Here is a 41,174-nt window from a genome sequence, read left to right on the forward strand (position 1 = left end):
TGGATCAGCGGACGGATCGCACTCGCGCGAAATGCGATCCGAATAACGACCGGTGAGAAATCCCGGCTATCCCGGGAATTTCCGCGGCGGCGCCGGGGCCGGCGATCCGTGCGGCGCCTGCGGGGCCTGCGGGAAGAGCCCGGCGCCGCGATCGTCGAGCCCCAGGATGTTGAGGAGGTTCGATCCCGAAGGGACGACGAACTTGGTCTGCTGCGCCAGGACCGCGCGCAGGACGTCGAGGCGCTGGCGAGCTTCGGCGCGGTCCTTGAAGAAGGTCTCGGCCGCCACGGACGTCACCTCGATCGCCTTGGCCTCGGCGTTGGCCTGCAGGATGCGCGCCTGGGCCTCGCCGTCGGCCTTCAGGATCGACGACTGCTTGCTCCCCTCCGCCTGGAGGATCTGCGACTGCTTCACCCCCTCCGCCTCCAGGATCTGGGCGCGCTTGTCCCGCTCGGCCTTCATCTGGCGCGACATCGCCTCGGTGATGTCGGCCGGCGGGTCGATCTTCTGGACCTCGACGCGCGTCAGCTTCACGCCCCAGGTGTTGGTGGCCTCGTCCAGCACGTTGCGCAGGTTCGTGTTGATCGTGTCGCGCGCCGTCAGGGTCTCGTCCAGGCTCTTGTCGCCGATGAGGTTCCGCAGGTTCGTCTGCGCCAGCGTGGTGGCGGCGTAGGCGAAGTTCTGGACCTCGAAGGTCGCCTTCACCGGGTCGCTGATGCGGTAATAGATGACGGCGTCCACGGTCACTCCGACGTTGTCCTTGGTGATCACCTTCTGCGGCTCGACGTTGATGACCCGCTCGCGCATGTCCACCTTGATCAGGCTCTCGATCATCGGCACGAGGAAGGTCAGCCCTGAGTCGACCGTGGTCCTGTACTTGCCGAGGCGCATGACCAGGCCCTTCTCGTATTGCGACACGATGCGCGCCGAGCGCGCCACCATGATGAGGGCGATGAACAGGACGATCGACAGTGCGAAGAACCCCAGCGTTCCGAAGGGCAGCTCGTTCATCTCCTCACCTCACCCTGAGTGTGACGCCGTCCACGCCTTCGACGGTGACCTCGGCCCCCGGCTCGAAGGGGCCGGCGGCGCCCGGCGCCGGCGCGGCGCGCCAGACCTCGTCCCGGACCCGGACCTGGCCGGCGATGTGCTCGGCGACGCGCTGGACCACGAGGGCACGCTGGCCGACCACCGCGTCGGCATTGCTCGCCACCGTCGCATGGCGCAGGCGGTCGCGGACCCAGCGCCGCCCGAGCGCGATGTACAGGAGACTCAAAGCGGCCGACACGATCAGCCCGACGGCGGGGTTTCCGGCGAACAGGCCGATCACGCCGCCGGCGGCGATGGCGGACCCGATCAGCACCAGGTCGAAGCCGGCGAACCCGCCCATCGCCACCTCGACCAGGACGCACAGCGCCCCGACGATGATCAGGAGCCAGTTGAGCAGCATGACAGGGCCTCCCTGCGCGGGAGCATAGGGGAGGTGCGTGGCGCTGTCAACGCACGGCCGGCACGATGCGTCCCCAGGCCGGGGCGCCGTGCCCTGCCCCCGCCTGCGCACTCCCGAGCTCGAGCCTTGGAGACGGAGTCTGGCGGTTCATTCGCCCAGGAGAGCCAGTCCTTGGGGGGTTTTCAAGAAAGCCGCGACGGCGGCAAAGGCCAGGGCGCGATGGCTCACGCGGTCCTTGCGGGTGTCGTCGATCTCGCCGAACGTGGCGCCGTAGGGGGGATAGAAAAAGATGGGGTCGTAGCCGAAGCCGCGCGTGCCGCGCATTTCGATCGCGATGCGGCCGGCGCAGCTGGCCCGGAACAGGCGGGTCGCACCCTCGGGCGGGCCGGCCGGCTGCCAGGGCCTGGCGGGCCGGGCGGCGAGGGCGGCGACGGCGACGTATCGGGCCCCGCGGCGCTCCTCGGGCACGCCGGCCATCTCCTGGAGGAGCATGCGGCACCGGCCCGGGTCATCGAGCCCCGGACCGCCGTAGCGGGCGCTGAGCACCCCGGGCCGGCCGCCGAGCGCCTCGACTTCCAGCCCGGAATCGTCCGCCAGCGCGGCGATGCCGGACTGCCTCGCGTAGTGCTCCGCCTTGCCTCGGGCGTTCTCCTCGTAGGTCGCCCCCGTTTCCTCGAACGGGGCGCTGATGCCGAGATCGGAGAGGGTCAGGGGCTCGACACCGGCCGCGGCGAGCAGGCGGCCCAGCTCGCGTGCCTTGCCGGGATTGAAGGTGGCGACGAGGAGGCGCGGGCCGTCGCCGCTCATGGGCGGCGGGCGGCGGGGGAGGCCGAATTCACGGCCGGGGAAGGAGCGCCGGCAGGATGTCGCGCAACGCCTTCCGCTGGTGGTCGAAGAGCAGGTTGGTGCCGTGCGTGGCCAGCTCGAGCATCACCATCATCTCCTGGGGGGAGAAGGGGGTCTTCTCGCCGGTCCCCTGCAGCTCGACGTACCGGCCGCCGTCGGTCCGCACCACGTTCATGTCGACGTCGGCCTGGGAGTCCTCGGCGTACGACAGGTCCAGGCAGGCCATGCCGCCGATCAGCCCCACGGAGGTCGCGGCGACCATGCCGCGCAAGGGGGATCCGGTGAGCTGATTCTTCGACTTCATTTTCGCGAGCGCCAGGACCATGGCAACGAACGCGCCGGTGATCGACGCGGTGCGCGTCCCGCCGTCGGCCTGGATCACGTCGCAGTCGATCCAGATCGTCCGCGACCCGAGGGCGGCGAGGTTGGAGACGGCGCGCAGCGAGCGCCCGATGAGCCTCTGGATTTCCTGGGTCCGGCCGGAGGCCTTGCCGCGCGTCGCCTCGCGCTGCGTTCTCTGGTCGGTGGCGCGGGGGAGCATGCCGTACTCGGACGTGATCCAGCCCTGGCTGGTATCGCGCAGGAACGGCGGCACCCGGTCCTCGACGCTGGCGGTGCTGATGACGTGCGTGTTGCCGACCTTGATGAGGGCCGATCCCTCGGCGTAGATGTTGACGCCGGTCGTGATCTCGACCGCGCGCAGGTCGCGCTCGGTCCTGCCGTCGAGGCGGGGCATCGGGTCTCCTTGGTCGGGGGCCCGCCCTTCCGGGCGGCGCCGTCATGCCGTGATGTCGATCTGCTCCAGGCGCGCCAGCGGCCCGCCGAGAAACCGCGATCCTACCTCGCGGAACCTCTCCGAGGAATCGGTCACGAAGAAATGGTCGTCGTCTCCGCCGGTCGCGCCGCCCGACAGGAGGCCGCGCTCCTCGAGCCGGGCCCGCACCACCAGCGCCGTGGCGCGGGCCGAGTCGACCAGCGCCACGTCCTGCCCCATCGTCGCGCCGATCACGCGCTGGAGCAGCGGGTAGTGCGTGCACCCCAGGACCAGGGTGTCGATCCCCTCGCGCTTCAGATCGCCCAGGTACGCCTCCGCCGTGGCGCGCGCGACCTCGTTGTCCACCCAGCCCTCCTCGGCCAGGGGGACGAACAGGGGGCAGGCCCGCCCGATGACGCGCGCCTCCGGGAGGTGATGGGCGATGGCGCTCGCGTAGGCGCCGCTCCGGATGGTCGCGGCGGTGCCGATCACCCCGATCACCTGGCGGCGCGTGACGCGGCACGCCGCCTCGGCCCCCGGTCCGATGACCCCGACCACGGGAAGGGGGATGGCCTGGCGCAGGGCCGGCAGCGCCACCGCCGACATCGTGTTGCAGGCGATGACCAGCGCCTTGATGCCGCGCTTCTGGAGAAATTGCGCCCCCTCGAGCGCGTAGCGGACGACCGTGTCCTCGGACTTGGTGCCGTAGGGGACGCGCGCCGTGTCGCCCAGGTACACGAGGCGCTCGCCGGGGGGGAGCTCGTGCCGGAGCGCCTTGAAGACGGTCAGGCCCCCGATGCCCGAGTCGAAAACGCCGATCCCCGCGTCGACCACGAAGAGCCCCCGCGCTACGGCGCGCTCTTGCGGTCCATGTCGACGATCGACAGGTCCTTGCGGTAGTCGCGCCGGAGATCGAGGTGGTTCTTCAGGGTCTCACGCTCCTCGCCGCCGATCAGGATGCGGACCCTCTTGATCTCCGGCAGGTTGTAGGTGAGCGAGTCGACCAGGGAGTAGATCGTGGCGATCTCCTCCCCCGTCCCGCCGGGATGGAGGTCCGCCACCTCGCTGCTCAGGTCGACGTAGGCGGTGCCGCCGCGATCGAGGTACAGCCCGCGCAGGCGCGTCTGCGGGGGGAGGGTCGGCAGCAGGCCGGCCTCCTGAGGCCCGTTGATCAGCTCGACGACGATCTGTTTTGCCAGGTCCGCGATCGACGAGGTCAGGAAGATCTTCCGGCGTTCGGCGCCGAGGAACTCGCTGTCCGCCTCCTGGAAGAACAGCGAGACCTCCCGCCGATTCGGCTCGGAGATGAACGACGGGGCCTCGGCCGGCGCCGGGGGAGCGGCCTCTCCCTGCGCCGGGGCGGCGGTCTCCCCCTGCGCCGGGACAACGGCCTCTCCCTGCCCCGGCTCGCCCGCGGTGGCCGTGCCCCCCTCCGTCGGGGGGCCTCCCGCCGCGGCGGCCGACGCGGGCGCGGCCTGCTCGCCTGGGGGAAGGGCGCCGGCGCGATCCCAGGGCCGCAGCATCAGCGCCAGGACGAGCGCGAGGGCGCACACGGAGGACACCGTGGCGAGGAGGATCGTCGTGCGCTTCACCGCGCGCGCGCCCGGACGTATTTCTCGTGGAAGCGCTGGATGCTCCCGAGAATGGCGTCCGACAGCCGGTCCTTGAACGCCGCGTCCCGCAGGCGCTTCTCCTCCTCGGGGTTGGTGATGAAGGCGACTTCGATCAGGACGGCCGGCATCGTCGCTCCCATCAGGACCCGGAAGGGGGCCTGCTTGATGCCGCGGTTGGCGATGTCGAGCGCGTCGTTCAGGTTGTCCTGCACGATCTCGGCCAGGACGCTCGATTCCTTCAGGAAGGCCGACTGCGCCAGGTCCCAGAGGATCATCTCGAGATTGCCGTCCTTCTGCACGCCCGCCTCGAGGCCGAGCGTGTTGTTCTCCAGCGCCGCGACGGCGCGCGAGTCGTCGTCGGTGGCCTGGTAGGACAGGAAATAGGTCTCGGCGCCGCGCGCGTTGCCCCGCCGCGAGGCGTTGGCGTGGATGCAGACGAACAGGTCGGCCCGATTGTGGTTGGCGATCGCCGTGCGGTCGTCGAGCGCCATGGTCGTGTCGGAGTCACGGGTCAGGATCACCTCGGCGTCCATCCTGGACAGGATGCGCTCCTTCAGGCGGCGGGCGATGTCGAGCGTGACGTCCTTCTCGGCAAGGCCGGTCGGTCCGACGGCGCCCCGGTCCTCCCCTCCGTGCCCGGGGTCGATGACCACGACGAAGGCGGCCCGCGGACGCGCCTCGGCGGGCGGCGCCTCCGGGGCCTCGGTCGGCGGGACGTCCCGTGCCGCGGGGGGCGCGATCGGTGCCGTGGCCGGCGCTCCGGGTCGGCCCCCTCCCGCCGGCGGATGTGGCGCTCCCGGCACGCTTCCGGGGGACGGGACCGTGACCGCGATCGACGGTCCCAGTTTCTTGCGCAGATCGACGACGATGCGGAACGGCTCCCCCATCTCGAACGTCGAGAAGTTCCCGAAGTCGTCTCCCGTGTAGAAGACCAGCTCGGACGACCGGAACCCCTCGATGAACTTCGCCTTCTCGAGGACGGCACCACCGTAGTCCTTCTTCTTGAACGGGGGCTCGACCGGCCCCTCGTTCAGCGTGATGAACACGCGGCGGGCGTCACGCCGGACTTCGTAGACAGGCTTCCGGCTGAACTCGAGGACCACGCGGACCCCGGCCTCGTTCTCGATCGTCTTGACGGTGAAGCGCAGCGGCTGGCCCTGCGCGAGACAGGGCGGCGCCCCCATCCCGGAGGCCAGGATCAGCGCGAGTACAATAGGAAGAACGGCCGCGGCGGCGCGGCCGGAACGGAAATACCTCACGCAGGCAGCGTAACATACGCATGAGGTCAACTCAAGGACGCGCGGACCGGGCCCGCGCGCGCCGCCGCGCGGCGGATGGGGGCGATCGGCATGCGCTACCTGGCGCTGGGTGACTCCTACACCATCGGCGAAGGAGTCGGGGCCGACGAGCGCTGGCCGGAGCGGCTCGCGGCCCTCCTGCGTGCGCAGGGCGTGGCCGTCGACGCCCCGGAAATCGTGGCCCGGACCGGCTGGACCACCGGCGAGCTCATGGCCGGGATCGACCGGGCGGCCCCTTCCGGTCGCTTCGATCTCGTGTCGCTTCTGATCGGCGTCAACAACCAGTATCGCGAGCTGGACATCGCAGCATACCGCGGCGATTTTCGCGCCCTCCTGGAGCGCGCGGCGGCGTTCGCCGGCGGGGAGGCGCGGCGCGTCCTCGTCCTGTCGATCCCCGACTGGAGCGTCGCCCCGTTCGCCCAGGGACGGGACCGGGTGCGTATCGCCACGGAGATCGATCGCTTCAACGCGATCAACCGCCAGGAGACGGAGGCGCGGGGGGCCCGCTATGTCGACGTCACCAAGGCGTCGCGGGCCGTCCCGGGCCCGTGGACCGAGCCGCCGTTCGCGCCCGACGGTCTTCATCCTTCGGGGGGGATGCACGCGGAGTGGGCCCGGCTGGCGCTGCCGCACGCGCTGGCCGCGCTGGGCGGTGAGGGGAGGTAGCCACGAGGAGCCGGCCCCATAATCCGGATCGGCTCCTACAGCAGGTCGCCGCCGCCGAAGTGCCTGGAGTGCCAGAGCTGGAGCATCATCAGGTTCCAGAGGAGCCGGCCGTTGTCCCGCCGGCGCTCCGTGTGCTCCCGCCAGAGAGCGGTCACCGCCTCGGGGCGCAGCAGGCCGCCGGCCCGGACGCGCCCGGGGTCCAGGGCGCTGCGCATCAGGGGGGCGAGCCCCCGGTGCATGAAGCGGGCCAGCGGAATATTGAAGCCGCGCTTTCGCCGGCCGCTGATCTCGCTCGTGAGCCGGTCGGCCATCGCCTTCTTGAGGATGTACTTGGAGGTCAGCCGCCGCAGTTTCATCCGCGCCGGCAGGGAGGCGACGTACTCGACCAGGGCGTGGTGCAGGAACGGAGCGCGCACCTCGAGCGATGTCGCCATCGAGGCGCGGTCCACCTTGGTGAGCAGGTCGTCCTGCAGGAACATCAGGAAGTCGGTCGCCAGGAGCGCGTCGAGCGGATGGCCGATCGACAGGCCCCGGAGGACCGCACGCGCCTCCTGGAGCGGATCGTTCGGCGCGCCGGCCTGGGCCGCGAGGGCGTCGAGAGCCGCCGCGGAGAGCAGCTCCTTCTGCCTGTCGGGAGAGAACGCCCCGAACCAAACCTGGTGCCGGACCGCCTGCGGCAGCTCGGCGGCCCCCACGAATTTCTTGAGCAGGTATTCGGTGCCGACATTGTTGAACGCGGGGGGGATCGCGTCCGCGGCGCGCTTCAGGAGGCGCCGGAACACCCCCGGCAGGCGGACATACCAGCGCGCCAGCCGATCGCCGATGTAGGTCGGGTAGCCGGCGAAGAGCTCGTCCCCCCCTTCGCCGCCGAGCGCCACCTTGACATGCTGGCGCGCGAAGCGCGACAGCAGGTGCGTCGGGACGATCGAGGCGTCCGCCAGCGGCTCGTCGAGGACGCGCGCCATGGCCAGGAGCGCTTCGAGCATCTGCGTCTCGCCCACGATCAGCTCGTGGTGCTCGGTCCCGAAATGGGCCGCGGCCCTCCGCGCATAGGCCGCCTCGTTGAAGTCCGGATCGTCGAAGCCGAGCGTGAAGGTCGGCACCGGCCGGCCCGTCAGATCCACCGCCAGGGCGGCGATCGACGACGAATCGACCCCCCCGCTGAAGAAGATGCCGACCGGCACGTCGGCGCGCAGCCGCAGCCGGACCGCCTCCTCGAGCAGGCGGCGCACCTCGCGCGCAGCCTCGTCTTCGGTCGGCACCGGCGCGCCCGCGCCCGGGAAGAAGCGCCGCAGGTCCCAGTACGGCTCGACGCGCAGCCGGCCCCGCTCGGCGATCAGCATGTGCCCGGCCGGCAGCTTGCGCACGCCGGTGAACGGGGTGTGCGGCGCCGGGAAGTAGCCGTACAGGAGATAGCGCGTCAGGGCCGGGAGATCCGGCTCCGGGCTCACCCGCGGGTGGGCGAGGAGGGCCTTGATCTCGGACGCGAACATCACTTCGCCGTCCTGCTCCAGGTAGTACAGGGGCTTCTCGCCGGCCCGGTCGCGCCCGAGCACCAGGCGGTTCTCCCGGGTGTCGAAGACCGCGAACGCGAACATGCCGTTCAGGTGATCGACGAAGGAAAGGCCGTGCTCTTCGTACAGGTGCGGGATGACCTCGGAGTCGCAGCGCGTCTCGAAGCGGTGGCCGCGCGCCATCAGGTCGCGGCGCAGCTCCGGGTCGTTGTAGATCTCGCCGTTGCAGATGACCTGGAAACGTCCCGACTCGTCGGCGTAGGCCCGCGCCCCGGCGCCCAGATCGAGGATGCTCAGCCGCCGGAAGCCGAAGGTGAGATGGGCGAGACGGTCCGCGCCGATCTCGACCACGCACGATCCGTCCGGGCCGCGGTGGGCCATGGTGTCGGCCATGGAGGCCACCAGGCCCGGGTCGTGCCGGCCGGGACCGCGAAGATCCGCAATGCCTACGATGCCGCACATGGGGTCACCAATCCTCCGCGGTGGGACGGAAAGAATAGCATGCCGCGGGGTCGCCGCCCCGGAGAGACTGGGGTCAGCGGGCCCCGGACGAGGCGGCCCGCACGAACAGGCCGCCCCCCTGGTCCTCGTAGATCGGATCGGGCCGAAGCGCGGGGCCGGCATCCCGGCGCAGGAGCTCGAACATGCGCGGCGGGGACAGGATGTAGACCTCGGGCGCCGGCGCCTCCAGGAGGGTGCGCATCCGGTCGAGGGGGATCATCCTGAACGACGGGTCACGGCGGTACTCGTCCAGGTGACGCATGACCCACCAGCTGGAGAACGGGGTGCCGCTCGTGACCAGAAGGACCGGCCTCTTCAGGTAAAAGTTCAGCCCGGGACGGTATTGCTCGTAGCAGATGACCAGATCGTCCGGCTTCAGGCGCTTCTCCAGGAAGCGGCTGACGGGACGCGAGGAACGCACCGTGTCCAGATACCCGCTCGCGGCCTGCGCCAGGGGCACGACCGCCGCGATCGCCAGGACGGAGGCCGCGAAGAGCGCCGCCGGGCGCCGTTTCCTCAGGGCCATCAGAAGCGCGGCGGCCAGGGCAAGGCCGGCCGCGGTGAGCCAGAAGAGCAGGCGGTGCGACAGCAGCTCGTCGTACTTCCCGCGGGAGATCCCGTGCGCGATGCCGGCCGGCCCCGCGAGTACCGCAGCCACCGCTCCGGCGGCGCACACGACGGCCGTCCAGAAGGCCCCCAAAGCCAGGCTGCGGCAGGCGTCCCCGGAGCCATCGGCCGGCGCGCCGCCCTGGGGTGGAGTGCGCGCCGGTGCGGTGGCCCGCGCCCACAGCCGTCCGATCAGGAGCGCGAGCGGCACCGCGCACGGCAGCATGTAGGACGGCCTCTTGGAGGCGATCAGGGAGAAGAACAGCACCAGGGTTCCGAGCCACGCTCCGGAGAAGCCGGTCACGAGACGCCCCCTGTCGGTCTCCGAGGCGAAGCCTGCCCAAGCCTCGCGCCAGGAACGGCCCCGGCGCACGGCGGCAACCCCCGCGTACAGAACCCATGGGAACAGGCCAGGCAGAATCACCTTGGCGTAGAAATAGAAGGGGCGCGAGGTCTCGAACCGGTTCGACGTCATCCTCTCGAGGTTCTCCCCGATGACGGCGTAGTGCAGGTACCCCGGGTTGCGCGACTCGACCAGGATCAGCCAGGGCACGATGACGGCCGCATAGAGCAGCATGCCCTGGGCCCACCCGAGTCTCTTGAGCATCCCGGGCCGCCTGCGGAGGACAGCCCAGACCACGGCGATCAGAACGGGGGCCACGAGAGCGACCGGTCCCTTGGTGATCGTCCCGATTCCGGCCGACAGGAAGAACAGGGCGCCGGGCAGGCGCCCGGCGCGTCCCTCCATCGCCTCGAAGGCCATGAGACAGCTCACCGTCATGCAGAAGGTCAGCATCATGTCGAAGATGACGATTCGCCCGAAGACGATGTACAGAGGGGAGAGCGCCAGCGCGAAGGCGGCGAACCAACCGGCCCTCTCGCCCAGGTGGCGCCGGGCGAACCGGAAGACCAGGGCGATCCCAGCCAGGGCGAAGAGGGCCGACGGAGCGCGCGCCGCCATCTCGCTGACCCCCAGGAGTCGATAGGACAACGCCACGGCCCAGAAGAAGGCAGGAGGCTTGTCGAGATATCGGGCGCCGTCCAGGTGGGGCGTGACCCAGTCACCGGTTTCGAGGATCTCGCGCGCCGCCTCGGCGTTCCGGCCTTCATCGGGATCCCCCAGGCCGGCCAACCCGAGACGAAACAAAAAGATGGGCGCGCACAGGAGGAGAATGACGAGGGTCGCCGGCATCGCGGCGTGCCATCGGGTTGCGGGGGGATTCGACACCGAAAATTCGCTGGGGCCCATGTTGGCGGTCGAAGGATAGGCAGTTGACCTAATAAGGTCAACCCATAATCACGATCTGATCCACTGGAAAAATTTCGGCATTGCCGGCTGGGACACTTCGGCGTATATGGGGCGCTACATCTTTCCTCTTTCGGCGGACAGGTGAATGCTGCGTTTGTGTCTTGTAGGAACAGTCGCAATCCTGACTGCCGTCGTGCTCCCGAGCGGCCCGGTTTCGGTCGGTGGAAACCCGGAATCGATTCCCGCGAATGCCTGGTCCGACGAGGCATGGGCATCCATCTCCCAGGCTGAATACGACTTCAAGGCCCGACCCGACGGAGCCTGGACCGCCCCGAACCGCGCCCAGGGGCTCCGCCTGACGACGCGCGGTTCGGTCGCCCGGGTCACGCCCCGGACGGAGGGGGACGCGCCATGGGTCCTGAGTCTTGGGCTCAGAGGCGTGGGTCGCGAGGGGAGGATGACCGGGGTCCCGCCCGGTGCCGTACGGGCCGCCGGGAACCGGATCGAGCATCGCCGTGACAGTCTGGGACTGACCGAATGGTACGTCAATCTGAGGACCGGCATCGAGCAGGGCTTCACCCTCGATCGCCGTCCGGCGGCGGCGGACACGGCCTCGCCTCTCGTCCTCGACCTCTTCTACGAAGGCGGCCTCGAGGCACGACAGGAGGAAGCCGGAGGCGCGGTCCTGTTCTCCCTGCCCTCACCTGGGGCTGTCCATCGCACGGATATCCTGCGCTACGCGGACCTGGCGGTCGCCGACGCGGACGGCAAGCCGGTCGTGGCCGCGCTCGATCTGGCTCCCGGCTCCCTGCGGATCACGATTCAGGACGAAGGGCATCCGTATCCGCTGATCGTCGATCCGACCATCGTCGTGCCCGCCTGGACCGGGCGCGGGGATCAATTTGAAGAGCTGTTTGGAGCCTCGGTGGCGGGGGCCGGAGACGTCAATGGCGACGGCTACGACGATCTGATCGTCGGCGCGCCCCGCTTCGACGGCGGTTTCTTCGACGAGGGGCGCGCCTTCCTCTTCCTCGGGTCGCCGACCGGACCCTCGGCCGTCCCCGCCTGGACCATGAGCGGCGATCAGACAGGCTGCAGGTACGGAGGCGCCGTCGCCTCGGCGGGGGACGTCAACAACGACGGCTACGCCGACGTCATCGTCGGCGCCCCCAACTACGACTTCGTCCAGGTCGACGAGGGGCGCGCCTTCGTCTACCTCGGCTCGGCCGGCGGGCTGGGCACCGTGCCGGTCTGGATGGCCGAGCCGGATCAGAACCTGGCCGCGTTCGGGGCCGCCGTCGCCTCCGCGGGGGACTTGAACGGCGACGGCTACGACGACGTGATCGTCGGGGCGCCGCTCTTCGACTCTCCCTTCAACACGGACGAGGGGGCCGCCTTCGTCTACCTCGGATCGGCCTCCGGGCCTTCTCCTTCCCCGGCCTGGGTCGAGGGGAGCGGCCTGTTCAATTCGGCCTTCGGGACCTCGGTCGCCTCCGCCGGCGATGTGAACCGCGACGGCTTCGACGACGTGATCGTCGGTGCCCCGCTCTTCGACAACGCCGGCTTCTCCGATCAGGGGCGGGCCTACGTCTATCAGGGATCGGCCACGGGGCTGTCGCCGAACCCGGCATGGACCGCCGATGGCAGCAAGACCCTCGCGCGCTTCGGCTCTTCCGTGGCCTCCGCGGGCGACGTCAACTATGACGGCTACGACGATGTGATCATCGGGGCCCCGATCTATGACTCGGGCCGGGCCTTCATCTATCACGGGTCGGCGACGGGCCTGAGCCTGACGCCCAACTGGAACAACAAGATCAACCTGTCGCCGGCCGAGTACGGCGCTTCGGTGGCGGGCGTGGGGGACCTCGACGGCGACGGCTTCGACGACGTCGTGGTCGGCGCCCCCAAGGTCGACGACCACACGACCACCTCGGTCGGTCTCATCAGGGCCTTCTACGGCGGCGCCATGGGGGCGGGCAACACCGCCGCCTTCAGCGCGCAGGAGACCCAGGCGGGGGCGCTGCTCGGCGGCGCCGTGGCGAGGGCGGGGGACGTGAACGGCGACGGCCTCGGCGACATCATTGCCGGCGCCACCGGCCTCGACAACCCCGACCTGCAAGTATCCCTGGCGGGGGCCGCCCACCTGTACCTGGGCTTCCGGACGACCCCCTGCGTGCCGGCTCCCGAGCTCTGCAACCGCAGGGACGACGACTGCGACGGCGTCGTCGACGACAACCTGGGCACGACGACCTGCGGCACCGGCACCTGCTCGCGCACCGTCGACAATTGCGTCGACGGTTTCCCGCAGACCTGCACCCCCGGCGCCCCGGGCACCGAGACCTGCAACGGCCTCGACGACGACTGCGACGGGACGACCGACGAAGGCTTCGACGTCGATGGCGACGGCTTCACCACGTGCGCGGGCGACTGCAACGACGGGGTGGCGTCGATCCATCCGGGCGCTCCCGAGGTCTGCAACGGCCTGGATGACAACTGCAACCAGGTCATTGATGAAGGAGGTCCCGACAGCGACGGGGACGGGATCCCGGACTGCCTCGATCCCGACGATGACAACGACCGGGTGCCCGACGGCACCGACTGCGCCCCGCTCGTCAACAGCGTCAGCGCCGTGCCGGGGGAGGTCGGGCAGACCGTGCGGGCCGTGCCCGGTCCACCTCAAGGCAGCTACACCTGGACGCCGATCGTCCAGGCCAACGTCCACAACGTCTACCGCAGCGTCTGGGACCGCCGCAGTGGAAACTGGAACGACACGCTGGGCTGCCTGTATTCCGAGGCCATCGGAAACCGCTTCAGCGAAACCGCCAACCCTCCAGCCGGGTCGGCCTTCTACTACGTCATCACGGGCGTCAATCGCTGCGGCGAAGGCCCCGCCGGCTTCTCCAGCACCGGCCAGCCGCGCCTGATCCCCATACAGTGCGTGCACCTCGGGCTCGACACCGATGGCGACACGATCCAGGATTGGGATGACGACTGTCCGCTCGTGTCCAACGCGAGCCAGGCCGACGCCGATCTCGACGGCCGCGGCGACGCCTGCGACAACTGCGCCGCCACCGCGAACGCCGGCCAGGTGGACGCCGACACCAACGGGATCGGAGACGTCTGCCAGGACCTGGACCATGACGGCTACCTCGCCACCGTGGACTGCAACGACAACGATCCGATGGTTCACCCGGATGCCACCGAGACCTGCAACGCGCGCGACGACAACTGCGACGGCGCGACCGACGAGAACCTCGGGACGACGACCTGCGGCGTCGGGGTCTGCACGCGGACGGTGAACAACTGCGTGGGCGGCGTGAGCCAGACCTGCACGCCCGGCACGCCGACCGCCGAGGTCTGCAACAACCTCGACGACGACTGCGACGGTTCGGTCGACGAGGGCACCACGACCTGCGGCGTCGGGGCCTGCACGCGCACGGTCAACAGGTGCGCCGGCGGAGTCCCGCAGACCTGCACGCCCGGGACGCCGACGGCGGAGACGTGCAACGGCATCGACGACGACTGCGACGGGGCGACCGACGAGAACCTCGGCACGACGACGTGCGGCGTCGGGGCGTGCACGCGGACGGTGAACAACTGCGTGGGCGGCGTCATCCAGACCTGCACGCCCGGCGCGCCGACAGCGGAGACCTGCAACGGCATCGACGACGACTGCGACGGGGCGACGGATGAGAACCTCGGCACGACGACGTGCGGCGTCGGGGCGTGCACGCGGACGGTGAACAACTGCGTGGGCGGCGTGAGCCAGACCTGCGCGCCCGGCGCGCCGACGGCGGAGACCTGCAACGGCATCGACGACGACTGCGACGGGGCGACCGACGAGAACCTCGGCACGACGACGTGCGGCGTCGGGGCGTGCACGCGGACGGTGAACAACTGCGTGGGCGGCGTGAGCCAGACCTGCACGCCCGGGACACCCGCAGCAGACGATGAAACGTGCAATGGCATCGACGAGGACTGCGACGGTTCGGTGGATGAAGACTACGCTTCCGTGGAAACGACCTGCGGCGTGGGGGCCTGCGCCGCGACCGGGTTGACTTCCTGCGTGAACGGGTCGGTGGAGGACAGTTGCGTGCCAGGGACGCCTACGGAAGAGATCTGCTCCGATGCGATCGACAACGATTGTGATGGCGAAATTGATGAAGGCTGCCCGATTTCGGTGGGCGGTGATGTCACGCGAGCGGGTTTCAGCCCTCAACGCTCCGAGCCGACCCCCTCCTTTCGCAGCAAGGATCCTGCTCGACCGGCCGATGGACGATCCACGACCCGAAATCCTTCCTGGATGATGTTGTCCGCCGAAGGATAGGTAGTCGGCCTAATCACGGAATCCTGCGGTCTGAGTCGCGAAGAATCCGATTTTATCGGGGGGTTGTGCGCGGCGGGTTTTTGACGTATATAGCGGCCTGAAACCCTGGATGATCCCCTGCCGAGGAGGACAGACTGATGCTGCGTACATGCCTTGTGTGCACGGCCATGGGAGTCGGCGCACTGATGCTGGCGAGCCCGGCGATACCCAACGCAGGGCAAGGAGTGGCCTGCTCCTCCATGGACTGGACGCGCGAAGCAGCGCATGCGATCGCCACAGCCGAATACGAGTTCTCTGCCGTGGATGGTGGCGGCTGGTCGGCTCCCAACCGGAGCCAGGGGCTCCGGCTGAAGGCAGACAGCTCGGGGATGCAGGTTTCTCCACGCCTGGCGGGGAGCACGCCGTGGTCACTCGGCTTCGAGCTGCAGGCCGTCGGACGCGAGGGTGCGATGACCCCGATCCTCCCCGGCACGGTGACGGCCGCAGGCAACCGGACTGAAATTCGGCGCGAAGCACTCGGCCTGAGCGAGTGGTACGTCAATTTACGCAGCGGAATCGAGCAGGGATTCACGATCGACCGGCGCCCATTGACGGGCGGGGGTGACTCTGCGTTGCTTCTGGACGTGGCCTTCGACGGCGGGCTCGAAGCGCGTCGGGACGAAACCGACGGCGCCGTCCTGTTCTCGGACGGTCCGTCCGGCGCCGTCCTGCGCTATGAGAACCTGGCGGTGGCCGACGCGGATGGGCACCCCGTAGTGGCCGAGCTGGCGCTCCTTCCGGGAATTCTGAGGATCGCCGTCCGGGACGCAGGGCATCCGTATCCGCTGGTGATCGATCCCACCATCATCGTCCCGGGCTGGACCGGGCTGGGTGACCAGTTCGAGGAGTTCTTCGGTGCCTCGGTCGCGGGCGCTGGCGATGTCAACGGAGATGGGTTCGACGACGTGATCGTCGGAGCCTACCGGTTCGACGGCGGCTTTTTCGACGAGGGAAGGGTCTTCGTCTTCACCGGCTCACCGACGGGGCCCTCACCCATTCCGGCATGGACCGCCGAAGGGCACCAGACAGGGGCGTGGTTCGGCTTTTCGGTCGCGACGGCGGGGGACGTGAACGGGGACGGCTACGCCGACGTCATCATCGGCGCCCGGTTGTTCGACAATCTCCAGGTGGACGAGGGGCGCGCGTATGTCTATCTCGGCTCCTCCGTGGGACTGGGGTCGGTGCCGGCATGGACCGGGGAGCCCGATCAGAACAGGGCGGCCTTCGGCTCCTCGGTTGCTTCGGCAGGGGACGTGAATGGCGACGGCTACGACGACGTCGTCGTCGGGGCGCCCGACTTTGACACGGCCTTCAACACCGACGAGGGTCGCGCCTTCCTGTACCTCGGTTCGGCCGCCGGTCCGTCCCTCTCTCCAAACTGGAGCGCGGGGAGCGGGCGATTCTCTTCCGCCTACGGGTTCTCCGTGGCTTCGGCCGGCGACGTCAACGGGGACGGGTATGGCGATGTCATCGTCGGAGCACCCCTCTTCGACAACGCTGGTTTCCCGGATGAAGGGCGCGTCTTCGTCTATGCCGGCTCGGCGGCCGGGCCCTCCCTCGAGCCGGTGTGGATCGCCGACGGCAACAAGGTGCTGGCCCAGTTTGGATATTCCGTGGCCGGGGCGGGGGATCTCAGCGGCGACGGCATCGGCGACGTGATCATCGGAGCGCCCTTCGATGGTTCCGGTCGGGTTCTCATTTTCTATGGGTCCACGACCGGGCTGAACCTGGTGTCCGGCTTCAACGCCAAGATCAACAAGAGCCCGGCCGAGTTCGGCGCCTCCGTGGCCGGCGTCGGCGACATCAACGGAGACGGCATCGGGGACGTCGCCATTGGCGCACCGCGTGTGGGCGACCAGACCACCCCAGCCGCCGGGATTGTCAGGGTTTACTATGGAAGCCGCATGGGCGTGGGGAATCCACCCGCCTTCGGCGTGACGGAAACCCAGCCGAACGCGCTTCTCGGGGGATCGGTTTCAAGCGCCGGGGATGTCAACGGCGACGGTCTGGCCGACATCATTGCGGGTGCCAGCGGCCTGGACAATGTCCCGTTGCAGGCGGCGAGCTCGGGCGGGGCGCGCGTCTACATGGGATTTCGGACTCGGCAGACGGCGCTCTCCAACGGCGCCCTCCATGGCATTCGATTCACCGATTGACTTCATGGTGGTGCGGAGGTTGTTGCGACCGGGGCCGGACGGGATGTGCGGACGATGGCCGCAGGCGGTCGTCAGGGTCTTGGGCCGCGCCACGTAACCCTTTCAGATAGAAGAGTTGCGAATCTTCCCTGACGGGCACGCCGTTTGATGCTCCGGGGGGAGTGCACTGGCCTGGGACACCCGTCGAGCGTCTGCAACACTTCCGGCCGTCCTTCTGCCCTTGGCCCGAATGCTGCGACCATCGCCGGACCACACCGGACTACCATTTCCTGCGTCACGGCACGTTCACGACGGAACGACGGACGGTGCCGCGATTTCGCTGCCGGGCCTGCCGTCGCACATTTTCGAAGCAGAGTTTCGGACTGTCGTATTACCTCAAGCGTCCCGAGCTGGTCATTCCCGTGGCCGCGGGGCTGCAGGCGGGCTCGGCGCACCGGCAGCTGGCGAGGAACCTGGGCTGCGCGCCGTCCACCGTCACCCGCCTGAGCGCCCGGCTTGGCAGGCATGCGATCCTGCTCATGGCGAGGGCTCTTGCGCACTTGCGGGGCGGGCTGACCGAGCCGGTCGTCCTCGACCACTTCGAGACTTTTGAGTTCACTCAGGACCTGCCGTTTGGCATCGCGACGCCGGTGGGGCGCGACTCGTGGTTCGTCTATGGACTGGACCCGGCGCCGCATGCGCGCGCCGGCCGGCGCTCGGCCGAGCAAGAGGCGCGCCGGGCGCGGCGGCCCTCACGGCTCCGGCGCGGCGGCTACGAGGAGTCGAGCACGCGCACCGTGCGCCTGCTCCTGGCGCTCTGCCCACGGAACCGGAGACTCCAGCTCGCGGGCGACGGCCACCCCGCCTACGACCGCGCGGTGCAGCGCATGGGCCATGAGGGACGCGTGCGGCTGCAGCGCTTCCCCAACCCGCGCCGCGGCCCCAAGGGGTCGCCGCGCTCCCCTCAGGCGCGAGCCCGCGATCGGGCGATGTTCCCGGTTGATGCCCTGCACGGGCTCATCCGCCACACCGCCGCCCATCATCGCCGCGAGACCATCGCCTTCGGCAGGCGCCTCAACGCCGTGATGGAACGCCTCTTCCTGACCGTGGTCTGGAGAAACTTCGTCAAGGGACGATCCGAGAGACGCCCCGACCCTGTCACGCCGGCCATGCGCCTCGGGCTCGCGGACGAACCGTGGATTTGGAGTCGCGCCCTGGCGCGCCGACTCTTCCCGGCCCGCGAAATGCTCCCGCAGGTCTGGCGCGACCTCTACAGAAGAGACTGGACCACCTCGGTCCTTCCCTCCAACGTCCGCCACCGCCTCTCCCACGCCTACTGACGCTCAGAGTTCGCGTGGGCCGGCACCCTCCCGCACAAGATCCCGGACCGACGCTCGCGTGCCGTTCCCGCTACCTCTTGAATCAACAAGCTGCGCACCACCATGAGTGGTATGATCCGCGACTTCGATCCCCTGCTGAACGACTGGACCTGACCTCAATGCGAGGCATCCAACCATGATCCGCTTGCGTCGCGCAACAACATGGACGTCTCTCCTGATCCTGCTGGCGCTCTGCCCCATGCTGGCCGGGCCCTCCCGCGGCGAAACGTCGGCGGAGGCGGAGCCGTCGTCCGGCGCGAAGCCGGACGCCAAGAAGCCGCCGAAGCTGGACGTCAACGCGGTCCCCGAGAACGCCCGCAAGGTGGAGTTCACGACCGACGAGGGGACCTGGATGAACGTGGACGTCGCGCCCGACGGCCGGACGATCCTGTTCGATCTCCTGGGCGACCTCTATCGCGTGGGGATTGGCGGGGGGAGGGCGGAGCGGATCACCTCCGGCCCGGCGTTCGACTACGCGGCGCGCTACGCCCCGGACGGCAGGATGATCGTGTTCTGCAGCGACCGGGGCGGCACCATGAACCTGTGGCTGGCGAACGCCGACGGGTCGTCTCCGAGGGCGCTGACGGAGGAGAAGGACTCGGTGTTCTCGTCCCCTTCATGGACCCCGGACGGGAGCTACGTCCTGGCGCGCCGCGAGGAGACCACGAAGGCGGGCATTCCGCCGGTCGAAATCTGGATGTACCACAAGGACGGCGGCAGCGGAGTCAAGGTGATCGCGAAGGACAAGATCGACACCTCGGCGGGGCCGGTGGCCAGTCCCGACGGTCGCTTCATCTACCTGACGGGACGGAAGGCGGACTACTCGTACACGCCGAACATGACGAACGGTCTGTGGAACGTGTTTCGTCTGGACCGCACTACCGGCGAGCTGATCAGCCTGACGACGGCCCCCGACGGCGGGCTGAGGCCGACCCTGTCGCCCGACGGAAGGCACCTGGCGTACGCGAGGAGGCTGGACGCGCGGACCCAGCTCTACCTGCGGGACCTGGCGACCGGCGCGGAGAGGGTCCTGGCGCGGCAGCTGCCGCGCGACGACCAGGAGGCCTTCGCCCAGATGGACGTCCTGCCGGCGTCGGCCTTCACGCCAGACGGAAAATCGTTCGTCTACTGGAACGGCGGCAAGATCCACCGGCTCGACGTCGCCACCGGGAGCGACAGCGTCGTCCCGTTCACGGCCGACGTGTCCCTCGATCTGCGCCCGCTCTGGCGGGTCGACACGCCCGTGGGAGGATCCGACCTGGCCGTCAAGCTGTTGCGCTGGCCGACGCTGTCGCCGGACGGCCGGCTGCTGGCGTTCGACGCCCTCGGCAAGATCTGGATGTGCGACATCGGGAACGACGGCAAGGCCTCGAAGCCCCGCCGCCTGACGAAGGACTCCGTGCGGGAGTATGCCCCGGAATTCTCGCCCGACGGCAGGTTCATCGCCTACGTCACCTGGTCGGACGCCGGCCTGGGCCATGTCTGGAAGATTCGATCCGCCGGTGGCGCCCCGCAGCGCCTCACCCGGAGCGCCGGGCACTACGTCAATCCCAGCTGGTCTCCGAAGGGGGACCGGATCGCCGTGGTCGCGGGCAGCGGCGCCGAGCTCCGGGCGCAGCAGCCCGAGTTCGATCCGTACTACGAGATCCGCTGGCTCCCCTCCGAGGCTCCGGCAGGCGGCGCCGAGCCTGCCGTGGTGACCACCGTCTCTCCGATGGACACGGTCCGCTTCCATCCGGTCCCGGCGTTCGGCCCGGACGGCACGCGGATCTTCTACGCGGAGCAGGTGCCGCCTTCGGAGCCGGGCGGCGACGCCAAGGTGGACCTGGTCTCGGTCCGGCTCGACGGCACCGACAAGAAGCAGCACCTGCGGTTCGTCCAGGCCGAGGACGCCGTGCCGTCCCCGGACGGCGCCTGGGTCGCCTACGTCAGCCGGGACGACGTGTACGTGGCGGCCATGCCCCGCGCCGGGAAGGACCCGGTGGAGATCGGCGGCGAGAAGTCCGCGGTCCCCGTCTACCGCCTGAGCACGGAAGGGGGTGGCTACGTCGGCTGGGCCGACTCGGGAGCCACGGTGGTCTGGGGCATGGGAAACACGATCTACCGCCAGCGCCTCGATCGATTGCGCGAAGCGACCCTGAAGAAGGCGCTGGCCGACAAGGCCAAGGAGAAGGCCGCGGAGGACGCCGGGAAGAAGCCGGACGCGGAGAAGGGGGACGGGGACAAGGCGATGGGGGAGAAGGAGGCCGGGTCCGACCTCCCGAAGCCGGAGGCGATTCCGGTCTCGCTGGTCGTGCCGAAGCCGCGGCCCAGGGGGTCGGTCGTCCTGAAGAACGCGCGCGCCGTCACCATGAAGGGGGACGAGGTGATCCAGCGGGCGGACATCGTGGTCCAGGGGAACCGCATCGCGGCGATCGGTCCTGCCGGCTCGATTGCGGTGCCGGCCGGCGCCGCCGTCATCGACCTGGGAGGCAAGACCGTCATACCGGGCCTGGTCGACGTCCACGCCCACCTGCACTACTCCTCGTTCGAGATCTTTCCCGACAAGAAGTGGGAATACGTCACGAACCTGGCCTACGGAGTCACGACGACCCACGACCCTTCGGCGCACAGCCTGGACGTGTTTGCGCAGGCGGAGCTGGTCGAGGCCGGCGAGATGATCGGCCCCCGCATCTACAGCACCGGCGACGTGCTGTACGGCGGGGTGACCGCCTCGGTCTACGCCAAGGTCGACAGCCTGGAGGACGCGTTGCACACCGTCCGCCGGATGAAGACGTACGGGGCGCACTGGCTGAAGGTCTACCAGCAGCCGCGCCGCGAGCAGCGCATCTGGTTCATCGAGGCGGCGCGCCAGGAGGGGATCGGCGCGACCATGGAGGGGGCCGGCGAGCTGCACACGGACCTGACCAACATCCTCGACGGCTACACCGGCCTGGAACATTCACTGCCGGTCCATCTCTACAAGGACGTGGTCACGCTGGTGGCGCGATCCGGAACGAACTATACGCCCACGCTGCTCGTATCCTATGGGGGACCGACCGCGGAGGCCTACTGGTACCAGCACGCCAACCCGCACGACGACGAGAGGCTGCGCCGCTTCACCCCGCATGAGATGCTCGACGGGCTCGGAAGGCGCCGCATCTGGTACCCGGAAGAGGACTTCCATTTTCCGACGGTGGCCAGCGGGGCGGCGCGCATCGCGCGCGCCGGCGGCCGGGTCGCACTCGGCGCGCATGGCCAGCTCCAGGGTCTCGGCGCCCACTGGGAGATGTGGGGCTTCACGATCGGCAACGCCATGACGCCGATGGAGGCACTGCGCACCGCCACGTGGAGCGGCGCCGAGGCGCTCGGGTTCGGCAAGGACCTCGGCTCCCTCGAGGCCGGCAAGCTCGCCGACCTCGTGGTGATCGACGGCGACCCGCTGGCCGACATCCGCCAGTCCCAGAAGGTCCCGTTCACCATGAAGGACGGCGTCCTCTACGACGCCTCCACCATGGATGAGGTCTGGCCGGAGAAGAAGCCGCTCGGCCCTTTCTTCTGGCAGAGGCCCTAGGAGCACATTGATCCTTCGTCGCTTGGGGCTTCTGGCCGCTTGTGTCGTCCTTCTCCTGCACGCGGCTCACTTCCTCAATCTGGCGGACGACGCGTACATTTCCTTCCGGTACGCCGAGAACCTGGCCTCAGGGCGCGGGATGGTATTCAATCCCGGCGAGCGGGTCGAGGGGTACACCGATTTTCTCTGGGTCGTCATCCTGGCTGTCTGCAGGCTGGGAGATGCGCCCGTTCCCATGGCATCCCAGGCCCTCGGGATCGGATTCACCGTCCTCTCGCTTTTCCTGGCGGCAGCGCTGGCGCGACGGTTTTCGGCATGGCAGCCGGGGAATGCCCCAGCCGCGGCTGGTGCCGGCGCGAGCACACCCTGGGTGACCGGACAAACGCGCGGAGGAGGATTCATCGCGGCGCTGCTGCTCGCCGCGAATCCTGCCGTGGCCCGCTGGGCGGTCGGCGGCCTCGAGGCGCCGTTGTTCTCCTTCCTGGCGCTCCTGTCGGTCTGGTGCTACCTGCGCGACGAGTCGACGGACTCGGTACCCTGGCGCTGGCCTGCCACCTGCTTTCTCGCCTCACTGGCGCGGCCGGATGGCGTCCTGCTCCTTCTGGTCGCGCTTCTATTCGGCCTGCGCCGATCGATGTCCCAGGCACTCGGGGTGCGGCGGTCACTCCAAGCGCTCGCAATATTCCTGGCGCTCGGCGGTCCATACTTCCTGTGGCGCCTCTGGTATTTCGGGTCGCTGCTTCCAAACACGTTCTATGCCAAGGTGGTCTACGACGCCAGCGTCCTCCAGCACGGGATCTACTATCTGATCTACTTCCTCTTCGCCTCGGGCGGAGTGGTGATCATCATCGGCGCGCTCCTTGCGCTGGGGCGCGCTCATCCCGGCGTGAAGCTCGCCGCCTTGCAGGCCGCCACCTACACGGGTTTCGTCTTCCTCGTCGGTGGCGACGGGGAGCCCTACAGCCGCTTCCTGGCGCCGGTCGCTGTGCTTCTCGCTCCGGCTGCGGAAGCCGGCTACCGGCGTCTCGACGCGCTCCTGACGTTTCGCGGCCCTATCCGGACCGTTGCGAGTTCCGCCGCCGTGGCGCTCCTGTGTCTCACGGGCGCATCCGGCTCGTTTTTCGGAAAGCACCACGAAGAGTACCTGATAGGTGTCGAAGGGCAGGCGCGGCGCATCGCGATCGGCGAGTGGCTGAATCGGAATGCCCCGCCTGACTCTGTCATCGCCCTCAATCCGGTGGGCGTGATTCCGTATCTCTCGGGGCTCAGGACGATCGATATGCTCGGACTGACCGACGCCCACATCGGAAGAAACGGACGATCGATCGTCAATCGCATGCTGTTCGCGCATAACCGCTACGACCCGGAGTACGTCCTGTCCAGGCGCCCCGATTACCTCATCCCGGGACAGGCCTCGACGTTCGAGGTCATGAAGGACCGGCTGGACCTGCGGAAGCCCGGTCCCTCGACCTTCGATATCGTCGCCCCAGCCTTCGACCGCTATTTCACGTCATTCCCCGGTGACGCCGTGCTGTGGAACCTCCCGGAGTTCCGACGATACTATCTTCCGACGATTGTCGAGACGGAAGGGCGCTTCTTCTACATGTTCGTGCGGGATCGCCGCGTGGAGGAGATCGAAGCCCGTCTCCGGAAAACGGGTGGCAGCGACGCCGAGCGCGCCGAACTGGCGGCCCTGTTGGCGGCCAAGGAGGAGAAGCGCGTCTCCGCCCCGCCGCCACACGGCGACGCACGGGAGGCCGTCATGCAGTTGCTGCAGCAGGCCGAATTGGAACGGTCACGCGGAGATCTGTCTGCGGCCGCCGAGCAGCTGCTGGCCGCGCATGCGCTCGAGCCGGGCGATCCGATCGTCCTCTACAACCTCGGCGCACTGTACGAACAGATGTCGCAGCCGGACGAGGCTCTCGATGCCTACCTGAAGGCACTTGAAGCGCGACCGAATTTCGCCGACGCGTGCAACAATGCGGGGACGATTTACGCCCGCAAGGGCGACTTTGCCGCGGCGCGCCGCTACTGGGAGAGGGCCATCTCGATCGATCCGTCCCACCCGGCGCGCGACAATCTCAGGCGGCTGAACGAGCAGGATGCGCGCGGCACTCCGCGCCACTGACCGGCGATTCGAGAACATGGCTAAAAGGGGCAAAGAGAGGAAACCCCGGGAGTCCAGGTCGGAAACCAGGAGTCCCCGCCTGAGACAGCTGTTGTTCAAGGACCTGCGCCCGGCCGATCTGCCGCGCAATTTCCGCCAGGACCTCAAGCAGCTCTATCGTTTCTATCTCGACGAGGAGCGGCGCGCCCAGCTCGCGGCCATGGGGCGGATCCGCCGCTCCTTCAAGATCGTCGCGTGGCTGCTCAAGAGCCTCCTCGCGAAACTGTCCCCGGGGCGGCGGCTGGCGCTGTTCGCGTCCCTCGTCATGTGCTTCATCGGCAAGTGGCGCTTCGGCCTCCGGGGCGAAATCTTCAGCACCGACCTCCGCCTGTGGGGCTTCCTGATCCTTCTCCTGGTGTTCATGCTGGAGATGATGGACAAGGTCCTGGCGAAGGATGAGATCGAGGTGGCGCGGCAGGTCCAGCTGGCGCTCCTGCCGTCACGGCACCCGCAGCCGGAAGGGCTGTCGCTCTGGTCGTTCATGCGTCCGGCCAATGACGTGGGCGCCGATCTGGTGGACTACATCGATCTGCCGGGTGGCCGGCTCGGGGTCGTCCTGGGGGACGTCGCCGGGAAGGGCCTCGGCGCCGCCCTCCTGACGGCCAAGCTGCAGGCGACGCTGCGGGCGCTCGTCCCCACCTGTCCTTCGCTCAGCGATCTGGGCGCGCAGCTCAACGCCATCATTTTTCGCGACGGCATCGACAATCGCTTCGTCACGCTGTTCTACTTCGAGATCGATCCCGCGAGCGGCCGGATGCGCTATCTCAACGCCGGACACAATCCACCGTTCGTCCTGCGGGCGTCGGGCATCGAGTCGCTTCCGGCATCGGCCATACCGCTGGGAATGATGGAGGGGACCGCGTACGCCGAGAGCGAGCTCATGCTCCGGGACGGCGACGCGCTGGTCATCTACTCCGACGGGTTGACCGAGGCAAGGAATGTCGGGGACGAGGAATTCGGCGCCGATCGCCTGCGCGCCCTCATGCCGCGCCTGCGCGGGCACTCCGCCGAGAGGGGCGTGCGTGTCATCATCGACGAGGTGAACTCCTTCCTCGCGGGCGAGCGCCCGCACGACGACATGTCGCTCGTCGTCCTGTCGCGCCCTGGCGAGGTCGCGACCACGGAGTCCGCCGCCGGGCGGCCCGGCCCCGTTCCTCCGCCGAGAATCATTCCGCCGCCACCGCCGGGCTGATCGGTCCGGCCGCGAGGCGAATGGGAGCGCGAGACCCCGCGGTCCGCCTTAGCGCGGATTGCCGCCGAGGAGCCAGCGCGCGCTCGCCTCCAGGCGGCGCGCGGGCATCAGGTAATACTGCGCGTCACCCAGCTCGCTCTCCGCGACGGGCGGTCTCTGATCGTTGAGGTTCGTGCCGTCGAGGCGGAGCTCGACGTTCCCGAAGAGATAACCGATTCCGGCCGACCAGGTGACGTAGTCAGGGGCGAGGGCGGTGTTTCGCTTGTTGAGGAAGCGGCTGCCGACCCAGTTGGAGCGCACGCTGCCGCGCCAGCCCTCCGCGCGGCCGACAATGAATTCCGTCGCGGCCATGTACCGGGCCGACATCTCGAGCCGCTTGCCGGCGAGCTGCGTCGGCACCCCGCCGAACTCGGTGACGAAGTCGCGGAACCGCGCGTCGTGCAGGCTGGAAACGAGACGCCATTCGAGGACGGGATGGGGGCGCACCACGGTCGTCAGCTCGATCCCGCGGAATCGCTCCGTCCCCCCGTTCACCAGCGCCGGCACCCCGCCCACGACCTGGGAGAGCACGAGGTTTTCGAAGTTCATCTGAAACGCGCTCAGCTCGATCGCGAGCCGGCCGCCCAGGAGGCCGCTGCGCATCCCCCCCTCGAAGCTGACGGCCGTCTCCGGGGCCAGGATCTCCGGGTCGGCGTCCAGGCCGAAGTCGATGACGGCCGGTTTGTAGGTGTTGCGGTAGTTCGTGTAGAGGTGAAGGGCATTCGGGCCGCTGCGCCATGCGGTCCAGGTCAGGCCGGCGAACCCTCCCCCGCGCAGCACGTTCCGCCGATCCTCGCTTTTCACGCGGGTGGACGACAGGAGATCGAGGCTGTCGGTGGTCCGGGACTCGGCCGTGCGGTTCAGGCGGGCCCCCACCTCGAAGCGCCAGCGCTCGGCGGGGGTCCAGACGACCTCGCCGTACAGGCCGGAGAACTCCCGGCGGTCACGAATCTTGACGGCGGCCTCGTTGCTCAGGCTGCTCCCCGACGGCGGGGCGTTGCCGTCCAGATCGACGAAGTAGTCGAAGTCTCCTCCGTCGGCCCGCCCGCTCCCGTGCAGGTGATCGAAGCCCGCGATGACCTCGAGCTTCGGGTCGGGATGGAGCGCCAGGTGGCTGTCGAGGTAGACGTCGAGCGTCGGAATCGACTCGCGGAAGCCGTGCGCGTTCGGAGACGCAAGGCTGACGTCCGTCAGGAAGCCGCGCAGCACGTCCTGTCGCGATCGACTGATCGTCAGGGAGTTCGACCAGGATCCGGAATCGAGCTTCCTCTCGTAGCCGCCGTTGAGCGTGTGCCGGTTCTCGTCGATGTGCGCCCCCGTCATGTTGTGGTTCGCGTCCACCGGCACGAGGGTCGTCAGGCTCGTCCCGACGCGCGGATGGGGGCTCGCCGGATCCTGTCTCAGGAACAGGCTGTCGACGCCGAAGCGCAGGACACCGTGCTCCATCTGTCGGCTGTTCTGCCAGCGGACGTGGCCCCGCTCGAAGTCCGTCCGGTCGTCGCTAAATCCCTGGTGCGAGGCGTCCGCTGCGATGGACGACTTGACATCGCCCCAGGACGGCAGGGGAGACGACCAGGCGATCGAGCCGCTGTCGTACGAGCCGCCCGCCGTTCTCAGCATGGTCCCGCCGGATCCCGGCTCGCCGTGAACGACGTTGATCACGCCGACGAACGAGGTCGCGCCGTAGGACACGGGAGCGGCGCCGCGCAGGATTTCGATCCGCTCCACGTCGGTGAGGTCCAGCGTGACCAGGGACGGGTTGAAGGCGCCGCCCCACGGGGCCCCGTCGACCGCCAGCAGGAACGCATCGAATTCCCTGAGACCCCAGAATTCCGGGACCGAGCCGGCGGGTCCCCCGTCGCCGCCCGGCGCGATATCGATGCCCGCGGCGACGAGGAGGGCGCTTCGCAGGTCGAAGGCGCCGCGACGCAGGAGTTCGTCGCGCGTGATGACGGTGACCGAAGCCGGCGTGGTCTCCACGGGCTCCGGCGCGTGGGTGGTGATGACCTGCACGTGCTCGACCAGGGGGGTAGCCGGCGCCACCACGGGCTGATCGGCGGCCAGTGCGCCGGCCTCACACATGACCCCTGCGATCATGACGAGTACTGGAACCGCTCGAAGCCTGCAACGGGTTTGGTTGATCATGAAATCACCCCCGCTCCCGGGCGCGGCGCGCCACCAGAATGGTTGACAGTCCGTGGGTTTCGGGTCGGCGGAAATCGTATCATGCCTCGGTGCCGGGGTGCGCCCGGTGATTTCTCGGGATTCGTTGATTCACGATATGATACAGGCTTCCAGGAGGACACATGGCCACGTTCGAGAGAAGCGCGCACGTCGACTGGGAAGGGACGGTCAAGGAAGGCCGCGGAGAGGTCAAGGCCGGCACCGGCGCCTTCAGCCTGCCGGTGACCTTTCCGGCGCGGGTCGAGGCGCCGGGGGGGAAGACGAGCCCTGAAGAGCTGATCGCCGCGGCGCACGCCGCCTGCTACGCCATGGCGCTGTCCGGGACGCTGGGGCGCAAGAGCGGGCGGGCCAAGACGCTGCACGTCACGGCCACGATCTCGGCCGAGTTCGGAGAGGGCGGGCTGAAGATCCAGTCCTCGAGGCTCCAGGCGGTCGCCGAGGGCCTGGAGGGCCTCACCGCGGCGCAGTTTGCGGACGTCGCGAAGGAGGCCGAGGGACGGTGCCCCGTGTCCAACGCCCTGCGCGGCAGCCTGAAGATCGAGCTGGAAGCGCGCACCAAGTAGTCCGTCAGCCGTCGGAAAGGCGATGCCATGCGCCCCCGGGCATTGGCCGCAGTCGTCGTCCCGCTGCTCCTCGGGACCCTGGCGTTCTCCGCGGCCGGGGACGAGGTGGGAACCGTCCTGCGCGTCGTGGACGGCGACACGCTTCAGGTGAGGATCGGCGGGAAGGCGGAAAAAGTCCGGCTCATCGGCGTGGACACTCCCGAGAGCGTCGATCCGCGCCGGCCGGTGCAGCATTTCGGCAAGGAGGCTGCCGAGTTCACGCGTCGCCTGGCGTCGGGCAGCCGGGTCACCCTGCGAGCGGAGGACGGGGCGCCCGGGCGCGACAAGTACGACCGTCTCCTGCGATACGTGTTCCTTCCCGATGGCAGGCTGCTGAATGCGGAAATCATCCGGCTGGGGTACGGGCATGCCTACACCCGGTATCCCTTCTCCCGCATGAAGGAGTTCAGGGCGTACGAGAGGCAGGCGCGGGAAAACGGACTGGGGCTCTGGGCAGGCGGCGCCCGGGGGGAGCGGCCCGCCGTCTCGCAGCCGCCGTCTTCAGTGCGAAGGGAGATCTATGTCGGCTCGCTGCGCGGGAGGGTCTATCACCGCCCGGGATGCGTGCGGGCCGGAAGGATCGATCCCGACAACCGGATCGCGTTTGCGGACTCCCGGGAAGCGAGCGCAGCCGGGTATGAACCGTGCAAGCTGTGCCTGCGACGGTCACCCCGGAACTGAGCCCCCGTGATCCGGAGCCTGCCCTGGAATTCTAGGCGCCCGGCTCGATGGTCAGGTCGCCGCTGCCGGTGTCGACTTCGATCTTGATGCGGGCGTCGCCTCGACGATAGCCGATCACTTCCTTGTGCCGCACGATCGCCTGGGCGTCCTTGAAGCCCATGTTGATGTCGCCGCTGCCCTGGTCGGCCAGCGCCTCGAACGAGGCACCCGCGGCGAGTCGCAGCGTGACGTCGCCCGATCCGGTGTCGGCCTTGACGCGAGTGAGCCGTGCGCCCCGGCTCTCCAGGCGGACGTCCCCCGATCCCGTGTCGGCCTCGAACGCCTCGATGTCGCCGTCGAGGACGTGCACGTCCCCCGAGCCGGTGTCGACGTCGACGAGCCTCGCGTCCACCGATCGGATGGTGACGTCGCCGGAGCCGACGTCGCAGCCGACCTTCTCGCCCTTGAAGCCGGTCACGTCGCAATTGCCGCTGCCGGTGTCGCAGACGAACGCACCCTCCAGGTCGCTCGCCTTCACGTCACCCGACCCGGTGTCCGCCTTGATCTCCCCTCTCACCCTGGCCAGGGACACGTCGCCGCTCGCGGTGTCGAACACGATCCTCCCCTCGACGTCGTGGCCTTCGAGAGGGCCGACGTGATTGCGAAACGTCGCGTCGGCAAGACGATGGCGGGGCACCTGCACCTCGACGTCGGCATAGAGCAGCACGCCCTGGCTGTCGCTGATCTTCACCCGGTGGCCGTCGTACTCGGTCCTCGTGCTGGATCCTCCGAAGAAGCCTTCCAGGATTCCCCTGCCGCCGGTCCCGCGGCCGGGGTATCGAATGGTGCTCTCGCGGTCGAGCGGATAGCGGACGCGCAGGGTCGGCACTCCCTTCTCGCTGATCACCCGCTCGAACTTCATGGCGGTCGCGAGGTTGTCGTTCTCGGCATGGATGGTCGCGATCGCGACGAGGACCGGGCCGGTTCCGGGCGCGACGCGCATGGTGCCGGCGAGGTTCTCCACGGCGAACAGATTGGCGTCGCCGGCCGGCAGCTCGAGGCGGATGGTCCTCGTGGTCTCGGCCGAAACCTGCGGCGTCGGGAGGGCCAGAGCAAGGACGGACAGGGCCAGCAGTGCGGAAGACAGTCTCATCGTGACCTCCTTCGTTGCATCCAACGCAATACCCGTGCACCAGGTTCCATGAACGTCAGGCTCCTACAACGCCTCCCCCGTCGGCGGGAGGACGAGCGGCGCCGCCTCGACGGGTGCGGTCCCGACCCGGGACCCGACCCGGCCGAGCATGGCCATGGATACGCAGCCGAACGCGAACGCGGCGCCCCAGAGAACGCGCGCCCCGAAGCGCTCGAGGATCGCCACTCCGAGCCCCGGACCGATGGTGAAGGCCGCGCTGAACGACATGGTGTACAGGCCCATGTAGGAGCCGCGCCGTTCCGGCGGGGCGATGTCGGCCACGTAGGCGCTGCTTCCCGGAAGCAGCATCATCTCTCCAAACGTCCAGATCACGACCGTGAGAGCGACCCCCAGCGGGCCCGAGCACAACGCCATGGCGCCGAAGCCGGCGCCGACCAGGAAGGCCCCGAGGGCCAGGGTCCGACGGTGGGTCCAGTGCGCCGTCCGGAGATTGAGCGGGACCTCGAGCAGGATGATCAGGGCCGTGTTGAGCGTGAACAGCAGGCCGTAGGACGACTCCTTCATGGACAGGTGGCCGACGAGAAAGAGCGGCATCGAGGCCTCGTGCTGGAAGAAGACGACCAGGATCGGCAGAAGCGCGACCAGGAAGTAGAGCAGGTGCCGGTCCGTCCAGGCTCTCGGACCGCCGAGGTCGGACCCTGAGGACGGTCCGCGCGAACGGTCGCGGCCCCCTCCCGACCCGGCCGGAGCCGGGTTCCCGGCAGCGAGGTAGCGTGCGGACAGGACCAGCACGACTCCCGCCGCGAGAGACGACGCCCCGTCCACGTAGAACAGGACCGGGAAAGACACGGAGGCCAGGAAACCGCCGGCGGCGGGGCCGACGCTCATCCCCAGATTGACGGCCAGACGGGCCAGGGCGAAGGCCGCCTTGCGCCGCTCCGGTTCGACGAACGACGAGAACAGCGTGAGATTGGCGGGCCGGAACGACTCATTGGTCAACGCCCAGAGGACGGTGATGGCGAGAATCGCCCCGAGAGTGCGCGCGAAGGGGAGTGCCATGACCGTCGCGCCCGACAGGAGGAGGGCAGCCTGCGCCACGCGCACGGCTCCCACGCGGTCGCAGAGACGGCCGGACAGGGGGCCCGCCAGAAGCGCCGCGAGGCCGTAGACCGTGAGCACGAGGCCGGCCTCGGCGCCCGAGAACCCCCGGCTGCGTGTCAGATAGAGCGCCATGAACGGGAGCGCCATCGTCCCCAGCCGGTTGACCAGCGTCGTCGCCGAGAGGATCCAGACCGTCCGCGGCAGGCCGCGGAGACCCCGCCACGGGTTCATGCGCGGTGCTTACGCCGGTCGACCGAGAAGGAATCGCAGCGCCGGTTCAAGGTCCGGATGCCGGAAGCGGTACCCGGAGGCAAGAAGGCGGGCCGGCTCGACCCTCTGGCTCGCAAGGAGGAGGGCGTCGGCCACCTCGCCGAAGGCAAGCCGGGCGGCGAAGGCGGGCATCGGGAGGAGGGTCGGCCGTCCGAGGACCCGCCCGAGGGTCCCCGTGAACTCGGCGTTGGTGCTGGGGTGCGGCGCCACCGTATTCACCGGGCCCTTCAGCGTGACGGTCAGGAGGGCATGCTCGATCGCCCCCAGGACGTCGTCCAGGGTGATCCAGCTCATGTACTGGCGTCCATCCCCGAGTCGGCCGCCCACCCCCAGCCTGAAGGGGGGAAGCATGGTTCGGAGCGCCCCTCCCCTGGGGCTCAGGATGACTCCGAAGCGGTGCTGCACGACGCGGACTCCCTTGCGTGCGGCCGGCTCGGTGGCCTCCTCCCAGGCACGACAGACCTCGGCCAGAAAGTCCCGACCGGGAGGGGAGTCTTCACGCAGGACCTCGTCCCCCCGATCGCCGTAGTAGCCGACCGCCGAGGCACAGATGAAGACCCGCGGCGGGTTCGACAGGCGGGCGATGGTATCCGCCAGGAGCCGCGTGCCGCCGACGCGGCTGTCGCGGATGCGCGCCTTCCTGGCTGCGTTCCAGCGTCCCGGTACGAGGCCTTCCCCCGCCAGATGAACGACCGCGTCCATGCCTTCCAGGTCAGCCGCGTCGAGCGCCCCGCGCGCGGGGTCCCACAGGATGGCTGCCGCCCCTGCCGCGGGTCGCGTGCGGACCAGACGGACGACCTGGTGCCCCCCCGTGCCGAGGGAAGGGACGAGCGCCGACCCGACCAGCCCGGACGAGCCGCTGACCAGGATTCTCATGGCCGGAAACCCTACCACAGGTTCGTCCAATCCTCGGTCCGGCCCGTGGGAGCCGTCCCACGACTCGGTCCAGCGCCAGGTTGCCCGATCTGGCCCCGCGCCCTAAATTGCCTGGGAGCCCTTGCATCGAGGTGAGCTTGGCAGCGACGACGTCCTTTGGTGGGCCCCCCGGAGCCCGCCGGCTCGCCCTGGAGGGGGCTTTCCAGTCGCTGGCCCAGGGGCTTGGCGAAGCCTACCTGGGGGCCTACGCCCTCCTCCTCGGGGCGGGCGGACTGGCACTCGGTCTCGTAGCGACGCTGCCCACCGCCGCCACGGCGGCGGCGCAGGTCCTGGCGCGGAGGGCCCTGACCCGGGCGGGTGGGGCCCGGCGTCTCCTGGCGCGTTCCTGGTCGGCACAGGCGATCGGCTACCTGGCCCTCGGCCTCTGCCTGCTGGCCTCCTACCCCTGGTCGGTCGTGGCGCTCGTCACGGTGGCCCTGTTCGCCTGGGGCTGTGGGGGGATTGCCGTGCCGGCCTGGACGTCCCTCGTCTCAAACCTGGTGCCGCCCTCCCGACACGGATGGTTCTTCGGGCTGAGGGGCGCGGCGCAGGCGTGCGGCGTGCTCACGGCCATTCTCAGCGGCGGGGCGCTCCTGTCGATTCTGACCGCCCGGGGACACGAGGCGCTCGGATTCGTCCTGATATTCGCGTACGCCGCGCTGGGACGCGTCTTCGGCTCGGCTCTGCTGGCGCGCCTGCCCGAACCGGCGCGGGCGGAGCCGGGACGTCCGCGTCCGGTCGAGCTCAAACCGATCCGCTCCTCACGCAAGTTCCGCCGCCTGTCGATCTACCTCTGGAGCCTGCACCTCGCGACCCACGTGTCCAGCCCGTTCTTCGTGCCCTACATGCTGCGGGAGCTCCGATTCAGCTACCTGCTGGTGGGGGCGCTGATCGCCACACCCGCGATCGTCAAGGTCGCCACGCTCGGGATCTGGGGAAGGCTGGCCGACCGCCTGGGCCCGGGTCCCGTCCTGAGGACGACCGGTTGGCTGGTCGCACCTGTTCCGGCGCTGTGGCTGGTGTCGAGGAGCCCCTGGTGGATTCTCGCGGCGCAGGTCTATTCCGGCCTGGTCTGGGGTGCCTTCGAGCTCGCCCAGGCCTCGTCGATCCTGCAGACGACACGCGCCAGGGAGCGGCAGGTTGCCTGGTTCAACGCCGTGGACGGAGGGGTGCTCATCGCCGGTTCCCTCATCGGCGGCACGGTCGTGAACCTGGTGAGCGGACGGGGAGGACAGGGGTACCTGACGGCAATGGGCCTGTCGACCCTCCTGAGGCTGCTTCCCGCCGTCGGAATCCTGTGGCGCCTGCGCGGCATCGGGAGGCCCGCCTGGTCGCATCTCATGATGCCCCTGCGCGTATGGACAGTCAGGCCCACGCGCGGCCTGACACTGCGCGTGTGGGAGGGATTTCGGCTGACCGGCTTCCGCCCGGCGCGTAGTTGGCCCGGGCGTGCCGTGCCCGGCGCCGCGCGGCGCGGCCGGCCGACGAGTGGGATCATCGAAGGCTCCGCGGCGGTCGAGCCGGAGACGGGACGGCCGGTCCCCTCCGTCCTGGAATCCCCCCCGCGGGCCGCGGGCTAGGACCCTGTCCGAGCATGGGGCCGGGCCGCGCGCAGTCGCCTGTGTAGAATAGCCGCCACACGGACGAGGAGGGACAAGATGAACAGTTCCCGCGCGAGCTCGACCAGCGCTTCGATCCGGGTCGCAATGGCCGCCCTGGCGGCGCTCGCGACCTGTTTCGCCCCCGACGCGGTTTTGGGGAGCGGCCCGGCGACCACCCCGGCCGCTCCGGCAGCCCGGCCTGCCCGGGAATCACGCGCCGCGCTCGACAAGGCCGTCGCCGACTATGTGGGGCTCTACACCCGGACGACTCTCGATCGCTGGAAGGTCCTGTTCCACCCGTCTCTTGTGGTGGCCTACCCGGGAGAGAATGGAACGGTCAAGGCCCGCGGTCTCGACGAGTTCTTCAAGGCGCAGAAGGACTACTTCGAGACGGGGCGCGCGATCGGGGAGAGGCTGGAGAACGTCCGGATCGACGCGGGCCGGAGAATCGCCCGGGTGAGCGCCGATTTCGTCTTCGTGGACGAGGGCCAGGAAAGCCGCGGCAAGCTCGGCCTGCACCTCGTCGAAACCCCGGACGGGTGGAAGATCACGTCGGTCCTCTTCGCGTACGACGAATCCTGAAAAAAAACCGGCGCGGCGACCCTTCAGGCGCCGCCGCGCCGGCCATCCCTAGAACCTTCCCGTCATCGCGCCGCTCTAGAGCGCGATTCGTGCCTCAGGGCGTGCAGTCCCTGATGGCCGGGCCGTAGACCTGCACGGTCCCGTCCAGGCGCAGCATCTCGACGAAGATGTCGTGCCCGCTCTTGTGCTTCGGAATGATGAACTCGTACAGATCGCCACCGCCTGTGATGCACTGCGTGCAGGGGATGAGGGCCGGGTTCTGCTGCACGCGGCCCTTCGCGTCGATCTTCACGACATTGAAGCCGGCGACGTTCGTCTCGAATTCCGTCCTCCAGAAGACCGTGCCCGAACCCTTGCCATCCGGGCTCGTGAAGGAGATGCACACGGTCTTGACCTTCTCGGTGCAGTCGAGGACGAAGGGGAACAGCGGGCAGGGATCGCACGCATCCCCGGAGCCGTCCCGGTCGAAATCGGCCTGATTGGGATTCGAGTCCTGCGGGCAGTTGTCGCAGACATCGCCATCTCCGTCCCCGTCGGCGTCCGCCTGGCCGGAGTTTGCGACGCTCGGGCAGTTGTCGCAAGCATCTCCTTTCGCATCCCCATCCGCGTTGGCCTGGTTTGTATTGGCAGCGGTCGGGCAGTTGTCGCAGGCGTCACCCACGCCGTCCACGTCGCCGTCCGCCTGGTTCGGATTGGCGACCGTGCGGCAGTTGTCGCAGACATCGCCATCTCCGTCCGCGTCCGCGTCGGCCTGGGTGGGATTGGCGGTCGCAGGGCAGTTGTCGCAGACGTCTCCGCGCCCGTCCGAGTCGACGTCGCTCTGATCGCGGTTCGGAGTGAAGACGCAATTGTCGCAGGCGTCGCCCACGCCATCGCCGTCGGTGTCCTGCTGGTTGGGATTCGCGATGCACCGGCAGTTGTCGGTCGGATCCGGGCGGCCGTCCAGGTCGCAATCCGCGTTGGTCAGGACCAGGGGGTTGGAGACCGCCGCCCCCTGCCGCCCGCCCACGATGAGTCCCACGGTCACGTACGTGCAGTTCACGCCCGACTGGTCGAACGGGACCGTGAGCGGGGCCGACGTTCCGGGCGTCGACGTGGTTGTCAGAAGTCCGGGCGATGCCAGCGGGGCGGTCCAGTTTGCGAGACGGCCGCTGGTCGGCGGCGCGGCGCATGGGCCCGTCCTGGCGTAAATGGCATAGCCGTCCACGACCGGCCGGCTGGCGCCGGGGAAGTCGGTGCACGTCCCGGCCAGGTTCAGGGCGCAATCGTCATGCGTGACGGCCGCGTCCCAGGCCAGGGACACCGTGGCCTGACCGCCCGCGATCGGCGTGAGCAAGGTGGCCCGCGGCGTCGGCACGCGCGAGGAGCCAATGCTGACAAGTTTTTCCCCGCTCGAGTCGAGAGGGTTGGCGAAGTCCAAAATGAAGCCCTGGAAGCCGAAACTGAATCCCACCGAGGAGAGAAGATACACGCCGCTGTAGGAGGAGCTCCCCTCATTCTGAATCGAAGTCAGGAATGCGACGTTCGGCGAGTCGCCGTCCACGCTCACGGTCGGGCAGCCGCCCGCTCCTTCGTCCGCCCAGTCTCCCAGGACCGTGACGATGCCGTCCGATCCGGTGCCGGCACTGGACTGGCATGGCCGGCCGGCGGTCGACTGGCTGGATGATCGACAGATCCAGTCCGCCGTGCCGTTGTCGATCGAGGTGCCCCTCACGAAGATGCGCCCGGCGAGTTCACTCTCGGGAAGCCCTGTCCAGACGGTGTCCAGAAAATGTCCAACCGGCACGCTGCCCCCGCACTGCTGGGCATGCGCAGCCGGTGCCAGCAGCAGGAAGGAACACACCATCAAAAGAGCAGTCAACGGCTTTGCGATTCGTCTGGGACACATATGTATCGAGCCTCCTCGGTAAGCAGTTCAGGAGAAGACACTCTCCTGAACGGCGAATGTGGCCGAAATGTACGCCAAGCTTGACGTCTGTCAACCAAACAATATGTCAGACCGATAATGAGTGGACCTGCCCGGGGACCTGCAGGGTCCGGATGATGACCAGGGTCTGATCGTCCTCCCTGTCCTGCCCCGCTGACCACCGGTCGATTTCCTGGAAAAGGCGCTTCTGATGGCCTCGGCGGAGGAATTCCTGTTCCGCAATGCGAAATCGTGGCGCCGCGCCTCGCCGTATTTGCATGCGCTTGGGAAACGGGGGGGCCGGCCCGGGGACGTGTGGGACCATGACTCAGCCGGTCGCGCAGGAGCCGGGACCTCGAGGGTCGCCGCAGCTTCCGCACGGTCCCTCGGCCTCGCTCGGGGGGCCGGACGCGCGCGTCGTCCGTCCGCCTCCGGCCCCGACAGCGAAGGTGGATACGAGTTTCTCCAGGTTGTGCCCTCCGCACTTGGGACAGGCCGGCCGGGCCGATCCGAGGACCAGGGCCTCGAACCGCTTCAAGCATTCGAGGCAGGCATACTCGTACAACGGCATGGGTCTTCCCTCACATCGTATGGGCGGGAGGATACAGGGCGCGTCCGGAAAAGAAAAGCGCGGACCGCGATGCAGCGGGTGCACTGGGAGGCCGAAGAGCCGCGATGGTGTCGTCACGGCCCATCGCCGAAAGAATCTCACGGGCGACCCGCCGTCCGCTGGCGTAGGCGCCATGGACCGTCTGGTAGTGCGGTGCGGCGGCGGTCGCTTCGCCGGCGAAATGCAGCAGGTCGCCCACGGGGGTCGCCAGCACCGCGCGCTGGGTCGTGCCCCCGGGTCGCGTGAACGAGTACGAGCCGCGCGAATACGGGTCGGCAATCCAGTCTCGCAGGGATGAGAAGCGCAGGCGCCGTTTCACGCCGGCCAAAGGGAAAGCCTCCTCCACCCAGGCCAGGGCCCGCTCGCGGCCGGCCGCCTCTCCCAGATCGCTGAGCTCCTGGGCCGCCGTCCCGGTGATCCAGCCCAGGAGCACCGGCTCGCCGGCTCCCGGCGGATGCGGATCCCAGAAGGAGACACGGCCGCCGCGCGTGTCCCAGCCCGGCAGCCCCGGAACGGTCTCACGCCAGAACCAGGTGTCGAACAGGAAGTGGACGACCACGACTCGCCCCATGTGAAGCGCCTGGACGGCTCGCTCCTTCCAGGGGGGCAGGTGGGGCTTGAATTCGGGGCTGCCGGCTTGCAGTATACCGATGGGCAGCGTGATGGCTGCCCGCGCCGCACGGGCCTCCTCGAGCCTGCCGTCGCGATGGTACGAGACCAGGACGCCATAGCGACCCCATTCGATCTGCTGCACGACGGAGGACAGCCGCACCCGATCGCCAAGCCCCTCGGCCATCTTGAGGGGCAGGGTGTCGTAGCCGCCGACGACCTGGTAGTTCCTGTCGAAGTAACTCTCCCAGGCCGCCTCGTCCTCCATGGCGGCGCGCAGGCTGACTTCGTCGGGCTCGGCCGACCACGACAGCGCGTGCTCCAGGACCGCCTCCCGATCGGCGGTTGTGAAGTGCTTCGCCACGAGGAACTCCTGGAACGATTCATCGTCCCCGTGATACTCGCGATAGGCAGCCTTCAGGCGCGCCTCGGCCCCTTCGCGGAGCCCGGCATCGGGAGGGTGGAAGCCGGCAGCCGTGGACCAGGGCCAGGTGTCCCACTCGGTAAAGGGGCGCGTCTGGACCCCGAACTCGCGAATGAGCTCCCAGGTCGCCGCCCTCGACCCGTGGATCATCTGGGCCCCCACCTCCAGGCCGTGCGGCGCCGGCTCGTGAAGCGTGTGGATTCGACCGCCGACGCGATCGCGCGCCTCCAGAACGAGGACGTCCATGCCGGCCCGCGCCATGTCCCGCGCCGCGGCGACCCCGGAGATGCCGGCGCCGATCACGACGACGTCGTGGGCGCGCCGGATCGGGAAGCCGCATCCATGCAGGGCCGCGGCGGCGCCCGCGAGCGCCGCGGACTTCACGAACGATCGGCGGGTGAGATCAATCATGGGACCGGATCGCTCCATGAGCGGCCGATTCTAGCCGAATTTGGACCGATCCCCGGCGATCAGCGACCGGGTATCACCACGGCGGGGATCATCAGGGACACGGAAACGGATTGGGCAACGGCTGGCCGTTCGAGGAGGCTCCCAGCGGTCCCTCTCCGCAGCCGTTCCTGCCGCTGACGAGGTAGTAGAACGAGCTGCCGCGCGGCGGGCTGCTCGCGTCGGTCGCGCCCGGGCCCGGAAGGGCGGGGGACAGGCAGGCATGATCGTATGCCCATGGGCTGCCGTCGATCGAGCCGCGGTAGAGGGCGTAGGTGACGGAGAACAAATCCGCGGACCACGACAGCGTCTGCGAATCGGTGAACTGAAGCCCGGTGGCGACCTCCGGCGGGGCGCAGGTCGCGCAGGCGTCGCCCCGCCCGTCTCCGTCCGAATCGGCCTGGTCGGGATTGAATGCCGAAGGGCAGTTGTCGCAGAGATCCCCCGCGCCATCTCGATCCGAGTCGGCCTGGTTCGGGTTCGCGGCGCCGGGACAATTGTCGTGCGGCATCACCAGTCCGTCCGCGTCGGGATCGGGATCGAGAAAGAGGACGTAGTAGGAATCCTGAGACAGGCAGCCCGAGCCCGTGCAGGGGCCCCGCACAGAAATCGAGTAGTCGCCGGCCCCCTGGGCGCTGACGAGGGAGGGGTCGGGCGTCGACGCGTCCTGCGCCAGGACGGTCACGGAATTCTGCAAGGCCAGCGTTCCCTGCAGCAGCGAGGCCAGTCCGGTACGCGCGTCGACGTCCGCGTGCACCTGGGCCGTCGAAGGCAGCTGGAAACGGTAGTGATCGACGTCCGCCGCGGGGCTGACGATGCCGCTGATGGCGCGCGGCACGGTCACGGGCTGGCCGGTTGCGAAGCCGCCGTCGTCCGCGGCCGGTCCAAGTCCCAGCGTCAACTGGTAGAAGGTGTTCGTCGTGCCGACGAAGACGCGAAGCTCCCGGATGCGCAGGAAATACGTGCCGCTCACCGGAAGGATTGCCTGGAGGAATGGATCCGTCGGATCGGCGGCGGTGTAGGCGTCCTCGACCAGGACGTTCCGCGCCGGGTCGTACAGCGTGGCGACGATGTTCGCGGCGGGCTGGTCGGGATTGAACACCGCGGAGTCGATGCCGACCGTGACCACCTGTCCGGCGGCCGCATCGAATCGGTAGAAGTCCACGTCACCCGCCGGATAAATGAGCGCATCGATCGCGGTCAGGACCGGCGGCCGGACCGGGCTCGCCGTCCCGAACTCGTTGTTGGAGTCGATTTCGATCGACAGGACGTAAAGAAACCCGGGACCTCCGGCTCCCGCTGCGTCGCGCAGTGAGATGAAATACTTGCCGGGTTCCGTGACCTGCGCGACGGCCGTCGGGTCGTCGAACTCCCCGATGGACTGATCCTGGGCGAGGACCGTGCTGCCATCCCGATCGAGAATCGCGAGGATGGCGCTCAGGCTCGAGCCGGGCTGGCTGCCGGCGCGGAATCCGCGTGCCAGGATGTCGGCCTTGATCGTCTGTCCCGCCAGGAGAGCCACCGCGAAGACCTCGACGTCACCCGGCGCCTGCACGATACCGCCGACGCTGACCGGAGGGGCGAGGGGCTGCGCCGAGGCCGGGGCGTCGTTCGGCTCGACTTCCTGCCTGAGGTCGGCTCGAAGGGGGAGGATCGCCGCGCCGGCCGCCAGTCCGACCATCGCGAGCCGTGGGATGAGCTTCGACGACGGTCGGGACTGACTCATCATTAGGATTCCGATCGGATGCGACGTGCCGAGTCAGACATGAAGCGGCGCCCGCGCTTGCGGGCGCCGCTCGATCACATGTCCCCGCTGGTCGCGGGGCCTGATGGATTCTCGAGGCTACCCTACCGGTTGCCCCTGTTCAGAATCCTGGCGCTCGTGCAGCACTGGAACACCTGCCCCCCCACCATTCCGGAGATGCAGATATCCGCGCTGGCGCCGTTGGAAATGTCCGACAACGCCGCGAGCAGGTCCTGCCGGTTCCCGTCCAGGCTCTGGCAGTTCCCGTCGCTGGGCCTGTCGAACTTCAGATTGACGGCGCCTCCGGACACATTGCGCGCCGCCAGGTCTTCGAAGAGTCCCGTCTCGAACTGCGTGCCGCCACCAGAATCCGGGCACGACAGAGAAGCCGGATCGGGGAAGACCGTGTTCCCCGCCCGGGACACGTGCGTGATCCCGATCGAGCTCGGCGGGATTGGAGCCGGAGCCGCCGGGTTGCACGTGTTGATCAGCGAGAGATCCATCGAGAACGAGTTCCCCTGCGCGTTGACGTTCAGCGTGGTTGGACTGATGCTGCACACCGGCTGGAAGGTGCCGCGGGGAACATGAACGCAACCCGACGCCGGGTCGCAGGAGTCGGCGGTGCAGCTGTCGCCGTCGTCGCAGCTGAGGGGCGGGCCGCCTGCGCACTGGCCGTGACTACAGGCATCACCGGTCGTGCAAGCGTTGCCGTCGTTGCACGGCGTGGTATTGGGGTTGTTGACGCACCCCTTCCCGGGATCACACGAGTCATCTGTACAGCCGTTTCCGTCGTCGCACGAGATCGCCGTGCCGATGCACCTGCCGTCGGTGTTGCAGGTGTCCTCGGTGGTGCAGGCGTTGCCGTCGTCGCAGGTGGCGTTCGGCGTCGGCGTGTACACGCACTGACCGTCGACGCAGGCGTCCCGGGTGCAGGCGTTGTCGTCGTCACAGGTCACCGGCTTGCCGGCGCACTTGCCGTCGGCGTTGCAGGTGTCCTCCGTGGTGCAGGCATCGCCGTCGTCGCAGGCGTCACCCGGC

Annotated in this window: 29 protein-coding genes; 11 read left to right on the plus strand and 18 right to left on the minus strand. The window is 68.9% G+C overall.

Features of this window, described 5'->3' with window-relative positions; translation table 11 throughout:
• Positions 1 to 66 precede the first annotated feature (66 nt).
• From VGV60_00080 to VGV60_00110, 7 genes are all read right to left on the minus strand, one after another.
• Positions 67 to 1,011 (minus strand): SPFH domain-containing protein, encoded by a 945-nt coding sequence (locus VGV60_00080; GenBank protein HEV8699652.1) that lies wholly within the window; start codon positions 1,009 to 1,011, stop codon positions 67 to 69.
• 4 nt (positions 1,012 to 1,015) lie between these two features.
• A complete protein-coding gene (locus tag VGV60_00085; protein HEV8699653.1) occupies positions 1,016 to 1,450 on the minus strand; it encodes an NfeD family protein in 435 nt (144 codons plus the stop codon).
• Between the two features lie 147 nt (positions 1,451 to 1,597).
• On the minus strand, positions 1,598 to 2,257 hold the full coding sequence (locus VGV60_00090; GenBank protein HEV8699654.1) for a non-canonical purine NTP pyrophosphatase: 660 nt from the start codon (positions 2,255 to 2,257) through the stop codon (positions 1,598 to 1,600).
• Positions 2,258 to 2,285: 28 nt separating this feature from the next.
• Positions 2,286 to 3,032, minus strand: a complete 747-nt coding sequence (rph, locus tag VGV60_00095) for a ribonuclease PH (protein ID HEV8699655.1) — start codon at positions 3,030 to 3,032, stop codon at positions 2,286 to 2,288.
• Positions 3,033 to 3,074: 42 nt separating this feature from the next.
• Positions 3,075 to 3,884 carry a glutamate racemase gene (gene murI, locus VGV60_00100; GenBank protein ID HEV8699656.1) on the minus strand — a complete coding sequence of 270 codons (810 nt, stop codon included), beginning with the start codon at positions 3,882 to 3,884 and terminating at the stop codon, positions 3,075 to 3,077.
• 14 nt (positions 3,885 to 3,898) lie between these two features.
• Entirely contained in the window at positions 3,899 to 4,642 is a 744-nt protein-coding gene (locus VGV60_00105; protein ID HEV8699657.1) for a GerMN domain-containing protein, read from the minus strand.
• On the minus strand, positions 4,639 to 5,922 hold the full coding sequence (locus tag VGV60_00110) for an N-acetylmuramoyl-L-alanine amidase (GenBank protein ID HEV8699658.1): 1,284 nt from the start codon (positions 5,920 to 5,922) through the stop codon (positions 4,639 to 4,641). Before VGV60_00110 ends, VGV60_00105 begins: the two co-directional genes overlap by 4 nt.
• Before the next feature lie 75 nt (positions 5,923 to 5,997).
• Here VGV60_00110 and VGV60_00115 point away from each other — a divergent pair, with 75 nt between their 5' ends.
• The gene (locus VGV60_00115; GenBank protein HEV8699659.1) at positions 5,998 to 6,627 is read left to right on the plus strand and encodes an SGNH/GDSL hydrolase family protein; all 630 of its coding nucleotides are present in this window, start codon (positions 5,998 to 6,000) and stop codon (positions 6,625 to 6,627) included.
• A 35-nt stretch (positions 6,628 to 6,662) separates the two neighbouring features.
• Here VGV60_00115 and asnB read toward each other — a convergent pair whose 3' ends face one another.
• Both asnB and VGV60_00125 read right to left on the minus strand, forming a co-directional pair.
• The gene (gene asnB, locus VGV60_00120; GenBank protein ID HEV8699660.1) at positions 6,663 to 8,603 is read right to left on the minus strand and encodes an asparagine synthase (glutamine-hydrolyzing); all 1,941 of its coding nucleotides are present in this window, start codon (positions 8,601 to 8,603) and stop codon (positions 6,663 to 6,665) included.
• 73 nt (positions 8,604 to 8,676) lie between these two features.
• Complete coding sequence (locus VGV60_00125; GenBank protein ID HEV8699661.1) at positions 8,677 to 10,440, minus strand: glycosyltransferase family 39 protein; 1,764 nt, start codon at positions 10,438 to 10,440, stop codon at positions 8,677 to 8,679.
• Positions 10,441 to 10,690: 250 nt separating this feature from the next.
• On the opposite strand from VGV60_00125, the gene VGV60_00130 reads away from it, so the two are divergent.
• The 6 genes from VGV60_00130 to VGV60_00155 all read left to right on the plus strand — a co-directional run bounded on the left by VGV60_00130 (position 10,691) and on the right by VGV60_00155 (position 25,289).
• Entirely contained in the window at positions 10,691 to 14,824 is a 4,134-nt protein-coding gene (locus VGV60_00130) for a MopE-related protein (GenBank protein HEV8699662.1), read from the plus strand.
• Between the two features lie 239 nt (positions 14,825 to 15,063).
• Positions 15,064 to 17,019 (plus strand): integrin alpha, encoded by a 1,956-nt coding sequence (locus VGV60_00135; protein ID HEV8699663.1) that lies wholly within the window; start codon positions 15,064 to 15,066, stop codon positions 17,017 to 17,019.
• 305 nt (positions 17,020 to 17,324) lie between these two features.
• Positions 17,325 to 18,338 carry a hypothetical protein gene (locus tag VGV60_00140; protein HEV8699664.1) on the plus strand — a complete coding sequence of 338 codons (1,014 nt, stop codon included), beginning with the start codon at positions 17,325 to 17,327 and terminating at the stop codon, positions 18,336 to 18,338.
• A gap of 175 nt (positions 18,339 to 18,513) precedes the next feature.
• A complete protein-coding gene (locus VGV60_00145) occupies positions 18,514 to 21,930 on the plus strand; it encodes an amidohydrolase family protein (GenBank protein ID HEV8699665.1) in 3,417 nt (1,138 codons plus the stop codon).
• Positions 21,931 to 21,937: 7 nt separating this feature from the next.
• Complete coding sequence (locus tag VGV60_00150) at positions 21,938 to 24,058, plus strand: tetratricopeptide repeat protein (GenBank protein ID HEV8699666.1); 2,121 nt, start codon at positions 21,938 to 21,940, stop codon at positions 24,056 to 24,058.
• Positions 24,059 to 24,149: 91 nt separating this feature from the next.
• Positions 24,150 to 25,289 carry a PP2C family protein-serine/threonine phosphatase gene (locus VGV60_00155; GenBank protein HEV8699667.1) on the plus strand — a complete coding sequence of 380 codons (1,140 nt, stop codon included), beginning with the start codon at positions 24,150 to 24,152 and terminating at the stop codon, positions 25,287 to 25,289.
• Positions 25,290 to 25,337: 48 nt separating this feature from the next.
• Here the strand turns inward: VGV60_00155 and VGV60_00160 are convergent, their stop codons facing one another.
• Positions 25,338 to 27,410 carry a TonB-dependent receptor gene (locus tag VGV60_00160; GenBank protein ID HEV8699668.1) on the minus strand — a complete coding sequence of 691 codons (2,073 nt, stop codon included), beginning with the start codon at positions 27,408 to 27,410 and terminating at the stop codon, positions 25,338 to 25,340.
• A 224-nt stretch (positions 27,411 to 27,634) separates the two neighbouring features.
• On the opposite strand from VGV60_00160, the gene VGV60_00165 reads away from it, so the two are divergent.
• Positions 27,635 to 28,075: an OsmC family peroxiredoxin gene (locus VGV60_00165; protein HEV8699669.1), complete on the plus strand. Its 441-nt coding sequence runs from the start codon at positions 27,635 to 27,637 to the stop codon at positions 28,073 to 28,075.
• A 27-nt stretch (positions 28,076 to 28,102) separates the two neighbouring features.
• Entirely contained in the window at positions 28,103 to 28,795 is a 693-nt protein-coding gene (locus tag VGV60_00170; GenBank protein ID HEV8699670.1) for a thermonuclease family protein, read from the plus strand.
• Positions 28,796 to 28,826: 31 nt separating this feature from the next.
• On the opposite strand, the gene VGV60_00175 is transcribed toward VGV60_00170, so the two are convergent.
• The 3 genes from VGV60_00175 to VGV60_00185 form a co-directional block, all read right to left on the minus strand.
• Positions 28,827 to 29,927, minus strand: coding sequence for a DUF4097 family beta strand repeat-containing protein (locus VGV60_00175; GenBank protein ID HEV8699671.1), 1,101 nt, complete (start codon positions 29,925 to 29,927; stop codon positions 28,827 to 28,829).
• Positions 29,928 to 29,990: 63 nt separating this feature from the next.
• Positions 29,991 to 31,259 carry an MFS transporter gene (locus VGV60_00180; protein HEV8699672.1) on the minus strand — a complete coding sequence of 423 codons (1,269 nt, stop codon included), beginning with the start codon at positions 31,257 to 31,259 and terminating at the stop codon, positions 29,991 to 29,993.
• Between the two features lie 9 nt (positions 31,260 to 31,268).
• Positions 31,269 to 32,174, minus strand: a complete 906-nt coding sequence (locus VGV60_00185) for a TIGR01777 family oxidoreductase (GenBank protein ID HEV8699673.1) — start codon at positions 32,172 to 32,174, stop codon at positions 31,269 to 31,271.
• A 137-nt stretch (positions 32,175 to 32,311) separates the two neighbouring features.
• Here VGV60_00185 and VGV60_00190 point away from each other — a divergent pair, with 137 nt between their 5' ends.
• Complete coding sequence (locus tag VGV60_00190; GenBank protein HEV8699674.1) at positions 32,312 to 33,793, plus strand: MFS transporter; 1,482 nt, start codon at positions 32,312 to 32,314, stop codon at positions 33,791 to 33,793.
• Between the two features lie 78 nt (positions 33,794 to 33,871).
• Positions 33,872 to 34,396, plus strand: coding sequence for a nuclear transport factor 2 family protein (locus VGV60_00195; protein HEV8699675.1), 525 nt, complete (start codon positions 33,872 to 33,874; stop codon positions 34,394 to 34,396).
• A 94-nt stretch (positions 34,397 to 34,490) separates the two neighbouring features.
• Here VGV60_00195 and VGV60_00200 read toward each other — a convergent pair whose 3' ends face one another.
• The 5 genes from VGV60_00200 to VGV60_00220 all read right to left on the minus strand — a co-directional run.
• Positions 34,491 to 36,110 (minus strand): thrombospondin type 3 repeat-containing protein, encoded by a 1,620-nt coding sequence (locus tag VGV60_00200; protein ID HEV8699676.1) that lies wholly within the window; start codon positions 36,108 to 36,110, stop codon positions 34,491 to 34,493.
• Positions 36,111 to 36,630: 520 nt separating this feature from the next.
• Positions 36,631 to 36,873 (minus strand): zinc ribbon domain-containing protein, encoded by a 243-nt coding sequence (locus VGV60_00205; GenBank protein ID HEV8699677.1) that lies wholly within the window; start codon positions 36,871 to 36,873, stop codon positions 36,631 to 36,633.
• Positions 36,874 to 36,883: 10 nt separating this feature from the next.
• Positions 36,884 to 38,356, minus strand: a complete 1,473-nt coding sequence (locus VGV60_00210; protein ID HEV8699678.1) for an NAD(P)/FAD-dependent oxidoreductase — start codon at positions 38,354 to 38,356, stop codon at positions 36,884 to 36,886.
• A gap of 91 nt (positions 38,357 to 38,447) precedes the next feature.
• On the minus strand, positions 38,448 to 40,118 hold the full coding sequence (locus VGV60_00215) for a PPC domain-containing protein (protein HEV8699679.1): 1,671 nt from the start codon (positions 40,116 to 40,118) through the stop codon (positions 38,448 to 38,450).
• A 122-nt stretch (positions 40,119 to 40,240) separates the two neighbouring features.
• A partial coding sequence (locus VGV60_00220) for a hypothetical protein (GenBank protein HEV8699680.1) occupies positions 40,241 to 41,174 on the minus strand: 934 nt, incomplete at its 5' end.

The sequence above is a fragment of the Candidatus Polarisedimenticolia bacterium genome (assembly GCA_036001465.1).
Lineage (GTDB): Bacteria > Acidobacteriota > Polarisedimenticolia > Gp22-AA2 > Gp22-AA2 > Gp22-AA3.

Bases quoted from the DNA above. Each gene is read 5' to 3' on its own strand.
- VGV60_00085 (HEV8699653.1), bottom strand. From the start codon at position 1,450: ATGCTGCTCAACTGGCTCCTGATCATCGTCGGGGCGCTGTGCGTCCTG.
- VGV60_00115 (HEV8699659.1), top strand. From the start codon at position 5,998: ATGGGGGCGATCGGCATGCGCTACCTGGCGCTGGGTGACTCCTACACC.
- VGV60_00210 (HEV8699678.1), bottom strand. From the start codon at position 38,356: ATGATTGATCTCACCCGCCGATCGTTCGTGAAGTCCGCGGCGCTCGCG.
- VGV60_00165 (HEV8699669.1), top strand. From the start codon at position 27,635: ATGGCCACGTTCGAGAGAAGCGCGCACGTCGACTGGGAAGGGACGGTC.
- rph (HEV8699655.1), bottom strand. From the start codon at position 3,032: ATGCCCCGCCTCGACGGCAGGACCGAGCGCGACCTGCGCGCGGTCGAG.
- VGV60_00175 (HEV8699671.1), bottom strand. From the start codon at position 29,927: ATGAGACTGTCTTCCGCACTGCTGGCCCTGTCCGTCCTTGCTCTGGCC.
- VGV60_00080 (HEV8699652.1), bottom strand. From the start codon at position 1,011: ATGAACGAGCTGCCCTTCGGAACGCTGGGGTTCTTCGCACTGTCGATC.
- VGV60_00125 (HEV8699661.1), bottom strand. From the start codon at position 10,440: ATGCCGGCGACCCTCGTCATTCTCCTCCTGTGCGCGCCCATCTTTTTG.
- VGV60_00170 (HEV8699670.1), top strand. From the start codon at position 28,103: ATGCGCCCCCGGGCATTGGCCGCAGTCGTCGTCCCGCTGCTCCTCGGG.
- VGV60_00145 (HEV8699665.1), top strand. From the start codon at position 18,514: ATGATCCGCTTGCGTCGCGCAACAACATGGACGTCTCTCCTGATCCTG.
- VGV60_00185 (HEV8699673.1), bottom strand. From the start codon at position 32,174: ATGAGAATCCTGGTCAGCGGCTCGTCCGGGCTGGTCGGGTCGGCGCTC.
- VGV60_00090 (HEV8699654.1), bottom strand. From the start codon at position 2,257: ATGAGCGGCGACGGCCCGCGCCTCCTCGTCGCCACCTTCAATCCCGGC.
- VGV60_00195 (HEV8699675.1), top strand. From the start codon at position 33,872: ATGAACAGTTCCCGCGCGAGCTCGACCAGCGCTTCGATCCGGGTCGCA.
- VGV60_00180 (HEV8699672.1), bottom strand. From the start codon at position 31,259: ATGAACCCGTGGCGGGGTCTCCGCGGCCTGCCGCGGACGGTCTGGATC.
- VGV60_00205 (HEV8699677.1), bottom strand. From the start codon at position 36,873: ATGCCGTTGTACGAGTATGCCTGCCTCGAATGCTTGAAGCGGTTCGAG.
- asnB (HEV8699660.1), bottom strand. From the start codon at position 8,603: ATGTGCGGCATCGTAGGCATTGCGGATCTTCGCGGTCCCGGCCGGCAC.
- VGV60_00135 (HEV8699663.1), top strand. From the start codon at position 15,064: ATGGACTGGACGCGCGAAGCAGCGCATGCGATCGCCACAGCCGAATAC.
- VGV60_00160 (HEV8699668.1), bottom strand. From the start codon at position 27,410: ATGTGTGAGGCCGGCGCACTGGCCGCCGATCAGCCCGTGGTGGCGCCG.
- VGV60_00215 (HEV8699679.1), bottom strand. From the start codon at position 40,118: ATGAGTCAGTCCCGACCGTCGTCGAAGCTCATCCCACGGCTCGCGATG.